The following is a 57350-nucleotide window of genomic DNA, read 5'->3' as shown; positions in this document are numbered from 1 at the left end:
TGACCTCACCCTCGACCCCAAGGCTGCCAAGACGGCGCCGAGCACCGCCATTGACGCCCACGCCGGCGACTCCCGCATTCCCATCCTGCTCTGCGGGCCGCTGATCCACGCGATCGGTGAAGCCTTCATCCCGGACCTGGGTGGCTGCAAAATCGGCGACCGGCCCATTGACTACCACCTGGACGTCCTGCGGCAGTTCGGTGCCGTGGTGGAGAAGCGTCCCGGCGGCATCCATATCTCCGCGCCCAGGGGGCTTCACGGGGCCAAGATCTCGCTGCCGTATCCGTCAGTCGGGGCCACGGAGCAGGTCCTGCTGACTGCGACGCGCGCGGAAGGCATTACGGAACTTTCCGGTGCCGCCACCGAACCGGAGATCATCGACCTCATCGCCGTGCTGCAGAAGATGGGCGCCATCATCAGCGTCCAGACCGACCGCACCATCCGCATCGAAGGCGTCCGCGACCTGGGCGGTTACAACCACCGCGCCCTCTCGGACCGCAATGAGTCGGCGTCCTGGGCGTCGGCGGCGCTGGTGACCCGCGGTGACATCTTCGTGGAGGGCGCCTCCCAGCGCGACATGATGACTTTCCTGAACACCTACCGCAAAGTGGGCGGCGGAATGGACATCGGCGAGGACGGCATCCGCTTCTACCACAAAGGTGGAAAGCTGAACCCGCTGGTCCTCGAAACGGACGTCCACCCCGGATTCATGACCGACTGGCAGCAGCCGCTGGTGGTGGCGCTCACCCAGGCCGAAGGCGTTTCGATCGTCCACGAGACGGTGTACGAGAACCGTTTCGGCTTCACCGACGCCCTCATCCGAATGGGCGCCAGCATCCAGGTGCACCGGGAGTGCCTGGGCAGCGTTCCGTGCCGGTTCGGCCAGCGGAACTTCCTGCACTCGGCTGTCATTTCCGGCCCCACCCAGCTTAAGGGAACGGACATCGATGTCCCGGACCTGCGCGGCGGCTTCAGCCACCTCATTGCCGCCCTGGCCGCCACGGGAACCTCACGGGTCACCGGGATCGATATCATCAACCGCGGCTACGAGCGCTTCACCGAGAAGCTCGCCGGCCTCGGTGCCGATTTCGACATCACCACCACGAAGTAGAGCGGGACTGTGAAGGAATCTGCCAAGAGCAGGGCCACATTTGTGTTCATCGCCGGCGTCGTCCGGCCGCTGATGAACCTCATGATGTCCAAAACGTGGGAAGGCACGGAGAAACTCCCCGCTGGCGGCTTCATTGCCGCGCCCAACCACTGCACCGAAATCGACCCCCTGGTGGTGGGGCACATGCTCTACAACCAGAAGCGGGCGCCCCACTTCCTGGCCAAAGCCGGGCTGTTCAAGGTTCCCGGGCTGGGCCCGCTCCTGCGCGCCACCAAGCAGGTGCCGGTGGAGCGTTCGACGGCGGGAGCGAACCGGTCGCTCCAGGTGGCCCAGGAGATCGTGGCTGAGGGCGGCGCAATCATCATCTATCCCGAGGGTACGCTGACCCGTGACCCGGGGCTTTGGCCGATGAAGGGGCACACCGGCGCGGCCCGGCTGGCCCTCGAAGGCGGGATCCCGGTTGTGCCCATCGCCCACTGGGGTGCGCACGAGGTGTTCCCCAGGTACGGCAAGCGGTTCCACCTGTTCCCGCGGAAGCGCTCCCGCGTCGTCGTCGGCGATCCCGTTGACCTGAGTGCCTTCAGTGGCCGTCCCCTGGACAAGGCCACACTGGCGGAGGCCACCGAACTGATTATGGACGCCATCACGGCTCTCCTCGCGGGCCTGCGCGGAGAGCAGCCACCAGCCGAGCGCTGGGATCCGGCCAAGCAGCAGCAGGCCAAGCACGGGCGCTTCGTGGAACGCGGTCAGCAGCCGGGTGCAGGAACGGAAGCGCAGTGACCGCTGACGGAAAGCCGGGAGCGGCCCGCACGGTGGCCGTCCTCGGTGCAGGATCATGGGGAACAACGTTCGCGAAGGTCCTGGCGGACGCCGCCATCGCCGCGGGTACGCCGCGCGCCATCAAGCTGTGGGGCAGGCGTGCCGAAGTGGTGGACGAGATCAACACCAGCCACCGCAACAGCGACTACCTCAAGGACATCGTCCTGCCGGAGAGCATCACGGCGTCAACCGACGTCCGCGGGGTCCTGGCAGGAGCGGAGCTTGTGGTGGTGGCCGTTCCGGCCCAGTCGCTGCGTCCGCAGCTGCGGGAGTGGAAGGAGATGATCGCCCCCGGGGCCGTCGTCGTCTCCCTCATGAAAGGCCTGGAGCTGGGGACGGATGCCCGCATGAGCGAAGTCATCAGCCAGGAACTGGACCTGCCGCAGGAACGCATCGCCGTTGTCTCCGGCCCCAACCTGGCCATGGAAATCGCGCGTGAGGAGCCCACCGCGTCCGTTGTGGCGTGCACGGATTCCGCGACGGCGGGCTGGCTTGCCAGGACCTGCACCGCCCCCTACTTCCGGCCCTACACCACGGCAGACGTCGTCGGCGTCGAAATCGGCGGCATCGTCAAGAACGTGATCGCGCTGGCCGTCGGCATTTGCGAGGGCAAGCAGATGGGGGACAACACCAAGGCCTCGGTGATTACCCGGGGACTGGCCGAAACATCACGCCTCGCGCTGGCGCTGGGCGGCGAAGCGAAAACCATGGCGGGACTTGCCGGGCTTGGCGACCTAGTGGCAACGTGTTCCTCCGCGCTGTCCCGGAACCACACTGCCGGCCGGCTGCTGGGCCAGGGCCTGACGCTGGAGGAGGTGGGCCGGAAGATGACCCAGACCGCCGAAGGCATCAAGTCCGGCCAGGCCGTCCATGAACTTGCCGGCAAGCTCGGCGTCGAAATGCCCATCACGGCCGCCGTCGTGGCCGTGCTGGCAGGCAAGCTGTCCGTTGACCAACTGGGGCCGGTTCTGCTGTCCCGGGAATTGAAACCTGAAGGCGATTACTGACCATGTCCCAAGACAAACCCACCACGGGCCAGGCGGCCACCCCCCGGAAGCCCCGCGTAGCCGTGCTCTTCGGGGGCCGTTCCAGCGAGCACTCAGTGAGCTGCGTAACGGCGGCAGGTGTGCTGGGTGCCATCAACAAGGACAAGTACGAGGTCATTCCCATCGGGATCGCCAAGACCGGCCAATGGGTTCTTGCCGCCGCCGAGACCGCGCAATGGTCCCTGGCGGCATCGTCCCTTCCTGAAGTCGTGCCGTCCCCGGAGACCGTGACCCTGGCCGAGATCGGCGGGGAACACCAGCTGATCGTGGCCTCGCCAAACCAGGTTCCGCAGGAGCTGGGCGCCGTCGACGTCGTCTTTCCGCTGCTGCACGGGCCCTTCGGCGAGGACGGCACCATCCAGGGGCTTCTCGAGCTGTCGGACACGCGCTACGTCGGTGCCGGTGTCCTGGCCTCCGCCGTCGGCATGGACAAGCACTACATGAAGGTGGTCTTCGGGGCCGCCGGGCTGCACGTGGGGCCGTACGTGGCCGTGACGGACAGGCAGTGGCGCAAGGACCCCGAAGCGGTGCGGAAACAGGTGGACCGGCTGGGTTTCCCCGTGTTCGTCAAGCCGGCCCGGGCAGGTTCCTCCATGGGCATCTCGAAGGTCGACTCCCTCGAGGGGCTGGACGCCGCCATCGAGGAAGCCCGCCGCCACGACCTTAAGCTCGTGATCGAAGCCGGCATTGTTGGCCGCGAAATCGAGTGTGCGGTCCTGGAAGGCCGCGGCACTGATGCGCCACGGACATCAATGCCGGGTGAAATCTCCGTAGCCGGAGGAACGCACGAGTTCTACGACTTCAATGCCAAGTACGTCGAGGATGATGCCGCGGCCCTCAGCTGCCCCGCCGACATGCCTGCGGAAGCCATCTCCCGCGTGCGTGAACTGGCTGCCGCCGCGTTCGACGCCGTGGGGGCCGAGGGACTGAGCCGCGTGGACTTCTTCTACACGCCTGAAGGCGAATTGATCATCAACGAGATCAACACGATGCCCGGCTTCACGCCCAAGAGTATGTACCCCCAGATGTGGGCGGCATCAGGCCTGGACTACGCCGACCTGATCGACGAGCTGATCTACCTGGCACTGAACCGCAACACTGGCCTCCGCTGAGCCCCTCCCGGCACCCTAACCCCGCCACGCCGGCCAGGGAACCCTGCCGGCGTGGGCCCGCCACCGGCACCCTGGTGGTATCTGCAGAGTGCGCGTCCGCCTACTGGCTCTTGGGCAGGTTCTGCAGATCCTCCTGGCCCACGCAGTTCCGTGACGACGGAACCTTGCCGGCCGCTGCGGCCAGGTCCGCCAGCACTGTCGCGGAGCTGATCTTGTCCGGGTCCATCACGATTTCCGTGGCTGGTTCCCTGCCGTAGGTGGTCAGCGTCCACGCCGGGTCGCCTTCCTTGATTACCCAGTCGATGCCGTTCACGGTGACGCAGCGGTCCGTCGTCGGCCCCGGCACGTTGACGCCGCAGCGAAGGATGACAAGGGAGGGATCGCCCCAGGCCGCGGTGGCCTGGCTGTTGGTCTTCCGCAGTTTTGAATCGCCAATGGCATCGGGCAGGGCAACCATCATCGGCGCGCACGCCGGGTTGGCCGCGTCCTTGGCGGCGGTGACATCCACTGCGGGGGAGCATGCAGTCAAGGAAAGGGCGGCAATTGCCCCAATCATCGCCATCCTGGCGGCGCGGGCGGACAGGGGCAGCTGGGGATGGTGCATGCTTCCAGCCTATCGCCGCCGCCGTCCCCGCCCGGACACAATGTCGGCCGGGCGCGGTAGCGTAGTGGCGTGCCTGAAGACCTCCGTAACCGTATCGACCACCAGCCCACCGTGGCCGGCCTTTCCGAAGCCGACCTGCTGGCCCGGATCTTTCCGCGCCTCCGGATGGAGGCCGGACACACCACAAGCACGCTGCTGGGGCCCGGGGATGACGCCGCCATCGTTGCGGCCCCGGACGGGAGGACGGTCATCAGCATCGACACCCAGGTCCAGGACCAGGACTTCCGGCTCCTATGGCCCAACGGCTACCGCACCACCGGCTATGACGTCGGGTGGAAAGCAGCCGCCCAGAACCTCAGCGACATCAACGCGATGGGTGCGCATGCCACGTCCATGGTGGTCAGCCTCACGCTCCCCGTTGACACGCCGGTCGGTTGGGTCGAGGACCTCGCGGACGGGTTGACGGCCGGAATCCAGGAACTCGGGGCTGTCCGCTGTTCCGTGGCAGGCGGCGACTTGGGCCGGGGCCGGGAGATTTCCGTGACCGCAGCGGTCCTGGGAACCCTCGACGGCGGGCGGCCCGTCCTCCGGTCCGGTGCCCGGCCGGGGGACACCCTCGCGCTGGCCGGAACAGTCGGCCATGCAGCGGCGGGCCTTGCCCTGCTCGAATCCGGCGTCGCCCTGGATCCCCTCACCCCCGCCGAGCAGGCGTTCGTTGACCTGCAGTGCCGCCCGCGGCCGCCGCTGGAAGCGGGGCCCGCAGCCCGGGCTGCGGGTGCCACAGCAATGCTGGATATATCGGATGGGCTCCTGCGCGACGGGCAACGGCTTGCCGCCGCAAGCCATGTTGCCGTCTCCCTCGATCCAGCACGGCTTACCCAATTGGCTGAACTGCTGGGGCCGGCCGCGGCGCGGCTGGGAGCGGATGCCGCGGCGTGGGTGTTGGGCGGCGGGGAGGACCACGGACTGTTGGCCACATTCCCTGCCGGCGTTCAGCTGCCGCCCGGATTCACTGCGATAGGCTCGATACATGCACTCGGTACCGATGAAGGCCCGGGTGTCCTGATAGCTGGCCGGGCCGCGGACACCGGGGGATGGGATCACTTTGCACACTAAGGTTGCCGCCAACGCGCTGGCGATGAAGAGGTGGCTGGGCAAGGCTGAAACTGCCCTGGGAAACCACAGCGACCGGCTCAACGCCATCAACATCTTTCCGGTGGCTGACGGCGATACCGGTACAAACCTCTATCTGACGGTCCGCGCTGCCGCCCGTGCACTGGTGCTGGAGGCGGACCAGCCGGCCCCGGTCGATGTCGGGGAAGTCCTTTCCATCGCGGGCCAGGCAGCCATGGAAGAGGCCAGGGGAAATTCCGGAACCCTGTTTTCGGTCTTCCTGTGCGCTGCGGCCGAGCCGCTGGCCGGACACACCCGGCTGACATCCACGCTCCTGTCCGCAGCCCTGAACCGTGCCCAGATCCGCGCCTGGTCTGCGCTGAGCGATCCCGTTCCGGGGACCATGCTTTCGGTCATGGAGGCGGCAGCGCGTGCGGCTGCGGCGGTCGACGCCGGCCAGGACGGCGATGACAGCAACCAAGCCCTGGGCCTCGCGCTGGACGCCGCGGTGGAGGGAGCCCTGGCGGCTGTGATCCACACCGAGGAACAGCTCGACGCGCTCCAGACTGCCCATGTGGTGGATGCGGGCGGCGTGGGAATGCTGCTGATCCTTGACTGCCTCCGCTCCGCTGTCCTTGGGGAGGAACTGCAGGAGGAGCTTCTCGATGGCCTCCACGGCTACGACGTCTCCGATCCCCACATCCACACCTCCATGCCGGACGACGACGGCGTGGAAGTCATGTGCACCATCAGCCTTTCGCCGTTGAACGCTGCGACCCTCCGGCAGCGGCTCGACGAAATCGGCGAGTCGGTGATCATGAGCCAGGTGGGCAACGGTCCGGACGCCGACGGCAACTACCGGTGGCGGGTGCACGTGCATGTCCCGGACGCCGCACCGGCAGTCGATATCATCCGGTCCTTGGGCGAACCGTCCCAGATCAGCATCAGCGAACTGGCCCTGCCCCGGGACCCGGATGCGGACGCGGTGAACACTGGCGGGCATGAACGCTGAGCTGGAACTGGCCCTGGAGCGGCGGATCGGGAAACGTTCCGCGGCGGTCATCGAGAAACATCTTGGCATCACCACCGTCGAAGGCCTCCTCAACTACTACCCGCGCCGCTACATGAGCCGCGGCGAGTTAACGCCCATCACGGAGCTTCCGCTGGATGAGGAGGTCACCCTTATTGCCCGGGTTCTGTCCAACAGCACCCGGCAGATGCAGGCACGGCGCGGGACCATCACCGACGTCATCGTTTCCGACGACGACGGGCAGCAAGGGCTGCGGCTGGTGGGCGGCCGGGATTACACGGGGAAAGTTCCGGGCACCCTCAAAATCAGCTTCTTCAACGGGTTCAAGGCCAAAAATGAACTCCTGCAGGGACGCCGTGCCTTGTTTTCCGGGAGGGTGACCAGTTTCAAAGGGAAGCTGGGCCTCACCAACCCCGATTTCCAGCTCCTCGACGAAGATCCCTTCAGTGACGGCGGCCAGGACCCCGAGAAACTCGCGGCCATGCCCATTCCGGTGTACCCGGCCACGGCCAAGCTGCCCAGCTGGAAGATCCAGAAGGTGGTCGCCACACTGCTCGAGACCTCGGACCTTGGCTCGGTGCCGGACCCTGTTCCCCAGGCGGTGGCAGCCAGGGAAGGCTTCCTGCCGGTGGCGGACGCATACCGCCTCATCCACATGCCCGAAACTGCTACCGACTGGCAGCGTGCCCGCCACCGGCTCCGCTACCAGGAGGCCCTGGTACTGCAGTCGGCGCTGGCCAGGCGCCGGGCCCAGCTCGCCGCAGAGGAAGCCACGGCCCGGCGCCCTGTCAGCGACGGCATCCTGGCCGCCTTCGACCAAGCCCTGCCGTTCACGCTCACGGCCGGCCAGGCCGCCGTCGGTAAGACCCTCGCCGCGGAACTCGCACAGGACACGCCGATGAACCGGCTGCTGCAGGGCGAAGTGGGCTCCGGGAAAACCGTCGTGGCATTGCGGGCCATGCTCCAGGTGGTGGACGCAGGCGGCCAGGCCGCGCTCCTTGCCCCCACCGAAGTGCTCGCCGCCCAGCACTATGACTCCATCCGCCGCACCCTGGGTCCGCTCTCCACTGACGGGCTCCTGGGCGGCTTGGCCGGGGGCGCCGGGCCGTCCGTCCAGGTCACGCTGCTGACCGGGTCCATGCCCACCGCGGCACGGAAGCAAGCCATGCTGGATGCCGCCGCCGGGACGGCAGGAATCATCATCGGCACGCATGCGCTGCTCAGCGATAACGTCTCGTTCTATGACCTGGGCCTGATCGTGGTGGATGAACAGCACCGCTTCGGCGTGGAGCAGCGTGATGCCCTGCGGGCCAAGGCCCGGAAACCGCCGCACCTGCTGGTCATGACCGCAACGCCCATTCCCCGCACCGTGGCAATGACAGTCTTTGGTGACCTTGAAACGTCCACCCTCGATGAACTGCCCAAGGGGCGGGCGCCCATCGCCACCCACCTCGTGGGCCTCGCGGAAAATCCTGCCTGGGCGGCACGGATCTGGGCACGAGCCCGGGAGGAGATCGACGCCGGCCACCAGGTGTATGTCGTTTGTCCCAAGATTGGCACGGACGACGACGGCGACTTCAGCCCGGGGGAGGCGGCACCACCGGGCGTGGAGACGGAGGAAGCCCGGGAACTGGCGTCCGTCACCGCCGTCGTGGACCACTTGCTGGGCGAGCCCTCGCTGGCGGGGGTGCCGCTGGCTCCCCTCCACGGGCGCCAGGACCCGGAGCTGAAGACGGACACCATGGCAGGGTTCACCGCCAACCGCATCAAGCTGCTCGTCTCCACCACGGTGATCGAGGTGGGGGTGGACGTGCATAACGCCACCTTGATGGTCATCCTGGACGCTGACAGGTTCGGGATCTCGCAGCTGCATCAGCTTCGCGGCCGCGTGGGCCGCGGCGGCCTCCCGGGCACCTGCCTGCTGGTCACCGCCCTCGAACCCGGCCACCCCAGCCGGCGGCGGCTGGAAGCCGTGGCTTCAACCACGGATGGTTTCGTCCTTTCCCAGGAAGACCTCAAGCTTCGGCGCGAGGGCGATATCCTTGGTGCTTCCCAGTCCGGCGGGCGGTCTACCCTCAAGCTGCTGCGGGTGCTGGAGCACGAAGACGTGATAGCCCGGGCCAGGGACGACGCCCAGGCAATCGTTGGCGGGGACCCGCTGCTGGCGGGCCATCCCGAACTTGCCGATGCCATCGAGAAATACCTCAACCCCGAGAAGGAGGCGTTCCTTGAACGCGGTTAGCAACGAAAGCGCGACGGGCACCGCCGGATCGCGGTGGGCGGCGTGACGCGGATCATCGCCGGGGCGGCCGGCGGGACATCCCTGGCTGCGGTGCCGGGTTCGTTGACCCGGCCCACCACGGACCGGGTCAAGGAAGCGCTGTTCTCGCGCCTCGACGCCTTTAACGTGATTGCCGACGCCCGGGTGCTGGACCTTTATGCCGGTTCCGGCGCCCTGGGGGTGGAAAGCGGCAGCAGGGGAGCGCTGTCGGTGGACTTGGTCGAGTCGGACGCCAAGGCAAGCGGCGTGTGCCAGCGCAACGCTGACCTCATCAACGGGGTGCTGGGCCGCAAAGCCGTGACTGTCCACCGCTCCAGGGTTGAGCCCTTCCTGGACCGCGCCGAAGAGAACGCGGCCTGGGACCTGGTGTTCCTGGACCCGCCGTATCCGCTGGAGGAAGCCGGACTGTCCGCCGTCCTGCAGAAGCTTGCGGCCCACCTGGGACCCGGCGCCGTCGTGGTGGTGGAACGCTCCTCGCGGTCCCCGGAACCGGGATGGCCGGACGGGATGACGAGGTTTGCCGAGAAGAAATACGGGGAGACCCGGCTGTGGTTCGCCGAGCCGTTCGTTCCCGACGCCATCGCCGCTGAGGACCTGGCGGAAGCTGCGGAGGCAGGCGCCGATACCGAACGGCCTGTTGCCCCGGGCGCTTAGCCCGAGAAGGGATCCAGATCCACTCCGGCCAGGACCGTTGCGGGGTGGGGGCCCCGGGCAGCGAGCGCTGCTGTCCATGATTCCGGCCAGCGGCCCTGCGTGCCCACCAGGATGATGTTGCCCGGATAGCGGCCCTCAAACATGCCCGCTTCCGCGAATGCGGCCACATCGCCCACGGCTTCCCGCATCGCCGCCACTTGGCTTCGAAGCAGGGTCAGCGCCGCTTCATCGCCCACGTTGACGATCAGGAGCCCGTCCCGGCCCAGGCGCTCCCTGGCCTCGCGGTAGAAACCGGGGTCGGCGATGTGGGCCGGTGCCTCGGGTCCGGAGAAGATGTCCAGGATCACGACGTCGAACTGAAGGCCGGGGTCCAGCGCGCCGAGTGCTTCCCGGGCATCCCCAATGACGGTGGTCAGGTTTGTTCCTTCGGGCATCGGCAGGTGCTGCAGGACAAAGTCCAGCAGTTCGCGTTCCAGCTCAACCGCGTACTGGACTGAGCCCGGACGGGTGGCCTGGATGTACCGCGCCAGCGTCAAGGCCCCTGCTCCCAGGTGGAGCGCCTTGATAGGTTCACCTGGCGGCGCGGCGAGATCCACCAGGTGTCCGATCCTGCGGGGGTACTCGTAGAAGATGTCGTCGGGCCGGTCAAGGTTGACGTGTGACTGTTCGGCGCCGCCGATGCTGAGGACGTAGCCGCCGTCGGTAAACGCATCGGGCTCGATCGTGGCGTGCTGGCCGGTGGTCCGCAGGAAGCGGCTGACGGCGCCGCCGCTGCGGCCGGACATCACAGCCTCCCGCGCAGGGTTGCCAGCCGCGAGGCAGCCTCCTCGAGGACTTCCGTCTTCTTGCAGAAGGCAAAGCGGAGCAGGCCTCGGGTCCGTTCCGCGCCTTCCGGATGGCAGAACACCGGAACGGGGATGGCGGCGACGCCCACGAGCGCCGGCAGTTTCCGGGCCAGGTCCAGGGCATCCGTGATGCCAAGCGGGGCCGTATCCACGTTGACGAAGTAGGTTCCCTGCGGAGTGAAGACATCAAAGCCCGCCGCCTGGAGCCCGGCACTGAGAATGTCCCTTTTCTGCTCCAAAGCAGAGGCGATGCCGGTGTAGAAACTGTCCGGCAGGGCCAGCCCTGTTGCGATCGCTGCCTGGAATGGCGTGCCCGAGCTGTAGGTGAGGAACTGCTTTACCGTGCGGACGGCGGCAACTAATTCTTCGGGTCCGCTCAGCCAGCCGACCTTCCAGCCGGTGAGGGAAAACGTCTTGCCCGCGGAGGAAATGGTGATGGTCCGGGCCGCGGCGCCTGGAAGGGTGGCCACGGGAGTATGCCGCACGCCGAAGGTGAGGTGTTCGTACACCTCATCCGTGATGATGATGCTGCCGTGCTTCTCCGCAAGATCCACCACGCGCTGCAGGACGGCGGGTGGAAAGACGGCGCCCGTGGGATTGTGCGGGTTGTTCAGCAGCACCACCCGCGTCCGTTCACTGAAGGCTGCCTCCAATGCCGCCAGGTCCGGCATGAAGTCCGGGGCTGCCAGGGGGACGGTGGTGTGGGTGGCCCCGGAGAGTCCAATCACCGCTCCGTAGGAGTCGTAAAACGGTTCGAATGTGAGGACTTCATCGCCCGGCCCGGCGAAAGCCAGCAAGGAGGCGGCGATGCCTTCGGTGGCCCCGGTGGTGATGATGACTTCCGTTGCCGGGTCCGGCGCCAGCCCGTAAAAGCGCTCCTGGTGTGCAGCCACCGCCTCCCGGAGTTCCGGAAGGCCCTTGCCCGGCGCGTACTGATTGGCGCCGGCAGCGATGGCGGCGCGCGCAGCTTCGCGGATTTCAGCCGGCCCGTCCTCATCGGGGAAGCCCTGCCCCAGGTTAATGGCACCCGTCTGGACGGCCAGGGTGGTCATCTCTTCGAAGATGGTGACGCCCAGGCCGCCGTCCGGCGCCAGCAGGTTCGCTCCGAGCGCGGTGCGCTGCCAGGGAGCAGGTGCCAGGGGTGTGGAAAGGTCCCGTGCTGGATGCATCCAGTCATGGTATCCCGGCCTTTCCATAAGGTAGGTTCGGAGCATGAGACGCGCTGTGTGCCCCGGATCCTTCGACCCCATCCACAACGGCCATCTCGAAGTCATTGCAAGGGCTGCCGGTCTTTTCGACGAGGTCATTGTGGCCATCTCCACTAATTACGCCAAGAAGTACATGTTCAGCCTGGAGGACCGGCTGGAGATGGCGCGCGAGACCTTGGCGTCGCTCAAGGGCATCGTGGTGGAGCCGGTGGGCGAGGGGCTCCTGGCGGAGTATTGCCGCCAGCGGGGCGTCTCCGCCATCGTCAAGGGGCTCCGGTCGTCGTCGGACTTTGACTACGAGCTTCCCATGGCCACCATGAACCGGCAGCTGAGCGGGGTGGAGACGGTGTTCCTCCCTGCCGAGGCCAGCTATGTCCACCTGTCCTCCACGCTGATCAAGGAGGTGGCGGTCCTGGGCGGCAGCGTCTCGGACTACGTGCCCAGGTCGGTGCACCGGCGCATGATCGGCGGCGAGCCTTCGCCGGATCAGCAGCCAAGGCGGTAGGCTGGATCGGTACTTCGGCGCTGCCCGCAGCCGGTTTGAGTCACCATGGCTCTTCAGGCTAAGATGGTACGTCGGTCATATGTTCTACAGGAGTTCTCATTAACAGAGATGCTGGTTCGCCCCTGGCGTTTGACGTCAAGGACCTCGGGCGCAGCCCGGGAAGCATGCGGACACTGACGGAACATGTACCCGCACCGGGTGATCTTGGTGTGGCGCTCATTGGTGTTCAGGAAGGCTCGGATGTCGAGCTCGACCTGAGGCTGGAGGCCGTACACGAAGGAATTCTGGTATCAGGAACCGTTATCGCCGAAGTAACCGGCGAGTGCGGCCGATGCCTGGATCCCCTTGCGTATGACCTTGAGGTCAATGTGCAAGAACTTTTCTTCTACGAGGGCACTGAGCTTTCCGACGGAGAAGAAGATGAAGAGCAACGTCGAGTCGAGCACGATGTAATCGATCTTGAACCGGTGTTGCGGGACGCGGTTGTCACCAATCTGCCGTTCCAGCCGGTGTGCCGGGAAGACTGCCAGGGCCTTTGCTCCGAATGCGGAGTTCGCCTGGAAGACGAGCCGGGGCACCACCACGAGGTCCTGGATCCTCGCTGGGCTGCCCTAGCTGATATGGCTAAGCCTGACCGGCAAAATTGATTTGTACGTGTTTGTCTAGAGAGAAATGAGTTAGCCGTGGCTGTTCCCAAGCGGAAAATGTCTCGCTCGAATACCCGCGCCCGCCGCTCGCAGTGGAAGGCGACCGCCCCCCACCTGGTGAAGACCGTTGAGAACGGCCAGGTCACCTACAGCCTGCCGCACCAGGCAAAGGTCGTTACCGACTCTGCTGGCACCGCGCTGTTCCTTGAGTACAAGGGCCGCAAGGTCGCTGACGTCTAATCGGCCCCAACAGGCTGACTGATGTCTTCAACTGAAGAGCTTCTGAAGCGTCTCGGTGTCACTATTGACGCCGGGACGCTTCGTCTTGCGCTTACCCACCGCTCGTACGCGTACGAGAACGGCGGCATCCCCACCAACGAGCGGCTCGAATTCCTGGGTGACTCCATCCTGGGATTCTCCGTGACCGATGCCCTGTACCGGGACAACCCGGACCTGCCCGAAGGCGAACTCGCAAAGCGGCGGTCCGCCGTCGTCAGTACCCGGGCGCTGGCAGGCATCGGCCGCAGCCTTGGCATCGGCGAGTTTATCTACCTTGGCCAAGGCGAAAAGCTTACGCACGGTAAAAACAAAGCGTCCATCCTCGCTGACACCATGGAGGCCCTGATCGGGGCAACCTACGTCTCCAACGACATTGAGACTGCGCGCCAACTGGTCATGCGGCTGATCGGGCCGCTGCTGAAGGATGCCGCCGTCCTGGGCGCCGGCACCGACTGGAAGACCAGCATCCAGGAACTCGCGGCCAGCCGGCAGCTGGGCAGCATCCACTATGCAGTGGATGGCTCCGGCCCGGACCATGCACGCACCTTCATTGCTGTGCTGAACATCGGTGGAACGGCCTACGGCAAGGGCTCCGGGCACTCCAAGAAGGAAGCGGAGCAGGAAGCCGCGGCCGACGCCTGGCGTGTACTTTCGGGCGCCGAGACCCGGAATGCCGCCGGCACCTCCTCGGGCTCCGTCGCCGCCAAGTAGTGTTCCGTGCCTGAACTGCCCGAGGTCGAAGTGGTGCGCCGCGGCCTGGTGAACTGGGTCCGCGGCAGGACCATCAGCGCTGTCGATGTCCTGGACGCGCGCTCCATCCGGCGCCATGCCCTTGGAGTCGGAGACTTTATCGGCAACCTCCAGGGTGCCACCGTGGCCGACGTCGTGCGCCGCGGAAAATTCCTCTGGATGCCGCTGACGGACAGCGTGGCGGTACCCGGCCACGGGGAAACCGCAGCGGTGCCGCAAGTGGCACTCATGGCCCATCTGGGGATGAGCGGGCAGCTCCTGATGCAGGATCCGGACGTCCCCGATGAAAAGCACCTCAAGGTCCGCCTCCGCCTCAGTCCCCGCGAGGGCATGCCGGACCAGCTGCGCTTCGTGGACCAGCGGATCTTTGGCGGCCTCTTCGTCACGGCTTTAGTACCCACGGACGACGGCGGCCCCGGCGGCTTGGCCGAGTCCCCCCTTCCGCTGATTGCCGCGGAAGCAGCCCACATCGCGCGCGACCCCCTGGACCCGTCCTTCTCCTTCGACCTTTTCTACCAGCGCCTCCGCAAGCGCAGGACCGGGCTGAAGCGGGCGCTGCTGGATCAGGGGCTGGTGTCCGGGATCGGAAACATCTACGCCGACGAAGCTCTGTGGCGCGCCCGCCTGCATTTCGCCCGGCCCACCGACACCCTTCGCCGCAGCGAGGCCAGGCGCGTCCTGGACAGCGCCCGGGAGGTCATGCTCGATGCCCTGGCAGCAGGAGGAACCAGCTTTGACTCGCTGTACGTCAACGTCAACGGCGCCTCAGGCTACTTCGACCGGTCCCTCAACGCCTACGGCCGGCAAGGCGAGCCGTGCAAACGGTGCGCGGAAGCGGGAATCCATTCGACCATCCGCCGGGACCAGTTCATGAACCGGTCATCCCATACCTGCCCGGTCTGCCAGCCACGGCCCCGCAACGGACGCTGGTAGGTTCCCACAACAAGTCTGCGGATTTTTCGCTACCGCCGGAAGTGTGCCCGCTGCGAAACTGTCTTGCACCAGAACGTCGGGGGAGTGGTCCGCAACGCGGGTCGGCTCCCGCCCCGAGCAGGACAGGCAGCCCTTGTACATTTCGATCTCGGACCGCAAAGGCGGCCAACGGGACCTGTCCACGGCAGGTCCCTCCACCGTCCACCCTGCCTTTCGGCTGTCGCCAGTGATCATATGGCTCGGCGTGGTCAGCATGATGACGGACATTTCATCCGAGTCAGTTGCGGCCGTCCTCCCGTTATACGTCACCGGGTACCTGGGACTCTCCACTATCGCCTTTGGGGTCATCGACGGGATCAACCAAGGGGCCAGTGCCATTATCCGGATTGGCGCCGGGGTGGTTTCAGACCGCACCGGCCACCCGAAGTACGTTGCCGCGGCTGGTTACGGGCTGTCCATGGTTGCCCGGGTGGGGTTCTTGGCGGCCGGTGGGTTCTGGGTCATAGCCGGTGTCGTCACGGGTGACCGGATCGGTAAGGGAATCCGCACGGCGCCCCGCGACGCGATGATTTCCGCAGAGGCGCAGCCGGAATACTTGGCCCGTTCCTTCGGCGTCCACCGGATGCTGGACAACGTCGGTGCAGCCGCCGGCCCGCTCATCGCCTTCCTGATCCTGACGTTGATCCCTAACGGATTCAGCGCGGTTCTTGTGGTCTCCTTGGCCTTCGCCGTGATCGGCGTCGCAGTACTGCTCCTTGTAGTTCCGGATCGGCTCCGGCGGGTACGGCCCGGCCGCAACCAGCCCCGGCCGGCCTTAAGGTGGAGCCAGCTGCGGTGGTCGCATTTGAGGGAGCAGGGCCTCGCCCGGCTCATAATCGCCGCTGGTTTGCTGGGCATCTTCACCATCGGGGACGGCTTCATCTACCTGCTCCTGCAGCACCGTGAGTCCCTGGCAGTCCAGTGGTTCCCGTTGTTGTTCGTCGGAACCAACGCCGCGTTCCTCCTGTTCGCCGTCCCCATAGGGAGACTTGCGGACCGCTGGGGCCGGGTACCGGTGTTCCTTGCCGGCCACGTCGCCTTGCTGGCCTGCTACCTGCTTGCCGGGCTGCCCGCTGCAGGCATTGCTGTGACGATAGGCTGCTTGCTGCTCCTCGGGCTCTTTTACGCCGCTACTGACGGCGTTCTCTCCGCGCTTGTCAGTCAGCTGTCCCCTCCGAAGAGGCTCGGAACCGCCCTGGGCACGTCACAAACAGTGGTGGCTGTCAGCCGGATGGGAGCCGCCGCCGGATTCGGCGTTCTCTGGTACTCGGCAGGTCCCGGGACCGCCATTGTTGTCGTCGCTGTGCTGCTGGTGCTGGCCCTTGCAGCAGCCACCCTGCTGCTCCGCGGCGCCACACCCAAGGTGGCGGCCCCGTGAGGAAGCGGCTGCTCCTGCTGCTCGCTGTTGTTGTGGCCACATGTGCCGCGGCCGGTGCCCAGGTGTTTATGGTCTTCCAGCAGTCAAACGCCAGCCAACAGGCAGCACCGGAGGTGCGGGTCACCTCTGTGGACGTCTTGCCCGAAGGGCCGTACGTGATGTTCAGGAACACCGCGGCAGGCGAGGGATTTGGGCAGGCGGCCACGGCAAGCCTATCGGAGCCGAACGGCCAGCGCGCGCTACTCGGCATGGCCTGCGACCGCGTCTACGCGGCCCGGAACCTGGTCAGCTGCCTTACGACCAGGAACGGCATTCCCACCACCTTCGAGACGTCAACCTATGGCGCCGCGCTTCAACAGCAGGGAACGTGGGCGTTGGGCGGAATCCCCAACAGGACGCGGGTCAGCCCGGATGGATCCCTGGTGGCCACGACCGTTTTCGTTTCCGGCCACTCCTATGCCTCGTCAGGTTTTTCCACGCAAACGATCATCAGCTCGGCGGACGGAAGCCTGCACACGAACTTGGAAGACTATGCGCTGATACACGACGGTGCGAGGATCAAGGCCTCCGACAGAAACATCTGGGGCGTGACTTTCAGCCCGGGAAAGCCCAACGACTTCTATGCCACGGCCTCATCCCAGGGCAATGTCTGGCTGGTCCATGGGGATATAGCGGCCCAGACGCTGACCATCACGGCATCCGGCGTCGAATGCCCCTCCATCTCGCCTGATGGACAAAGGATCGCTTTCAAGAAGAGCACCTCGGGGACACTCGCAGGAACCCGGCAGCCCGCCGTTTTGGAACTCGAGACCGGGAACGTCGAAATCCTGGGTGACCAACGCGATCTTGATGACCAGATCGAGTGGCTGGATAACAGCACCATCTTGTATGGAATGCCGAGGGAGGATACCGGCCCGGACAGCGACATCTGGTCCCTGTCCCTTGAACCCGGCGCCGCGCCGCAACTCTTCATCGAACACGCGTGGTCTCCCGCCGTCGTCCGTTGAGCGGCTGCCTCCGTGGGCGTCAGCGCCCCCACGTGCCTCCCGGGGAGCGGGGGCGGTAGTAGTCCGCCAGCCGTCCAAGGCCTTCATCGATCGAGACGGCGGGAGTCCAGGCAAGGAGCTTTTGGGTCTCCCGCTGGTCAAACCAGTGGGCCGTGGACAGCTGTTCTGCAAGGAACCTGGTCATGGGCGGCTCGTCCTGTTTGCCCAGCCTGAGCCACGCTTTTTCCACCACCGATCCCGCAATCCGGGCAAGCTGTCCCGGTACTGACCACGACGGCGCAGGCACGCCCCCGGCGGCGCAGATGCCGGCAATCAGTTCGCCCACCGGCCGCGGTTCGCCATTGGTGACAACCAGCGCCCTTCCGTGGACGTGACTGATGCGGTCCAGGGCAGCAACAATCGCTGCTGCCGCATTGTCCACATAGGTGGTGTCGATAAGCGCAGCTCCCGCATCGAGCAGCGGCAGGCGGTTCCGTGCCGCCCGTGCCAGTACCCGTTCCACCAGCTGCGTGTCTCCGGGCCCCCAGACCACGTGCGGCCGCACGGCGGCGACGCGGAAGTCCGGGGAGTCCGCGGCAAGGGCCAGAAGCTCCGCCTGCGCCTTGGTGCGGGCGTAGTCGCCATGGGCACGCTCCGGATCCGCCGGTTCTGCGCCTAGTCCTGCAATGGCGGCGCCGGAGTTGGCCGCCGATGGGGAGGACACGAAGACGAAGTCCCGGACTCCGGCCTCGCGCGCCGCCAGGAGCAGGTGACGGGTTCCCTGCACATTCACCTGGTCAAACTCGTCCGCCCGGCCGGTGAAGGATACTTTGGCCGCGAGGTGGATGATTGCCTCGGCCTCCCTGACGGCAGCCCTGACCGCGGCGTCGTCGATGAGGGAACCGCAATGGTCCGCCGCGCCGTCGACCTTTGAGGGACGCCGCTGGAAGGTGGTCACGTCGTGGCCCCTGCGCACCAGCAGCCCTGCCACTTTCCGCCCCAGCAGGCCACTTGCCCCGGTGACCAGGACTTTCATGGTGTCCCCGGGCGGCCGCCGGCCAGCACTGACGAGGCCCAATGGGACAGCCTCGACCTGTCGATCTTTGCGTTGTGGCGGATGTCGGTTGGCTGCGCGGGGACAACCAGGACTGCCGCCACGGACACGCCTGCCCCCTGGGCGGCGCTCCGTACCTTCCGGGCCAGTTCGGGACCTGCCGGGCCGGCCTTGCGGGCGGGCGGGACGGTTTCGACGACGGCGGCGATGGCCTGGGTGCCGGCCGGCCCCACGCCCACGACGGCTGCCATCCGGACACCGTCCAGCCGTTCGATGGCTCGTTCGGCGCCGACCGGAGTGACCACTCCAGCGGGGGCCGTGATGACGTGGGCAAGGCGCCCTTCCACCCACAGGCGGCCGCCGGCATCGAAATGGCCCACATCACCGGTGCGGTGCCACCCGGCTGGCCCGGCGCTCGCCTGGTCCGTCAGCCACAGCCTGTCGTAGCCGTCCTTCACATGCGGCGCGCTGACCAGGATCTCCCCCGTTACCCCCGCTTCGGTCAACGGTACAGTCCCGGGGGCGGTACCGTCCGCTGCCAACGGGATCACGGCTATGCGGGCGCCGTGCACGGGACGCCCTACGCAGACGCCGTTACCGGCTCCCGGCATTGTCCCGGCTTCAGCGGCGGCCGCGGCGGCCCGGATCTGTTCGAGGCTGATGTCGGAGACAGGCAGGGCCTCTGTCATGCCGTAGGGGGTATGGAGCGAGGCGGCGGGCAGCAGCCGCTGCACGTCTGCAAGGAGAGGTTCCGGTACCGGCGCGCCGGCTGAGAGCAGCAGTTCAACGCGGCCGAGTGCCGCAGTGCCCTCCGGGGTGAGGCCGTCCCGGGTGGCGGCGACGTTCCGCAGGGCGGCAGGGGACGCGAAGACCACCGTGGCGTCGATCGCCGCTGCAGCATCGGCCAGGGCGCGGGCGGTCAGGGTGCGGGGCGCGGTGACATCCATGGCCGGCGTCACGGACACGGTTCCCAGCGCGGGCCCCAGCAGGGCGAACGGCGCGAAGCCTGCCACCAGCCTGTGGCCCGGCTCGATGCCGAAGGTTTCAGCCACGGTGTCCCGCATGGCGGCAAGCTGCCGGTGGGTGTACAGCACCCCCTTGGCGGGACCGGTGGAGCCGGACGTGAAAAGCACGGCGGCCGGGGAGTCCGCGTCCGGGCTGGAGGCGGGAGCGACGCCGGCAGCGGCACGCCCTGCGCCTGCCCTGGCGAGGGAGGCGAGGGAGGTCTCCACTCCGAGGAGCCGTCGCGGACCTGCCGGCAGGTCCCGCACACTGATGCGCCTGGCGGACCATCCGAGTGCCCGGGCAGCGGCAAGGGCCTTGTCGATCCCGATCAGGACATCGGGGGTCGCTCCCTTGACCGCCCGGCTCAGCCCCTTGGTGCCCAGGCCGGCGTCGGCGACCACCACAACCGCTCCCAGCCGCAGGCAGGCGTACAGGGCCACGGTCAGGTCCACGCCGGGCGGAACCATCAGGCTGACGCGGCTGCCCGGCCCTACTCCCGCCTCCTGCAGGCCCGCGGCCAGGCGCCCAACGCTTTCTTCCAGCTGCCTCCAGGTGAGCGAACGGGCCACCGTGCCGTCCGGTGCCATTTCGACGACGGCCCTCCCGTCTGCGGACGGGCGGGCGGCGAGCTCCCCAAGAAGCTTCCACAAGGGCGTGAAGCCATTGCCGTTAGCCGGGGCGGCGGCTCCAGTGACCATGTCGGCTTCAGCAACTGCGCCGGCTTCAGCAACACTGTCCCCGCCGTGCGTGACGCGGCCGGCAAGCCAGTCGAAGACCGCCGGCGCGATGTTCCGGTCCTCTGCCACCAGGTGTCCAGCACCCTCGTAGCGGTGCACGTCCGCGTGGGGGAGGCGGGTGAGCAGGTCCTTCAGATAGCGGTCGGAGAAGATGGGGTCCCGTGGGCCCCACAGCATCAGGACCGGCACCTCAAGGTCCCGCACGCCCTCCGCCACGCCGTTGAGGGCAGCGAAGCTGGGGTGCGACGCGTCAACGGGAATATCCGCGACGAAGTTGCCCACGCCCGCCCGGCGCGAGGCGCCGCGGTAGGGGGCCATGAAGGCCTTCCGCACGTCAGCGGGCAGCGGGGGGTGTGCCAGCGAATGCGTCACCCGAAGGAAAGCGTCCGTGGTGGTGGTTCCCCACTGGTGCACGGCCGGGTGCAGGGCAAACCGCAGCGCCGACGGGATGGGGGAGCCGGCAGGCTGGTGGACGGCGGTGTTGGTCAGGACCACGCCGGCCAGTTGGTCGGTGTGGGCCAGCGCCCAGCCGAGGCTGACCACCCCGCCCCAGTCGTGGCCCACGGAAACCACCGGTCCCTCCAGGGCCAGTGCCTCGGTCAGATCGGCCAGGTCATTGATCCTGTCCGCCAGGCGCCGGAAGGTTCCCGTCCGCTCAGAAAAGCCCATGTCCAGCTGGTCAACGGCCACCACGCGCCACGGATGCGCGGGATCGGACCCCGCGGCCAGCAGGCTCCGCCACAAGTAGGACCAGGTGGGGTTGCCGTGCACGCACAACAGCGTTCCCAGCGGAGCCAGGCCGTGGCGTTCCAGTTCCCCGCCATTGTCCAGCAGGTGCCAGCGGCGCACCGTGCCGGCCGCGTCAGCCCCCGATGTGGAGGGGACATCGATGTGGCGCGACCACTCGGCCTTGACGCCCGGCCAGTCCGCGATCACCAAACGATTTCCAGCATGGCGGTGTTCAGGCCGGACCCGACGCCCATGCACAGCACCCGGTCGCCGCTTCCCAGCGACTGCGCCTCGGCGGCGAGCGTCATGGGCAGCGACGCCGGTCCCACGTTGCCCCAGTGTGGAAACGTGATGGGCACCTTGTCCGGGTCAAGATCGATGGCATCGATGATGGCCTGCGTGTAGGCGTTGCTGACCTGGTGCGTGACGTAGCGGTCCATCGCGGCCCAGTCCCACTCGGGCTGGGCCTCCTGCCACGCGTCGACGACGAGCCGCAGGCCGCCGTCGAGCAGTCCCTTCGTGTCGGTGTTCATGCCGTCGATGCCGCCCACGCACAACTCGTGGTGCTCGGTGCCGGCGCGCATCACGCCGCCCACCACCCGGTGCGCTCCCGGGTGCTTATCCGCGGGCCCCAGGACGGCCGCGGCCGCCCCCGATCCCAGCGTCAGAGTGGCAAACTCCCGGTTGAAGTCATCCCGCGTTGTCTCGGGCCGCTGCAGCCGGGCCAGGGTGGCCTCCTGCGTCAGCTGGGCGTCCTCGCCGTTAACAATGACGGCATACCGTATCTGTCCCGAGTCGATCATGTTGGCTGCCAGGGTCAGGGCGTTCACGAATCCCAGGCACGCGTTGGCAAGGTCGAAGTTCATGGCCGACGACGGCAGGCTGAGGCTGTGGTGGATCTTCACCGCAACGGAGGGCTCAAGGTTGCGGCGGGTCACCGACGTGTTGATCAGCAGGCCGACGTCGGAGGCTTCGATGCCGGCCTCGGCCAGCGCCTTGGCGCCGGCTTCCACCGCAGCATCGTCAAACGACGTACCGGCAGCCCACCACCGGCGGTGCGTGATGCCTGCCACGCGCTCAAGCAGCCGCGGCGGAAACCTGAGTCGCTGCAGGGTTGACGCCAGCCGCCGGTCAAAGTCCGTTGAGCTCACAATCCTGGGAGCCTCGACGCTGCTCACCGAGAGCAGCGCGGTGTTGCTGTGGCGGAAGGTTGCATTACCTGCCAATTCAAGCCCCTCTTCGTTTTCGTCCCGCATTCCTGCGGTGACTGTACCCACATATGCGCAGGCTCAAGAGCTTAACTATGCCTTTGCAGTGCCGGAACATGCATATCCGGCGGCGGCGTCGGCGCCCGTTCCCGGGTGCTGCTGCCGGGAAATGTCCGTCCTGCGCAGTAGATTGTAGTGACCCGGTTCCAGCAAAAAGACCTACCCGCTCCAGGAGACCAGAAAAGCCTTGCACCTCAAAAGCCTCACCGTCCGGGGGTTCAAGTCCTTTGCGTCCGCCACCACCTTCGACTTCGAACCCGGCGTCACCGCCGTCGTGGGTCCCAACGGGTCCGGCAAGTCCAACGTCGTGGACGCCCTGGCATGGGTCATGGGCGAGCAGGGCGCCAAAACCCTCCGCGGCGGCAAGATGGAGGACGTCATTTTCGCCGGGACGTCCGGGCGTCCGCCGCTGGGCCGCGCGCACGTTTCGCTCACCATCGACAACACCGATGGCGCACTTCCCATCGAGTACAGCGAAGTGACGATTTCCCGGACGCTGTTCCGTACGGGCGGCTCCGAATATGCCATCAACGGCGCAGGCTGCCGCCTGCTGGACATCCAGGAACTGCTCTCCGATTCCGGGCTGGGCCGGGAAATGCACGTTATCGTGGGCCAGGGCCAGCTGGACCGCGTCCTGCACGCCACCCCCGAGGACCGCCGCGGCTTCATCGAGGAGGCGGCCGGGATCCTCAAGCACCGGCGCCGCAAGGAACGGACGGTACGGAAGCTCGAGGCCATGCAGGCCAACCTCCAGCGCCTCACCGACCTCACGGGGGAGATCCGCCGGCAGCTCACCCCCCTTGGGAAGCAGGCTGAGGTGGCCCGCCGCGCCCAGCGGGTCCAGTTCGACGTCCGGGACGCCCGCGCCCGCCTGCTCGCCGATGACCTCGTCCAGCTGCAGCAGGCACTGGAGCAGGACGTGGCAGACGAAGCCGCGCTCAAGACGCGCCGGACCGCCGTCGAACAGGAACTCGAAGCCGGGCGCAGGCAGCAGGCAGCGCTGGAGCAGCTCGCCGCCGAGGCCACGCCGCGGCTCAATGCCGCCCGGGACACCTGGTACCGGCTGTCCACGTCACGTGAGCGGCTGCGGTCGCTCGGGACGCTTGCCACCGAACGGAGCCGCCTGCTGGGTTCCGACGATGCGGCGCCGTCCTCCAACCGGGACCCTGAACAGCTGGAGCGCCAGGCAGCCAGGGTGCGGCAGGAACTGATGGAACTCGAACAGGACATCCAGGCAAGGCAGGGCACCCTGGATCGGGCCGGCGCGGCCAAGGCGGAAGCGGAGCGTGCCGCCCAGGTCGAGGACCAGCGGCTCACCGCGCAGCTCCGTGCCGCAGCCGACCGGCGGGAGGGCCTGGCGCGGCTGGCCGGCCAGGTAGCGGCGGCCAGGTCCCGGGTAGAGTCAGCGCAGGCGGAACTGGGACGGCTGCGCGATTCCCTTGCCGCTGGAACCGAACGCCGGGCCCGTGCCCAGGCCGAGTTCACGGCGCTGGAAAACCAGGTGGCCGGGGTGGAGGAGGGCGAGGAATCCCTCGACGCCGATTATGAGGCCGCCAGCGACGTGCTGGACGCGGTCCTGCAGGAGATCGCGGACCTCAAAGCCGCCGTCAACGAGGGGGTCCGCAAGCGGGACGCCCTCGCCGCGCGCCTCGATGCCCTGAAACTTGGCCTTGACCGAAAGGACGGCGCAAGGCACGTGCTGGAGTCCGGGCTCCCCGGTGTGCAGGAAAGCCTCGCCGCCGGAATTACGGTCCAGGTCGGGTTCGAGCCCGCTATCGCCGCTGCCCTGGGGGAAACGTCCGAGGCAGTGCTCGTCCAGGACGGGGATGCAGCGGCTGCTGTGCTGGGACGGCTCAAGGACGACGACGGCGGGCGGGCGTCGCTGCTCCTTGCATCGGCCGCGGCACTCCACCGGGGAGACGGTGGGGACGTGCCGCTGCCTGACGGAGCGCAGTGGGCTGCCGGCCTGGTCGATGGACCTGCGGCGCACGTCTCCCTGGTCCGGCACCTGCTGTCCCGGACCGCCGTCGTCACCGGCATCGACGCCGCGGCCGCCCTGGTTGCCGCATTGCCGGACCTGACAGCCGTCACCCGCGAGGGGGACGTCTTCACCGCCGTCTCTGCCACGGGTGGCTCTGCCAAGGCACCGTCCCTCCTCGAGGTGCAGGCAGCAGTGGACGACGCCGGCCGCGGGCTTTCCGAGGTCAAGGCAGACCTGGAGCGGAACAGGTTCGCCCTGGCCGCCGCCGAGGCCCGGCGCAAGGGGGCACAGGAGGAAGCGGACGCCGCGCTGGACAAGCTGCACGAATCCGACGCCCGACTCGCCGCGGTAGCCGAACGCCTGGGCCACCTGAACTCTGTCCTGCGCAGCGCCGTTGGCGAGAGTGAACGGCTGGCGGCATCCCTGGCAAGGGCCGAAAGCAACGTCGCGGCGGAGGAGGAAGCGCTCGCCGCTGTCACCGCCCGGTTGGCCGCGGCGCAGGAAGCCCCCGTGGAAGATGAACCCTCCACCGAACAGCGCGACGCCCTGGCCCTTGCTGCGTCCACCGCCCGCGCAGCCGAGGTGGAGGCCCGGTTGTCCCTGCGCAGTGCCGAAGAGCAGCACGCGGCAACCCGAAACAGGGCGGCGTCCCTGGAACGCGCCGCCGCCACCGAGCGCCGCGCCCGTGAGGAGGCGGCAGAGCGGGCCCGCCGCCGCCGCATCCAGGCCAGGCGTGCTGCGGCCGTTTCCGCAGGGGTGGAGCTGGCCCTTGGCTATGTGGACGTCTCCGTGGACCTTGCCCGTCACGAACGGGACCTGGCCGAGGAAAACCGCGAGCTGCGTGACCGCGGGCTGCGGGAGATCCGGGAAGCAAATGATGCCCTGGCCCGGGAACTGGCCCAACTCACCGACAACGTGCACCGGGACGAACTCGCCCGGGCCCAGCAGCGCGCCAGGATCGAGGCGGTGGAAACCCGCGCCGTGGACGAGCTGGGCATCACCCCCGAAGCGCTGGTCACCGAGTTCGGGCCGCAGGTCCCGGTGCCCGTTCCGGCGGAGGAATCCGCCGACAAATGGGCAGCCTTGCGGGCCCCCGTTGACGCGGACGGCGAAGAAATCAGGGAAGGCAAGCCCTACGTCCGGCAGGAACAGGAGAAGCGGCTGCGGAAGGCCGAGCGGGACCTCGCCAGCCTGGGCAAGGTCAACCCCCTGGCCCTGGAGGAATTCGCGGCGCTGGAGGAGCGGCACCAGTTCCTCAGCACCCAGCTCGAGGACCTGAAGGCCAGCCGGCGGGACCTGCTGGACATCATCAAGGAAGTGGACGACAGGGTCCAGCGGGTCTTCGCCGAGGCGTTCGAGGACACCCAGGCCCAGTTCGTCCGGGTCTTCGGGCGGCTCTTTCCCGGCGGCGAGGGCCGCCTGGTCCTGACCGACCCTGCAGACATGCTCACCACCGGCATCGAAGTGGAAGCCCGTCCCGCCGGCAAGAAGATCAAGCGGCTGTCACTTCTCTCCGGCGGCGAACGCTCCCTGACCGCGGTGGCGCTGCTGGTGGCCATCTTCAAGGCCCGGCCGTCGCCCTTCTACGTCATGGACGAGGTGGAAGCGGCACTGGATGACACCAACCTCGGCCGGCTCATCACCATCTTCGAGGAGCTCAGGGAGTCCAGCCAGCTCATCGTCATCACGCACCAGAAGCGGACCATGGAAGTGGCAGACGCACTGTATGGCGTCACTATGAGGGGCGACGGCGTCTCCACTGTCATCAGCCAGCGGTTGGGGGCCGAGGTTTAGCAGCGGCATCCACGCACAGCGGCAGCCCAAAGGGGCAGGTCAGCTGCCTGATCGACGCCCGAACCGGGCAAGCCGTTTGTGAGAAGCTAGGGGAGTGAATGACATCCTTCCCATTGTCCTGTCCATCCTTGCTGCGCTGGTGGTCATCGGCGGCCTGATTCCGGTCCTGCTCAAGACGCGGAGGAACATCACCCGGTACCCCGGAACCAGGGATGCCAACGACCCCGAAATCCGCTCCGGTGGAAGCACGGCGGTGGCGGACCGCGACGGAACAATCGGGGGCACGGCGCCGGAGGGTGCGGACCTTGAAGGGCTGGACACCACCACCGTTCCGGACAATGCGGCCGGGCTGGAAACCATTCCCGTCGAAACCCCGCTGCCCGTCGCCGGCCGCCTGGCCCGCCTGCGGGAGCGGCTGGCCCGCTCCAACAACGTCATGGGCAAGGGCCTGCTGGCGCTGCTGTCCAGCGACCGGATCGACGAGAGCGTCTGGGATGAGGTGGAGGAAACCCTCCTGCTCGCGGACCTGGGAACCGAACCCACCATGCAGCTGGTTGACGCCCTTCGGGAGCGCGTCAAGGTACTGGGAACGCGGACACCCGAACACGTCAAGACGATGCTCCGCGAGGAACTTATCAAGCTGGTGGACCCCACCATGGACCGGACCCTCAACGTACAGCGGCACGCCGACAAGCCCGCCGTGATGATGGTGGTGGGCGTCAACGGCGTGGGCAAGACCACCACAGTGGGCAAGCTGGCACGGGTGCTGGTGGCCGAGGACAAGGACGTCCTGCTGGGTGCCGCGGACACCTTCCGGGCCGCTGCCGCGGAGCAGTTGGCCACGTGGGGCCAGCGCGTGGGCGTCCCCACCGTGAAGTCCGATATCGACGGCGCAGACCCCGCCTCCGTTGCCTACGAGGCCGTGAAGGCCGGCATCGAGCAGGAAGTCGATGTGGTCATGATCGATACCGCCGGGCGCCTGCAGAACAAGGTGGGCCTGATGGACGAGCTGGGCAAGGTCAAGCGCGTTGTGGAGAAGCTGGCCGAGGTGGACGAGGTCCTGCTGGTGCTCGATGCCACCACCGGCCAGAACGGCCTGAACCAGGCGCGGGTGTTCTCGGAGGTGGTCAACATCACCGGCATCGTCCTGACCAAGCTGGATGGAACCGCCAAGGGCGGCATCGTCGTGGCCATCCAGAAATCCCTGGGCGTGCCGGTCAAGCTCATTGGACTGGGTGAAGGCGCGGACGACCTCGCCCCCTTCGATACCGAAGGCTTCGTTGACGCCCTGCTGAACTGACAGGGGCGCTTAGGAGCCGGCCGCGCGCAGCGTCTCGCGGGTGGGCAGCCAGCCTGCTGCAGCCAGGAGCATGATTCCGCCGGTAACGCCGAAAGCCCAGCCGAAGCCCAGCCCGTCGGCAAGCATCCCCGCCACGAGCGGCCCAACGATCGCCCCGACGTCGGACGTCATCTGGTACACGGCCAGCACCTTGCCCCCTGAGCGCGCGTTGCCAATGACATCGGCGACGGCGGCCTGCTGGGCGGGACCGAAAAGCCCTGACCCGACGCCGGCGAGCGTCGACGCCGCCAGGAACCAAGGCAGGTCCGAGGTGATGCCGATGGCTGCCGTGGACAGGGCCGCCACCAGGAGGCCGGAGATCATCATCGGCTTGCGTCCCACCGAGTCCGCCAGGCGCCCCGAGAATGTCAGGGCGGCGGCGTTGCCGGCAGCGAACACTGCCAGTGCAAGGCCCGCTGCCTGCGGACCGGCCCCGAACGCCGCCGCGGCGAACAGCGGCACCGTTGCCATCCGGACGCCAAAGGTGGCCCACCCGTTGGCAAAGCTGGAGATGAGGGCGGACCGGTAGGTTCCGGCAGCCAGCGCCTCGCCAAACCGCATGTCCGGCGCCCGGTTCTGTACCTCGCCGCCTCCCCGGCGCTGGTGGCTCAGCTGGGTCTGGACCACGAACGCGGCCACAAGCAGCGCAGCGGCGTAGGCAAGGAACGGGACCCGCAGGCCCAGCCCCGCCAGCAGGCCACCCACGATCGGACCGCACACATTGCCGATCAGGAATGCCGACGCATAGGCCCCCGAAACCCTGCCCCTGCTCTTGGGCGGCGCCAGCCGGACCACCAGGGCCATCGAAGCCACCGTGAACATCACAGACCCGGCCCCGCCGAGTCCGCGGAACAGCAGCAGCTGCCAGTAGTCCTGGGCAAAGGCGCACGCCGCAGTGGACAGCGCCACAATCAGCAGCCCGGCCACATAGATGGGACGTTCACCGCGCCTGCCGATCAGGGCGCCGCCGGCAGGGGCGAAAGCCAGGCGCATGAAGGCAAAGATCGCCACGATGACGGCGGCCTCGGTGTTCCCCACCCCGAAGGTTGTAGCGAACTGCGGCAATACCGGCGCAACAAGCCCGAAGCCGAGCGCGATGAGGAACGCCGCGGCCAGCATCACCTTGATGTCGCGGGGGAGTTTCTCCCGGTGCGGCCTCAGCCGGGCGAAAAACCTTGAAGTGGCGCCGCGTGCGCGGGGTGGTGCCGTCATGGTGCAGGAGTCCTTGCTGGAAAGGGAGCCGGGTGGCTGCGCGGGTGCGGAAACATAACCGTAACAAGGCGGATATGCACCATTTACTTCCTAGAGGTTGTTGTAACAGGCCGGCAATCTAAATCCTCCGCAGGTGAAACACGCCACCCACAAACTCATTACAGGACGCAAAAAGGCGTTGGCAGGCGGAGTACTCCGCAAGATTCGATGAGAGAGGACGTGCACCATGGAACTTACCGCAGGTCACGTTTGGGTCATGGTAGCGGCAGCTCTCGTGCTGTTCATGACACCCGGTCTGGCATTTTTCTACGGCGGCATGACCCGCGCCAAGGCAGCCCTGAACATGATGATGATGAGCTTCATCTCCATCGGCATGGTCGGCGTCGTCTGGGTCCTGTGGGGCGCCTCCATGAGCTCGGGGGAAGGGTTCATGGAGATCGTGGGCAACCCGTTCGCCACCTTCGGCCTTGAGGGGATCACCACTCCCGACGGCCTGATCAAGGTGGGCTATGCCGCCACCTTCGCCATCATCACCGTGGCACTGATCAGCGGTGCCATCGCCGACCGCGCCAAGTTCGGCGCCTGGTCCGTCTTCGTGCCCGTCTGGGTCACGCTGGTGTACTGCCCGCTGGCGTACATGGTGTGGGGCGGCGGCCTCTTCGGCCCCGAAGGCGCCATTGGCAAGGCCCTGGGCCCGGCCATCGACTTCGCCGGCGGCACCGTAGTCCACATCAACGCGGGTGTGGCGGCACTGATCCTGGTCCTGATCATCGGCAACCGCAGGGGCTTCGGCAAGGACCCCAACCACCGCCCGCACAACATCCCGTTCGTCATGCTCGGTGCAGCCATCCTCTGGTTCGGCTGGTTCGGCTTCAACGGCGGTGCAGCAACCACCGCCGAACAGGGCGGCCTGATCTGGATCAACACCCTCGCGGCCCCGGCAGCAGCCATGCTCGGCTGGCTCGTCACGGAGCGCATCCGCGACGGACACCCCACATCGCTCGGTGCCGCCTCCGGCGTGGTGGCAGGCCTTGTAGCTATCACCCCCGCCTGCGCCAACGTCAGCCCGGTAGGTGCCCTTGGCCTCGGCGTCGTGGCCGGTGTGGCCTCCGCCCTCGCCGTCGGCCTGAAGTTCCGCTGGGGCTTCGATGACTCGCTGGACGTCGTCGGCGTCCACCTCGTCTCCGGCATCATCGGCACCGTTTCGCTGGGCTTCATCGCACTGCCCGCCGACGGTGTTGGCGGCGGCCTCTTCTACGGCGGCGGGCTCACCCAGCTGTGGGCGCAGCTCGCGGCGGCCGGCATTGCGATCGCCTACTCGGCCATCCTGACCACCATCATCGCCCTGGCCATCCACAAGACCATGGGCTTCCGCGTCTCGCAGGAACAGGAAACGGTGGGTGTGGACCTTAGCCTGCACGCCGAGACTGCCTACGAATTCGGCGTCAGCGGCCACGGCGGAAGCTTCCAGCCGCTGCATGACCTGATCACCGGCAAGGGCCACGGCGAGCCGGCCCAGCCTTCATCCGGGGCGCAGAAGGCACAGTCAGCAACAGGTAAGGAAAGCGTGGGGGCATGAAACTGATCACTGCAATCGTCAGGCCGGAAAAGCTCGAAGCCATCAGGGAAGGGCTGGAAGCCTACGGCGTCCAGGGGCTTACCGTCAGCGCCGCCAGCGGGTACGGCCGGCAGCGCGGCTACACCGAGGTCTACCGCGGAGCGGAATACAACGTGGACCTCCTGCCCAAGATCCGGGTGGAAGTCCTGGCCACGGACGAACAGGCCGACGACATCCTGGACGTCATTATCGCCAGCTCCAACACCGGCAGGGCCGGGGACGGCAAGGTCTGGACCATGGACGTCCATGAAGCAGTGCGGGTCCGGACCGGGGAACGGGGAGTGGCCGCCATCTAAGGGCGGGACGCCACGGTCCCTGCGGGGCAACAACTGAAGATTGACGCAGGACGGGCGGGAACCGAAAGGTCCCGCCCGTCCTGTCTGTCGCTAAGGCTCAGTCCTGGTGCCGGTTGGTGGGCCATGACGCAGGGCCGGCCGACCCGGCGTCGTACTCCTCCAACGGGACGTCCCCCCGCTCCCAGGCCTTCAGCACAGGCTCCACGATCCGCCAGCAGTCCTCGGCCGTGTCGCTCCGGACGGACAGCAGCGGGTCGCCGGCCAGGACACCCTCCAGTACTTCGCCGTAGGGCAGGAGGTCCGAGGCGCTCAGCTCCGCCTCAAGGGTGACCCGGCCCAGGCTGAAGATGTTCCCGGGCCCGTTGACGTCGACGTCGAACTCCAGCGTGTCCGGACCGAAACCGATCCGCAGCTGGTTGGGGGAGTCCACCCCGGTGAAGCCCTGGGGGAGGTGGGGCACCGGGAGGAAGGTGACCACCGCTTCCTTGCGCTTGTCGCCCAGGGCCTTGCCCGAGCGCAGGATGAACGGCACGGCCCGCCAGCGCCAGTTGTCGATCGCCACCTGGATCTCAGCGAGGGTTTCCGTGCCCCTCGCGGCATCCACCCCGTCCTCCTTGGCGTAGTCGGGCACCTCCTTGCCCCCCACGGAACCCGCCGTGTAACGCGCCCGGCGGGTTGAGCCGGTGAAGGGGGCCTTGACGCTGCTGGCACGAAGGACGGCGGAGACGGCATCGCGCAGGTCGCGCTCGCCGATGGTGGCCGGAGGTTCGATCGCCATGATTGCCATGACCTGCAGGAGGTGGCTCTGGATCATGTCGCGGAGCGCGCCGGCACCGTCGTAGTAGCGGGCACGGCCTTCCAGCGCCAGGTCCTCGTCGAAGAAGATCTCCACCTTTTCCACGTGCTGCCGGTTCCAGACGGGCTCCAGGAAGTTGTTGGCGAACCGCAGGCCCAGGATGTTCAAAACGGTGGCCTTGCCCAGGAAGTGGTCCACCCGGTGGATGTGGTCCTCCGGGACCAGGCGGCTGAGCGTCCGGTTGAGGGAACGGGCGGACTCCTCGCTGAAGCCGAAGGGCTTCTCCATCACCAGGCGGGTGCCTTCCGGAACCTCGGCAGGCTGGAGCGTCTCGCATGCCTGCTGGCTGATCCGGGGCGGAAGGGCAAAGTAGACAGCCACCGGGCCTTGCAGCCCGCCGAGCAGGCCGGCAAGGGCTCCCTTGGCGGTGACGTCCACCTGGTGGTAGGCCGTCTCTTTCTGCAGGGACTCCAAGGCGTCCTTCCCCGGCTCATCGGCTCCGCCTGCTGCCGCGGCGAACGACGACTCCACACGCTCCCGCCACTGTTCCGGTGTCCACGGATCCGAGCCGGCCCCGACAAGGCTGAGGCCTTCGGCACGCCCTGCCGCAACAAGGCGGGCAAGGCCCGGCAGGAGGAGCCGGCCGGTGAGGTCGCCCGAGGCGCCGAGGATGAGCAGTGTCTTGACAGTTGTTTGGCTCGTCATTTTGCCAGCATGCCATCTACCGCACCCGACTTGATACCCTAGATAGTCGAGTCCCGATCATCTCCTGAAAGAAGTTCACGGCGCGTGTTCAATTCACTCTCTGACCGGTTGACAGCAACCTTCAAGAATCTCCGCGGCAAGGGCCGCCTTACGGAGGCCGATGTTGATGCCACCGTCCGCGAGATCCGCCGTGCCCTTTTGGACGCTGACGTCGCCGTTCCGGTGGTCCGCGAATTCACTGGGCGCGTCCGCGAACGCGCACTGGGCGCCGAAGTCTCAGGCGCGCTGAACCCCAGCCAGCAGATCGTCAAGATCGTCAACGAGGAACTCGTGGAGATCCTCGGCGGTGAAACCCGGCGCATCCGGCTGGCTAAGAACGGCCCCACCGTCATCATGCTTGCGGGCCTCCAGGGCGCGGGCAAGACCACCCTGGCCGGCAAGCTGTCCAAGTGGCTGAAGGCCCAGGGCCACAGCCCCATGCTGGTGGCCTGCGACCTCCAGCGCCCCAACGCGGTCACGCAGCTCCAGGTGGTGGGCCAGCGCGCCAACGTGCCGGTCTTCGCCCCGCATCCGGGAGCCACGTCCACGGAGCTGGACCAGCCCGCCGGTGACCCGGTCGCCGTCGCGCGCGCCGGTGTGGAGGAAGCACGCCAGAAGCTGCACGACGTCGTGATCGTCGACACCGCCGGCCGCCTTGGCGTGGACGCCGGCATGATGGAGCAGGCCCGCCAGATCCGCCGCGCCATTGTCCCGAACGAAGTGCTGTTCGTGATCGACTCGATGATCGGCCAGGACGCCGTCAACACGGCGCTCGCGTTCGATGAAGGCGTGAACTTCACCGGCATCGTGCTGTCCAAGCTCGACGGCGACGCCCGCGGCGGTGCCGCGCTGTCGGTCGCGTCGGTCACCGGCAAGCCGGTCATGTTCGCGTCCACGGGCGAAGGCCTGGACGACTTCGAACTCTTCCACCCTGACCGGATGGCCTCGCGCATCCTGGACATGGGCGACATCCTCACGCTCATCGAACAGGCCGAAAAGGCCTGGGACAAGGATGAAGCTGCCCGGATGGCGAAGAAGTTCGCCGACCAGGAAGACTTCACCCTCGAAGACTTCCTGGCCCAGATGCAGCAGATCCGCAACATGGGCTCCATGAAAAAGATGCTCATGATGATGCCGGGCGCGCAGAACATCCGGCAGCAGCTGGAACAGTTCGACGAGCGGGAGATCGACCGCGTCGAGGCGATCGTCCGGTCCATGACCCCGCACGAGCGCCTGGCGCCCAAGATCATCAACGGCTCGCGGCGTGCCCGCATCGCCCGTGGCTCCGGCGTCCACGTGTCCGAGGTCAACGGCCTGCTGGAGCGTTTCGCCCAGGCCCAGAAGATGATGAAGAAAATGGCCCAGGGCGGCATGCCGGGAATGCCCGGGATGCCCGGCCTCCCCGGAGCCGGCGGCGGTGCGCGGAAGAACGCCAAGAACGCGCCCAAGAAAAAGCCAAAATCCGGCAACCCGGCCAAGGCAGCCCAGGAGCGCAAGGAGGCGGAGGCCCGCCGCGCCAACGCTGCCAAAGCGCTGCCCACCGGCGCAGCCTTCGGCCAGCAGGACGGCGACTTCGATCCGTCCCAGCTGAACCTGCCCAAGGGCTTCGACAAGTTCCTGGGTAAGTAACGCTTCCGACAACAGGCAGCGCCGGGTGTCCGTCTCGATTGCCCAAGGCGACACCTGGCGCTTCTTCGTTGGGATGTCGGCGCCGTGGAATAGGGTTGGGACATGTTCAAGCAAAGGGTAGTGTTCGTGCACGGCGCCGGAACTTTCGGCGCCGCCGCATGGCCCCGCCAGCACGGCATGGCACTGTCCTATGACGCACTGTTCCTCCGCCGCCACGGTTACGACGCCGCCGCGGAGCCGCTGGAGTCATCGTTCGCGGAAGACACCGCGATCATCCTGCGGTCGCTGGCCGACGACGGACGAGGCGCTGCCGGGGGACACGTGGTGGCACACTCCCAAGGGGCCGTCGCGGCCATGATGGCCGCCGTCGAACGTCCGGACCTGGTCTTTTCGTTGACGCTCGTGGAACCTGCCTGCCTCTCCCTGACGGCGGAGCTGCCAGCCACGGCGGCGCACATCAGCCTGATGCAGCCCCTCTTCGATGTCCGCCACCAGCTCAGCGACGACGACTTCCAGCGCGAGTTCGTCCGGCGTGTCTATGCAACCGACCTCCAGCAGCCGGCCACCACGGAGGAGAAGCGGTCTGCCCGCAGGCTGCGCCTCCAGGCACCGTCCTGGGAAGCTCCCCTGCACATCGTCCCGGGGGTTCCCACGCTGGTCCTCACCGGCGGGTGGGAACCGCTGTACGAGGAAATTGCCGGATACCTCCGGGAGACCGGCGCCCTGCACCGCGTTGCCGCGGGCGGGCACCGGCCCCATGACTCGCCGGACGGGGACCGTGCCATCCGGCAGTTCATCAGCGGGGTCAGCCGGAGCCAGTCCGCCCGGGCGTCCTAGCCTTCCGCGGGAACCCGCAGCTCCGGCAGGTATACCCTGCCGCCGGCCGCCAGGAACTCCTCGCTCTTTTCCCGCATCCCCGATGCCACCCCGGCCAGCGCTGCCTGCGCCTCCGCGGACCCGTACTCATCCCGGATGTCCTGGCTGATCCGCATGGAGCAGAACTTCGGCCCGCACATGGAGCAGAAGTGCGCCGTCTTGGCCGGTTCTGCGGGAAGGGTTTCGTCGTGGAACGCCTCAGCCGTCACCGGGTCCAGGGACAGCGCGAACTGGTCCCGCCAGCGGAATTCGAACCGCGCCTTGGACAGGGCGTCATCGCGTTCGTGCGCCCCCGGGTGGCCCTTGGCGAGGTCGGCGGCGTGCGCGGCGATCTTGTAGGTGATCACGCCGGTCTTCACGTCGTCCTTGTTGGGCAGGCCCAGGTGTTCCTTGGGGGTGACGTAGCAGAGCATGGCGGTGCCGTAGCGGGCGATTTCCGTTGCCCCGATTGCCGAGGTGATGTGGTCATAGCCGGGGGCGATATCGGTCACCAACGGGCCCAGGGTGTAGAACGGCGCACCCTTGCACAGCTCCTGCTGCCGTTCAACGTTCTCGCGGACCAGGTGGAACGGAACGTGGCCGGGGCCCTCCACCATCACCTGCACGTCGTACTCCCAGGCACGCTGCGTCAGCTCGGCGAGCGTGTCCAGCTCCGCGAACTGGGCGGCGTCGTTGGCGTCCGCGGTGGAGCCGGGGCGGAGGCCGTCACCCAGGGAGAAGGCGACGTCGTAATTGGCGAAGATTTCACACAGCTCATCGAAGTGCGTGTACAGGAAGTTCTCCTGGTGGTGGGCCAGGCACCAGCCCGCCATGATGGAGCCGCCGCGCGAGACAATGCCGGTCACCCGGTTGGCGGTGAGCGGGACATATCGGAGCAGCACGCCCGCGTGGATGGTCATATAGTCCACGCCCTGCTCGCACTGTTCAATAACGGTGTCCCGGAAGATTTCCCAGGTAAGGGCGTTGGCCTCGCCGTTGACCTTTTCCAGGGCCTGGTAAATGGGCACGGTCCCGATGGGGACGGGGGAGTTGCGGATGATCCACTCCCGTGTGGTGTGGATGTCGTCGCCGGTGGACAGGTCCATGACGGTGTCGGCGCCCCACTGCGTGGCCCACTGCAGCTTGTCCACCTCCTCCGCGATGGAGCTCGTCACGGCAGAGTTGCCGATGTTCGCGTTGATTTTTACCAGGAAGGCCTTGCCGATGATCATCGGCTCGGATTCGGGGTGGTTGATGTTGTTCGGGATGATGGCCCTGCCGGCCGCCACCTCGCTGCGGACCAGTTCTACGTCGCAGTTTTCGCGCAGCGCCACGAAGCGCATTTCCTGCGTAATGATTCCCTGGCGGGCATAGTGCATCTGCGTCACCGTCCGGCCGTCGACGGCGCGGCGGGGCACCGGCTGCCCGCCCTTCCACTCCGCGGAGGCGGCGCCGCGGCGCACGGCTGAGCGGCCGTCGTCGAGCAGGTTGCGCTCCCTGCCGCCGTAGGCCTCGGTGTCTTCCCGCTCCGCGATCCACCGCGCCCGGAAAGGCTGCAGGCCGCGGACGGGGTCGCTGCCGGGGCCCGCGGTCCGGTAGGTCCGGAAGGGGGCGTTTGGCTGGCCGTTGGGGGACGATTCAAGGGCAATTTCCGTCACAGGTACCCGGATTCCGGATGTTTCGTCCGCGAGGTAGGCGAGCGAATGGGACTTCAGGGATTGGGTCACCTGCGGTTCGGACGGGCCGCCCGGCTCCCCGGCGGACGGCAGGAGGGCAGGGTTCAACTGGGTGTTTTGCGTACTCAAGGGAATACTCACTTCCTTCGCCGGCATTACCCGGACAGGTTCAACGGTCGCAGGCCGCGTCAGCCCGATCTCAGCCCCTGCAAGGGCACCCGTGTGGTCAGGAACGAAGCTACCACAGGCTCCTGGAGCGGCCTTGTCATAAACGCGGTGCTAGCCTGACCGGGCATCGAAAGGAGCCCTATGACAGGCATCATCCACTTCCGCGGCCCCGTCCTGGCCGCACCGGACCGGGTACGGCGCGGGCTCTGGTCCGTTGACGGCAGGCTCACGTTCAACAAGCCGGCCGCTCCCCCCAACCGGGTGCTCGACGGCTGGGTGCTGCCGGGCTTCGCGGACGCCCATTGCCACATCGGGCTGGGCCCCGCAGGCCCTGTCGAACCTCCAGCCGCCAGGGACCAGGCACTGGCGGACCTCAACGCCGGAACCCTGCTGGTCCGCGATGCCGGTTCGCCGGCAGATACCCGCTGGATGCAGGGCGGCAGGGACTTTCCGGTGTTGATCCGGGCCGGGCGCCATATCGCCCGGACGCGGCGTTACCTGCGGGGCTTCGCAGAGGAGGTGGAGCCGGAGGGCCTCGTGGAGGCCGTCCGCAAGCAGGCGCGCGCCGGCGACGGCTGGGTCAAGCTGGTGGGGGACTGGATTGACCGAAGCGCCGGTGACCTGGCGCCGTCGTTTCCTGCCGCCGTCGTACGTGACGCTGTCCAGGCGGCCCATGACGAAGGTGCCCGGGTGACGGCGCACTGCTTCGCCGAAGACACCCTGGACCAGGTGCTGGACGCCGGCATTGACTGCGTCGAGCATGCCACGGGGCTCCTGCCCCGCCACCTGCCCCGGTTCGCCGAACAAGGGGTTCCGATCGTGCCCACCCTCGTCAACATCGCCACCTTCCCCGACATTGCAGCGCAGGCCGACCCCAAGTTCCCGCGCTATGCCGCCCACATGCGGGCCCTGTGGGAACGCAGGCTGGAACGGGTGGCGGAAGCACACGCCGCGGGTGTGCGCATCTTCGCCGGCACCGACGCCGGCAGCGTGATCCCGCATGGCAGGATCGCAGACGAAATCCTCGCCCTGCACAGCGCGGGCCTGCCCATGGAGTCGGCCCTGGATGCCGCCTGCTGGGCAGCCCGCGCGTGGCTGGGAGCGGACGGACTGGAGGAGGGGGCGCGCGCCGACGTCGTGGTATGCCGGGAAGACCCGCGGGCAGTGCCGAAGACCATTGCGGCGCTGGAGCACGTGGTGCTGGGCGGGCGGATCATTCGCTGACGAACGGTTCGCGGGGACTTGGAATAAATTGAACCTTCAAGTAATTTTAATAGGTGACAGGCCGCCAATGGGACGGCCGCCAATGCAAGGAGCCTTCAATGACCGCATCAGCCAGCAGCCAGGATCTTCTTCCTGCCGAACTCGCCATGGGCACCGTGATGCTCAAGGTGGGCGACATGAAGGTCATGACCGACTACTACCAGCGTGCGCTGGGCCTCGAGGTGGTGGCCGAGCAGGACGGCGGGCTCTACCTCGGCAGGCTCGGCAGGCCGTTGGTCCACCTTGCCCCGGCCCCCGGGCTGCACCTTCCCGGCAGGGGAGAAGCGGGCCTGTTCCACACCGCGCTGCTCTTTGAGGACCAGGCCTCCCTGGCCGCCACCGTCGCCACTGCTGCCCAGTACGAGCCCCGGGCCTTCACGGGCAGCGCCGACCACCTGGTGAGCGAAGCCTTCTACTTCACCGACCCCGAGGGCAACGGCATCGAGCTGTACTGGGACCGCCCCCGCAGCAACTGGTCCTGGAATGGGACCGACGTGGTCATGGACAGCCTGGCGCTCCCGCCGCAGCGCTACCTTGAGCAGTACCTCACCGAGGAGTCCCTGGAAGGCCAGCGGCAGACGGCGGCCGGCGTGGGCCACGTCCACCTCCAGGTTGGCGACGTGCAGACCGCCCGCGACTTCTACGTGGGGACACTCGGGTTCGAAAAGACCGCGGGTTGGCACGGGCAGGCGCTGTTCGTCTCCGCAGGCCGCTACCACCACCACATGGCCATGAACGTCTGGAACAGCCGCGGCGCGGGCCCGCGCAAGGACACCCTTGGGCTGGGCGAGGTGCTCATCGAGGTTCCTTCCGGGGACGACGTCGGGGCGCTGACGGACCGCCTCAGGGTTGCCGGGGTGCCTGCCCACCACACCGGTTCGGAGCTTCGGTTCGAGGATCCGTGGCGCAACCGGATCCGCGTGGCCGTCCGCTGATTGGTGCCGCGTCCTGCGGCGCTCCGCGGCAAGCCGTTCAGGCGTGCGCCGGGAGGCGTGCAACTACTAGGCTGATTCCGTACGGCCGGGCGGCGCCCGGCGCGCAGCTCCGCCAACGGAAGAAGGGCACCAGCAATGGGCTTCACCGAGATCTTTGTCGCCACCCATGACGCCGCGCTGAAACGCGCCGGCATCCTTGATGAAGGAAGCAGCTCCTCCGCGGAAGGCGCACCTGCCGGCCAGGCAGTGCGGATCGAGGGAATCAGCGACTTTGAAGTGGAGCAGCTCGGCGACCTGGCGGGGACGGCCGTTCACGCCGGCGGAGCCGACTATGAGCTGACCCTGGTGGACGTCGCCAGCGATTCCCTCCTTGCCGTTCCGCCGGCCATGGTCCGTGCCCTCGCGGACCTGCTCACCTACGAAACCGAAGGTGAGGGCAACGTCCTTGACGACGTTTCGGAACAGTGGGCGGGCCAGGAGGACATGCCGTTTGGCGCCGCCCAGGCGCGGACCTACGTGCAGCAGCTGGCGGAGCTTGCCGCCGGAGTCGACGATTCGGAGCGGACCGGACTGTACGTCTGGTCAGCCTGACCCGCCAAGTCGAAATAACAGCGCTGATCTGGCACAATGAACAGGTACTCGATCTGCGTGGCCCCTCTCTCCGCGTCCGGATCCTGTCCTTCGAGCCCGCAAGTATGGCCCGCCCCACGGGTGCAGAACGCCGGGTTCACCCCTTTTCTGAAACAGGAGTGACCACAAAAGTGGCCGTAAAGATTCGCCTTAAGCGCTTCGGCAAGATGCGCGCCCCGTACTACCGCATCGTCGTTGCGGACTCACGCACCAAGCGTGATGGCCGCGCCATCGAGGAAATCGGCAAGTACCACCCCACCGAAGAGCCCTCGTTCATCGAGGTCAACTCCGAGCGTGCCCAGTACTGGCTCTCCGTCGGCGCCCAGCCGTCCGAGCAGGTTGCCGCGATCCTGAAGATCACCGGTGACTGGCAGAAGTTCAAGGGCCTGCCGGGCCAGGAAGGCACCCTCAAGACCAAGGTCGCGAAGGAAGCTTTCGTTGCTCCGGAGAAGGGCTCGGTCATCATCCCGGAAGCCATCACCAAGAAGGCTTCCAAGTCTGACGCTGCCGAGGCCCCGGCCGACGCCGAAGCTGAGACCACCGAGGCTGAGTAGATTGCTGGCAGAAGCGCTGGAGCACCTGGTCCGGGGAATCGTTGATTCCCCGGATGACGTCAAGGTCAGTTCCAAGAGCAACCGCCGCGGGGACACCCTCGAGGTGCGCGTTCACCAAGACGACCTCGGACGGGTGATCGGCCGCCAGGGCCGCACGGCACGCGCACTGCGCACCGTGGTGGCAGCACTGGCCGGCGGCGAACCGGTACGGGTCGACGTCGTCGATACCGACCGCCGCCGCTGAGCGCTCGGCAACATTCAGTTTTTGCTCCGGCCCCTCCACCACCAGGTGGAGGGGCCGGAGTTCTTTCACAGCAGAGTGCTTCAGTAAGAAACACCACAACCCGGAACAGAGGAACAGATGCAGCTTCAGGTGGCACGGATTGGCAAGCCGCACGGCATTCGCGGGGAAGTCACCGTCCAGGTGCTGACCGACGCCCCGGAGGACAGGTTTGTCCCCGGAACGGAGTTCGTGGTGGAACCTGCCGCGTCCGGTCCACTGACCGTGAGCAGCGCGCGCTGGAACAAGGACATCCTGCTGCTCGGGTTCGAGGAAGTGGTGGACCGGAACCAGGCCGAGACCCTCCGCGGAGCCAGGCTCTTCGTTGAAACCGAAGAGCTGGACGAGGACGACGACGAGGGCTGGTACGAGCACGAATTGGTCGGCCTGGAAGCCCGGGTCGGGTCGCAGGTGGTGGGCAAGGTGAGTGCGCTGAACACGATGCCGGTCCAGGACCTGCTGGTGGTCACCACCCCGGGCGGCGACGAGATCCTCATCCCGTTCGTGGAGCAGATCGTCCCCGAAGTGAATATCGAGGAAGGCTTCATCCTCCTCACCCCGCCTGACGGCCTCTTCGACATCAACTCCGACGAAGCCGCCGCCCCGGAAGCCGAAGGCAGGGACTAGGTGCGGATCGACGTCGTCAGCATCTTCCCCGAATACCTCGCCCCGCTTGAACTCTCACTGATCGGCAAGGCCCGCCAGGACGGCATCCTGGACCTGCACGTCCACGACCTGCGCAGCTTCACCACGGACAAGCACCGCTCCGTCGATGACACGCCTTACGGCGGCGGCGCGGGCATGGTCATGAAGCCCGAACCCTGGGCCCAGGCCCTGTCGGCGGTTGCTGAAGGGCGCCCGGACCCGGACCGCAGGCCCGTGCTGATCGTCCCCTCACCGGCAGGCGAGCGGTTCACCCAGGCCCTCGCCTATGAACTGGCCGAGGAGCAGCACCTCGCGTTTGCGTGCGGACGGTACGAAGGCATCGATGAGAGGGTCATCGAATGGGCGCAGGAGCACTTCACGGTCCTGCCCGTCAGCCTTGGGGACTACGTCCTCAACGGCGGGGAAGTGGCCGTCCTGGCCATGGTGGAGGCCATCGGCCGCCTGCTGCCCGGGGTGGTGGGCAACCCCGAGTCGCTGGTGGAGGAATCCCACTCCGATGGACTCCTGGAGTACCCGGTCTACACCAAACCCTCCGTGTGGCGGGACCGCGAAGTGCCCCCGGTGCTCCTCAGCGGCAACCACGGGAAGATCGCGCAGTGGCGCCGCCACGAACAGTACCGGCGGACCGCGGAGCGCCGTCCGGACCTGCTGCAAGGTTTCGACGCCGGCAGCCTCCCGCGTGCCGACCGCACCGAACTGCACAACCTGGGCTACGACGTCGTGGATGGCAGGCTTGCCCGCCGGCCTGGGGCGGAAGCCGAACCGCAGGACTAGCGCCGGCGGAATTGGCGTAACCCTGCCGCTGTGGCAAAATTAAGCTTTGTGTCTGCTGGGTCCGCACCTGCCACAGGGGGTAGCGCGGCCAACAGCCGGACAACCGGCCCCATCAACCCTTGAAACGGCCGGACACTTTACTTCGGTGGCGATGCCCTGCCTGCTTTTGAGCGGGCGGACTTGCCTGCCGTGACCCAAAGTGAATGACCTGTGGCGTTCACCAGGAGTGCAATCATGCATATTCTCGATTCCCTCGACGCAGCCTCGCTGCGCAGCGATGTTCCCGAATTCCGCGCGGGTGACACCCTCAAGGTGCACGTGAACATCATCGAAGGCAAGAACACCCGTGTCCAGGTCTTCCAGGGCTTCGTCCTTGGCCGCCAGGGCGACGGCGTGCGCGAAACCTTCACCGTCCGCAAGGTCTCCTTCGGCGTCGGCGTGGAGCGTACCTTCCCGGTGCACTCCCCGATCATCGAAAAGATCGAGGTTGTCACCAAGGGTGACGTCCGCCGCGCCAAGCTGTACTACATGCGTGCACTGCGCGGCAAGGCTGCCAAGATCAAGGAAAAGCGCGACTTCAGCTCCGCCAAGTAAGTCCTTACCGGAGTTACCGCCAGGTTGGAGCGCGGCCGTAGCCGGCAAGCGCCGGAGCAATGCACCAGCGCCAGGATACGGACCATGCACCAGACAAAACGCCAGCCCCGCAAAATGGGCTGGCGTTTTGTCTTTCTCGCCCTGCTCCTTGCCGTCGCCATCAGCGGGCTGGTGCGTTCCCTGTGGCTTGATGTCTACTTCATTCCCTCGGAGTCGATGGAGCCGCTCCTCGAAGGCGGCGACCGCATCCTGGTCTCGCGGACCGACTTCCGGGCCGACCCCATCCGGCACGGCGACGTAGTAGTCTTCGACGGGCGCGGCAGCTTTGCTCCCCTGGGCAGCGGCAAGGGCCCCCTGGTGGACGGCGCCGCGTCCGCGATGCAATGGCTTGGGCTGGCCGGCAGCGACACAACCTACGTGAAGCGGGTAATCGGCCTCCCCGGGGACACAGTGGTCTGCTGCGATGCCGGCGGGACCGTCACCGTCAACGGGAGTGCCCTGGATGAGCCCTACGTCTTCCCTGGGGATGCGCCGAGTACGCAGAAGTTCAACACGGTGGTTCCCGAGGGCAGGCTGTGGCTGATGGGGGACCACCGGTCCGTCTCGGCCGATTCACGGAGCCTTCTCGGCGCCCCGGGCGGTGGACTCGTACCGCTGGACCGGGTCATCGGCAGGCCGGTCCAGATCCTCTGGCCGCTTGATAGATTTGCCCCAGTAGCACGGCCCGCACCGGCGCCAATAACACAGAACGGACGGTAAATGCCCGAGAACCACGCGCGGAAACCTGAACCGCGCCACGACGGCGCTCCAGAGACACCGGCCGTTCCAGCGTCCACCGCGCCCGATGAAGTGGAAGCGCCGGCCCGCAGGCGGAGCCGGCAGGCCTCCAAGGGCGCCGGCAAGCCCGCCGGCAATCCCTTGCTGGGATGGCTGAAGGAGATTGCCACCGTGGTGGTCATCGCCGTGGTGCTGTCGTTCCTCATCAAGACCTTCCTGTTCCGGGCCTTCTTCATTCCGTCCGAATCCATGGTGAACACCCTGGACGTGGATGACCGGATCTTCGTCAACCTCCTGGTGCCCGAGCCCTTCGCGCTGAGCCGCGGCGACGTCGTGGTGTTCCGCGACACCAAGGGCTGGCTGCCGCCGGCCCCGGCCAAGGTAGAGGGTCCATTCACCTGGGTCCAGGACGGCCTGACGTTCGTTGGCCTCCTGCCGGACAATTCAGAGCAGCACCTGGTCAAGCGGGTCATCGGACTGCCGGGCGACCACGTGGTCTGCTGTGACGCGGGCGGTAAACTGACCATTAATGGGACCGCCGTCGACGAGACGTACATCAACCCCGCCGAAGTGCCGCAGGTCCGCAACTTTGACGTCACCGTCCCGGAGGGCAAGGTGTGGGTGATGGGTGATAACCGGAACCACTCTGCCGATTCCCGCGCGCACATGGAGACCGACGGCGGATTCGTCGACCTCAAGGACCTCGAAGGCAAGGCCGCCGTCATTGCCTGGCCGCTGAACCGGGTCAAGACACTGGACAACTACCCGGACGTCTTCAAGAACGTTCCGGCGGCCCGCTGACCATGTCCTCCGCACTGCAGGCTTCCCCGGCCGCCACAGCCCGTCCCGCCGTCAAGCCTGCTGCGCGCGGAGCCAAGGCACCGACGCTGCGGCATGAGCGTACCTTCAAGGCCCAGGGGATACGGTTCCTGGCCGGCGTCGATGAGGTGGGCCGCGGCGCGCTGGCCGGACCCGTAAGCGTAGGAATCGCCGTCGTGGACCTGGAGCGGCAGAAGCCGCTGGCAGGCGTACGGGACAGCAAACTCCTGAGCCCTGCCGAGCGGGAACGGCTGGATCCACTGGTGCGGCGCTGGAGCGTGGCATCCGCGGTAGGACACGCCACTGCAGGCGAAATCGATTCGGTCGGCATCATTGCTGCCCTGCGGCTGGCCGGAACACGGGCCTGGGGCAGCATCCTCGCGGCAGGCGTTCTTCCGGAAGCCGTCCTGCTGGATGGAAGCCACAACTGGCTTTCCCCGGCGGAGCAGCTGTCCCTGTTCGACCAGCCCGTACTGGAGGCTGCGTGCGAGGCCCCGGTCCACACCAAGGTCAAGGCCGACATGCAGTGCCTCAGCGTCGCCGCCGCAAGCGTCATCGCCAAAGTGGAGCGGGACCGGATGATGCGCGAACTGCACACCGAGTATCCGGACTACGGCTGGGACATCAACAAGGGGTACGCCACCGCGGCCCATCGTGACGTGCTCCGCGCTGCCGGGCCCACCCCCTACCACCGGGTCAGCTGGCGCCTGCTCGGCGGGGAACTGCAGGGCACAGCGGTTCCCGATCGGGACGGGCTGGTCGAAGACTGACTCCGGCCGCCCGGCGCCAGCCGTGCCGGACATGGTGCAAGATGGAAGCATGAGTGCTGAGGATCTTGAGAACTATGAAACCGACATGGAGCTTCAGCTCTACCGTGAATACCGCGACGTCGTCGGCCTGTTCAGCTACGTTGTCGAGACCGAGCGGCGCTTCTACCTGGCCAACCACGTGGACCTCCAGGCCCGCAGCGCCGACGGCGAGGTCTACTTCGACCTGACCCTCCAGGACGCCTGGGTCTGGGATGTTTACCGTTCCGCCCGCTTCGTCAAGAGCGTCCGGGTCCTGACTTTCAAGGACGTCAACGTCGAGGAGCTGCCGCGCAACGAGGAGCTGGCATTGCCCAAGGACGTGGACCTGGGGAACTAGGAACCCCGGAAAGCCCCACTTCCCCTCCACACCGGCCCCTGTCCACATAGGACAGGGGCCTTCTGTTGCTCCGCCTGCCTCCGCCGCCAGGCTGGTTGCGGAGGTAGAAATGAAATCGAAAGACGTGTTGGGCAGGCGCGGCGAAGACCTCGCCGCGGGCTATCTTGAAGCGCTGGGCATGCTGGTGGTGGAGCGCAACTGGAGGTGCGCGGAAGGCGAGATCGACATCGTTGCCCTGGACGGTGATGCGCTGGTCATCGCTGAAGTCAAAACCCGCCGCTCCCTGGATTACGGCCACCCGTTTGAGGCGGTGGGCCCGGAAAAACTGGCGCGGCTGCACCGGTTGGGCGCCGCGTGGTGCCGCGACCGCGAGCTGCGGATGCCGCTGCGCCGCGTGGATGTGGTCGCCGTCGTGGACGACGGCGGCGGGGAACCCCTGGTGGAACACCTCAAGGGGGTGGGGTGATGGCACTGGGCCGGACGTACTCTGTCGCCCTCGTCGGGCTGAACGGCTACATGGTTGAGGTCGAGGCCGACATCGGCCAGACGCTCCCGGCTTTCATCATCCTCGGGCTGCCGGATGCTTCCCTCAATGAAGCAAAGGAGCGGATCCGCTCAGCGGCAAAGAACTCCGGGATCCCGCTCAGCCGCCGGAAGATCACTGCCAACCTCATTCCCGCCTCGCTGCCCAAGCGCGGCTCCGGCTTCGATCTCGCCGTCACCATGGCCGCACTCCGGGCCGCGAACGACATCAAACCCACGGGGCGCACCGTCTTCATCGCGGAGCTGGGGCTTGACGGCAGGCTTCGGCCCGTGCGGGGAATCCTGCCTGCCGTCATGGCGTCCGTGCAGGCCGGCTACCCTGAGGTGGTGGTGGCCCAGGCCAATCTCGCCGAGGCCTCCCTCGTCCCCGGCGCCACCGTGCGTGGATACCGCACGCTTGCCAGGCTGGCCCTCGACTTCGGGGCGGATCCGCAGGAACTCGCCCTGGACTTCGAACCTGACGGCGCGGATGAATCCGGCGAGTGTTCCGCCCTTCCCGGCCCGTGTCCTGACATGGCAGATGTCTCCGGCCAGGGCGACGCCCGCAGGGCCCTCGAGGTGGCCGCCGCGGGCGCCCACCATCTGCTGCTCACCGGGCCGCCGGGAGCCGGCAAGACCATGCTGGCCGAACGCCTGCCCGGTCTCTTGCCCGACCTTGGCGACCACGAGTCCATGGAGGTCACGGCGATCCATTCGCTGTGTGGGCTGCCGTCGTCCACTGTGCAGCTCCTGCGCCGGCCGCCCTTTGAAAACCCGCACCACTCAGCCACAGCCGCCGCCATCATCGGCGGCGGTTCCGGCCTGCCCAGGCCGGGAGCGGCCTCCCGCGCCCACCGGGGCGTGCTCTTCCTTGACGAGGCGCCGGAATACGAACGCCGCGTCCTGGACGCGCTGCGCCAGCCACTGGAGAGCGGGGAACTCGTGATACACCGCTCGGCCGGGACTGCAGCCTACCCGGCCCGCTTTCAGCTGGTGCTTGCAGCCAACCCCTGCCCGTGCGGCAAAGCCTCCGGCAAAGGACTTGACTGCACCTGCACTCCGATGATGCGCCGCCGGTACCTCGCCAGGATGTCAGGCCCCCTGCTGGACCGGGTGGACATCCAGTTGCAGGTGGAGCGGGTTTCCCTGGCTGACTTCGGCCAGGCCGGGGCCGAAGAGGACACTGCTTCCGTGGCGGACCGGGTGCGGGACGCGCGCGCCCGGCAGGAGGATCGCCTTCAGTGCTTCGGCCTTGAGACGAACTCGCAGGTGCCGGGACGCATCCTGCGCGGTGAGTTGAGGCTCGCGCCGGCCGCCACCCGGATCCTGGACCAGTCCCTGGAACGCGGCATCCTGACCGCCCGCGGGTACGACCGCGTCCTTCGGCTGGCTTGGACCCTGGCGGACCTGGGGTGCCGGGACACGCCGGACACCAACGACATTGGACAGGCATTGGGCCTGCGGCAGGCTGCGGCGGCAGCGGCATGACAAACCTCCAGGAACGCAACGAACCAAAGGAACTGCTGGTGGAGAAGGAGCGGGTCGTGGACAAGGCGCGGGGCATGAATCCGGAACGGCTGGCGCGGGCTGCCCTCTCACGGCTGATGGAACCACAGGACGCGGCCGGCCTTGCCCTCGTCCAGATTGCAGGGGCGACCGACGCCCTGCGCATCGCCACCGGCCAGGTGGCGGCCGGGCCGGACCTGGAGCGGGGCATCGCCGCGCTGCTGGCCGACAGTGGGGCTGCGGGAGGCTGGGCGGGACTGTCCGCCGCCCTGAAGCGCTGGCAGCCCCGGATCCCGGACCTCGCGCCCGAACGCGACCTTGCCACCATGGCCCGGCTCGGCGGCCGCCTGATCATTCCCGGCGACGACCTGTGGCCGGCACAGCTCGCGGACCTGGGCATCCAAGAGCCTATTTGCCTTTGGTGGCGGGGACAGGAGCAGCCGCTGCCCGCGGTGGAGAAGTGCATCGCCCTGGTGGGGTCCCGGGACAGCACCAGCTACGGAGCCGCGGTAACGGGAGACTTCGCCTACTCGCTGGCACAGCGGGGCTTCACGGTTGTCTCCGGCGGGGCCTACGGTATCGACGCCCATGCTCACCGGGCAGCCCTGGCGGGCGCATCCACGGCTGTCCCCACCATCGCCGTCATGGCCGGGGGAGTGGACAGGTTCTATCCTTCAGGCAATGAGGACCTGCTGCGCGCCGTGGCCAACCAGGGAGCCGTCCTGGCAGAGGTGCCACCGGGCTCAGCCCCAACCCGCTACCGCTTCCTGCAGCGGAACCGCCTGATTGCTGCCCTCTCCGCGGTGACAGTGGTGGTGGAGGCGCGCTGGCGTTCGGGGGCACTCAATACGGCCCACCACGCTGAGACGCTGGGCCGAGCGGTGGGTGCCGTTCCCGGATCGGTCCACAGCGCCAACTCTGCCGGCTGCCATCGTCTTCTCCGGGACGGAGGAGCGGTCTGCGTTACCGATGCGGCGGAGGTGGCTGAACTGGCCTCGCCCAGCGGAACGGCACTGCCTGACCAACGGGCCACTGAAGCGGCGGTCCAGGACGGCCTGACCCTGGAGGACTTGATCCTGCTGGACGCACTGCCGCTTCGCTCCACCACCTCCGTGGAAAAGCTCTCCGCCGTGGCTGGCCTGGGACAGGAATCAGTGCGGGCGGGACTTGGCAGGCTCGGGTTGCTGGGGCTGGCCGTGTCCGAGCGGGGAGGGTGGAAACGCGGCAAAGGTTGACCGTGTCCGCGAGCGGTACAGGCCAGGCAACTGGGAAAGTAGAGGAGTGGAACATGAAGAACTGCCCGCGGAACTTGGCAAGGCATTGGACGCGTTCGCCGGCTACCTGTCGGGGGAGCGCGCCGTCTCGGCCCACACCAGGAGGGCCTATCTGGGCGACCTGCTCAGCCTCCTGGGCCACGCGGCATCGGAAGGCGTGGCAGGACTGAAGGACCTGGAACTGGGAACCTTCCGCCGGTGGCTGGGACGCCAAAGCTCCGAAGGCGCCTCGCGGGCAACCCTTGCCCGCCGGTCCGCCACAGCGAGGGTGTTCACGGCCTGGGCCCTCCGTGAAGAGCTCATCGACACTGATCCCGCCCTTCGCCTGAGGGCACCCAAACGCGAAGGATCCCTGCCCGGGGTGCTTCAGGCGGCGCAGCTCACGCGCCTACTGGACGGCCTGGAAACGTCGGCCACCGAAGGCGAGCCGCTGGCCGTGCGGAACCGCGCCATCGTGGAACTTCTGTACGCCACAGGCGTCCGGGTAGGCGAACTGGCCGGGCTCGACGTCGACGACCTGGACCCCGACCGCCGCACGCTGCAGGTAATCGGCAAGGGCAACAAGGAACGCACAGTCCCGTTCGGAGTACCCGCCGCCGTCGCCGTCGACGACTGGCTCCGGCGCGGGCGCCCGGCCCTGGCCAAGGACCACAGCGGACCCGCTCTCTTTCTCGGAGTCCGCGGCCGGCGCATTGACCAGCGCCAGGTCCGTGCCCTGGTCAACACGCTGTTCGAGGCACTGGGTGACACCTCCGCGTCCGGGCCCCACGCCCTGCGGCACTCGGCCGCCACCCATCTGCTCGATGGGGGCGCGGACCTGCGAGCAGTGCAGGAGATACTGGGCCACAGCAGCCTGGCAACCACCCAGATCTACACCCACGTCTCGGTCGACCGCCTTCGGAAGAGCTATCAGCAGGCACATCCAAGAGCCTGACCGGTGTGGCAAATCGCACTGGCGTAATTCCACGGGGTACGGCACAATAAGAGTCACGTCCGGCAACTTTCAAGTGTCGCTTGAAGCTCGCTGAGCTTTGCGCGGCGCGGCAAGTCCGGACGCAGCTACATGTGATACATCTGAATACACGCAGGGAACCACCGCCGCACAGCAGGGCACGGCAGTTCCATCCAGGCAGAGGTCGTTGGGGAAGACGTACCTAGAGCTATGGAGGATGGAATGTCTGTTGCAATGACCCGCGGTGTGCTGTTCGTTCACTCGGCCCCTACGGCGCTGTGCCCCCACGTTGAGTGGGCGGTCGGCGCTGTGGTGGACAAGCGGACGGATCTTGAGTGGACCCCGCAGCCTGCCGCGCCCGGCATGTTCCGGGCCGAGCTGTCCTGGGCCGGGGCCCCCGGCACAGGAGCCAAACTCGCGTCCTGCCTCCGCGGCTGGGCGCATCTCCGCTATGAGGTAACGGAGGAACCCAGCCAGGGCGTGGACGGCGGCCGCTGGTCGCACACCCCCGAACTGGGAATTTTCCATGCCGTGACGGACGTCCACGGCAACATCATGGTCTCCGAGGACCGGATCCGTTACGCCTACGAGTCCGGCGCGGGTGACCCCGCTGCCGTGTACCACGAACTGTCGCTCGCCCTCGGAGAAGCCTGGGACGAGGAACTTGAGCCCTTCCGCCATGCTGCCGAAGGCGCCCCGGTGCGCTGGCTCCACCAGGTGGGCTGACCGCCGTCGTCCGTCCCCGCGGTGACCTGACTACTGCAACACTTCCATAGCACAAAGGGAGGCCCCGCCAGTTGGCGGGGCCTCCCTTTGGCTTCCGGGGCGCTTTCCCCGGCAAGGCCTTAGACGCTGCGGATGGCCACGACGGCGTTGTGGCCGCCGAAACCGAACGAGTTGCTCAGCGCTACGATGTTGCCGGCCGGCAGGTCACGGGCGGAGGTGACAACGTCGAGCGGGATTTCCGGGTCCTGATTCTCAAGGTTGATGGTGACCGGCGCCTTGCGCTCGTGGACGGCCAGCACGGTGAGGACAGCTTCCACTGCGCCGGACGCACCCAGGAGGTGGCCCATCTGCGACTTGGTTGCGGAGACGGCCACGTTGTCCACATGACTGCCCAGGGCAGCACGCAGGGCCGTGTACTCCGGCTTGTCGCCCACAGGAGTGGAGGTGGCGTGCGCATTGACATGCACCACGTCTTCAGCCTGGATGCGCCCATCGAACATGGCAGCCTTCAGTGCACGGGTGGCGCCGAGGCCTTCGGGGTCGGGAGCGGTGATGTGATAGGCATCGGCCGTGACGGACGTGCCGGCGAGCTCGGCGTAGATGCGGGCGCCGCGGGCCAGGGCGTGCTCCTCGGCTTCGAGGACCAGGGCACCGGCGCCTTCACCCATGACAAAGCCATCACGTCCGGTGTCGTACGGGCGGGAGGCCCCTTGGGGGTCGTCGTTCCGGCGGGACAGTGCCTGCATGGAGGCGAAGGCTGCCAGCGGCATGGGGTGGATGGCCGCTTCGGCCCCACCGCACATCACCACGTCAGCCTTGCCGGACCGGATGAGTTCCAAGCCCAGGTGCATGGCTTCCGTGCCGGAGGCGCAGGCCGAAACGGGGGTGTGGGCGCCGGCGCGGGCACCGAGGTCCAGGCTGACGGCCGCGGCCACACCGTTGGGCATGAGCATGGGAACAGTCATGGGCAGGACCCGGCGGGGGCCCTTTTCCTTCAGGGTGTCCCAGGCATCCAGCAGCGTCCACACACCACCGATGCCGGTGGCGAAGGCCACGGCCAGGCGGTCCTGGTCAACTTCGGTGATGCCGGAATCGGCCCAGGCCTCGCGGGCAGCGATGACGCCGAACTGGGTGGATGGGTCCATCCGCTTGGCTTCAACACGGCTGAGGACGTCCAGGGCGGGCGTGCTGCAGCGGGCGGCGAAGTGGACCGGGAGCTCGTACTTGGCTACCCAGTCGTCCTCCAGGGTGCGGGCACCGGAGACCCCTTTGAGGGCGTTGTTCCACATCGTGGGTACATCGCCGCCGATGGGCGTGGTGGCACCCAGACCGGTAATGACTACTTTGCGTGTCATGGGATCACTCTTTCGTCGGTGGGGAGTCCGCCTGCGCCAGTCGCAGGGTCCCGCACATATTGATGATCGGCCAGTCCCGGTCGGGGTCCTGTGCCGGATAAAAGCGGCGGGCTGCCGGTCCGGTCAGTCCGGACCGGCAGCCCTGCCAAGCCGTGAGGCGGGGGGAAGCCTCTTACTAGGCCTGTGCTCCGGCGATGAAGCTGACAGCGTCGCCAACGGTCTTGAGGTTCTTGACCTCTTCGTCCGGGATGCGCACACCGAACTTCTCCTCGGCATTGACCACGATGGTCATCATGGAGATGGAGTCGATGTCCAGGTCCTCGGTGAAGGACTTGTCCAGCTCGACGGCCTCTGGGGCCAGGCCGGTTTCTTCGTTGACGATTTCAGCCAAGCCGGCCAGGATCTCTTCGTTGCTAGCCATTGGTGGCTCCTTTTCTTGTATTGCCGGCAGGGGCTGCCGGAAACGGTCCGGGCCGCGGTTGCGACCCTTGGGCGTATCTAGGGAAGGACAACTACCTGTGCGCCGAAGACCAGTCCGGCACCGAAACCGATCTGCAGGGCCAGCCCGCCGCTCAGTCCGGGGTTCTCCTGCAGGAGCCGGTGGGTTGCGAGCGGGATGGAAGCAGCGGACGTGTTGCCGGCCTCGGCAATGTCCCGTGCCACTGTAACCGTCTCGGGCAGCTTCAGCTTCTTCACCATCTCGTCGATGATGCGCATGTTGGCCTGGTGCGGGATGAAGGCAACCAGGTCTTCAGCCTGGATACCGGCGGCATCGAGTGCCTGCTGGGCCACCTTCGCCATTTCCCACACTGCCCAGCGGAACACCGTCTGGCCGTCCTGGCGGAGGGTGGGGTACAGCTCCTGTGCTTCTTCGAGCAGCGCAAGGTCGCCAGTGGAGTCCGACTGCCGGGCGGCGAGGCCCAGGTCACGGACGTCAAGCATGGAGCGGGTCATGCCGATGGCATCCCACCTGCTGCCATCCGAGCCCCAGACGGACGGGGCGATGCCCGGCGTGTCGGAAGGGCCAACGATGACGGCGCCGGCGCCGTCACCAAGGAGGAAGGAAATGGTGCGCTCCCGGTTGTCGATGACGTCGGAGAGCTTCTCCGCACCGACCACGAGGACATACTTTGCCGTGCCGGACCGGACCAGGGCGTCGGCCTGGGCAATGCCGTAGCAGTAGCCGGCGCACGCGGCGGAGATATCGAAGGCAGGTGCCGGCGTGGCGCCGATGCGGTCGGCCAGGCTGGCCGCGGCGGAAGGAGTGGCATAGGGGTGGGTCACGGTGGAAACTATGACGGCACCGAGTTCCGAGGCTTCAATGCCCGCCTTCGCCATGGCTTCCCGGGCAGCGCCCTCGGCCATATCGATCACGCTGACGTCTGCTGCAGCCCGGTGGCGGGTCACGATGCCCGTGCGCTGGCGGATCCATTCGTCGGAGGAATCGATCCACTGGCAGACGTCTTCGTTGGTGACAATGACGTCCGGACGGTATGCACCGAGGCCGAGGATGCGGGTGTGCTCCTGGATGGGAGCCTGTTTCAGCGTGGGAACGCTCATGCGTTGCCCTCCAGTTCTGCGAAGAGCGCCAGTGCGGCGGACAGGTCATCGGGGGTTTTGACAGCAACGGTTTTGACACCAGGCATGCCGCGCTTGGCCAGGCCGGCCAGCGTGCCGGCAGGTGCGAGTTCGATCACGCCGGTAACGCCCCGCTTCACCATCGTTTCCATGCACAGGTCCCAGCGGACCGGGCGGGACACCTGGGCGATCAGGCTTGCGACGGCGGCACCGCCGTCGGTGACTTCGCCGCCGTCGAAATTCGACAGAAGCGGGACCTTGGGGGCGACCGGGTTCAACTGCGGCTCCAGCGCCTTCAGTGCGTCGACGGCGGGCGACATGTGGCTGGTGTGGAACGCGCCGGCCACCTTGAGCGGGATGACCCGGGCCTTGGCGGGCGGATTGTCCGCAAGGGCCTTCAGCTGCTCGAAGGTTCCTGCGGCGACCGTCTGGCCGGCCCCGTTGACGTTGGCGGGGGCAGCGCCGGCGGCTTCAATGGCGGCCAGCACCTCGGCGGGGTCACCGCCGACGACGGCGCTCATGCCGGTGGGGGTGACAGCCGCCGCGGCAGCCATGCTGTTGGCCCGCTCGCGGACGAACGTCATAGCTTCCTCTTCGGTCAGCACCCCGGCCAGGGCTGCAGCAGTGATCTCACCCACCGAATGGCCGGCAAGGAGCACCGGGAGGGAGTTAAGCTCGACATCGAAGAGGGAGGCCGCGGTGACAAGCCCGGCAGCAACGATCAGGGGCTGCGCCACGGCAGTGTCCTTGATGGTTTCCTCATCAGAGGTGGTGCCATGGGCTATCAGGTCGATGCCTGCGATGTCACTCAGGGAGGCCAGCTGGCCTGCCACCGAGGGAAGTTCCAGCCAGGGGGCAAGAAAACCCGGGGTCTGTGAGCCCTGTCCAGGGCAGACTATTGCAAGCACGTAACCAGCTTTCCAAATTACTGTGTGATCCAGCGGTGTTTCTCCGCACCAAGCTCACGGGGTCAGGTTGTAGGAAGTCTACAATGCCTCACGCCTGGTTCCGGGACGCCTGGCGCTCCGTGGCGGCCTTAGGCGGGGCTGAAAGACGGCCCACCACCAGCGCAGCCTGCAGCACGAATGCCTCACGCGGCAGCAGCGGGTCCCACCCTGTGACGTCACAGACCCGCTTCAACCGGTAACGCACCGTGTTGGCGTGGACGAAGAGTTCCCGGGCCGTGGCCTCCAGCGAGTGGCCCAGCTCCAGGTACGTTCCCAGGGTTTCCACCAGGCCGTTGGAGGCAGCCAGGAGCGGCCGGTAGATGTTCTTCACGAGTGAGCGCCGCGCTGCGTCATCTCCGGAAATCACCCGCTCCGGCAGCAGGTCGTCCGCGGCCACAGGGCGCGGTGCCGATGGCCACGCCCTGGCTGCCGTCAATCCCGCGAACGCGGACTGGGCAGAGCTACTGGCTTCCAGCAGCGAACTGGCCTCGGGTCCATAGACCACAGGCCCGGGGGCGAACATGTCACTCAACTTCACGTAGGCCGTTTCACGGTCTTGAACCCCGCCAAGGATGAGGATCAGCCGGTCGCCCTGGATGCCCACCAGCGCATCCTCGGCGTAACGCCCGGCCATCCGCCGCAGTTCGCTGACATAGCTGGCGCTCGGCTCAGACGGCGAATTGCCGACCATCACCGTGAAGCGCTCCTGCGCCTTCCAGCCCAGCGCCGCAATCCTGGACCGCAGGGCGTCCGTGTTTTCGCCGCGAAGGATCGCATCCACAATCAGCGCCTCGAGGCGGGTGTCCCAGGAGCCGCGGGACTCCGCGGCGCGGGCGTAGACGTCGGCGGCGGCGAAAGCGACTTCCCGTGAATACCGCAGCACAGCCTCCCGCAGGGAGGGCTGGTCCGCCTCGGGTGCTATGACCGGAACCTGGTCCTCCACCACCTCCACCACGATCCTGATCAGCTGCAACGCCTTCTGGAGGCTGATGGAACGCGTCAGCTCCGTAGGGGCCGTCCCAAAAACGTCGGTGAGGATCCAGGAAGGCGAACTGGGCCGCTCGTACCAGGTGACGAACGCCGCGATGCCGTTTTGCGCCACCATCCCCAGCGCCGAGCGCTCGTCAGCGCTGAGCCGGCTGTACCAGGGCAGCGACTGCTCGAGCTTGCGCATGGTGGTGGTGGAGAGCTGGCCTACGTTGGCGCGGAGCTGCTTGAGGGTCTCGGACTTCTCCGGCGTGACCTTCGGCGGGGATGGTTTCCGCTTCGGGGACTGGCTGGCTGGTGCTGGCATTCTTTGAGCATACGGCCACCGCCGCGCAAGCTCCATTTGTGCGAAGGCTACAACCCGCATTGCCCTGCGTCACAGCGGCCGGTGCGTCCCGGCGAGCTTCACCGGGGACAGCACGACGGCGGCCCTCACCTTGTGGGGTGAGGGCCGCCGTCGTCCAGCGCTGCTGGTTCCACTGTCCAACCGGAAGGCTAGGCTTCGCCTCCGGCGTTGCCGGTGGTGCCGGCGTTGACGTTGAGCAGCTTGTACTTCTCAATCGCCTTCACCGGGGCGTCAACATCCACCTCACCGCGGCGCGCCAGCATTTCAAGGGTACGGACCACGATGGAGTGGGTGTCGTTCTTGAAGAAGCGGCGGGCTGCTGCGCGGGTGTCGGAGAAGCCGAAGCCGTCGGCGCCGAGGGTGGCGAATTCGTTGGGGACGAATTGCCGGATCTGGTCCGGGACGGCCTTCATGTAGTCGGAGACGGCGACGATGGGGCCGGTGGCTCCTTCGAGTTGCTGGGTCACGAACGGGACGCGGGCGGGCTGGCCGGGGTTGAGGAAGGCTTCCTCTTCGGCGGCCAGGCCGTCGCGGCGCAGTTCGTTCCAGGAGGTCACGGACCAGACGTCAGCGGAGACGTTCCAGTCATCGGCCAGCACGCGCTGGGCTTCGATGGCCCAAGGCACGGAGACGCCGGAGGCGAGGATCTGGGTGCGGGGACCGTCGATCTTTGCCGGGGCGACCAGGTAGATGCCCTTGATGACGCCTTCGACGTCGAGGTTCTCGGGTTCTGCGGGCTGGATGATCGGTTCGTTGTACACGGTGAGGTAGTACATGACGTTCTTATCCGTCGAATCTGCACCGTACATCCGTTCCAGGCCTGAGCGGACGATGTGTCCGATTTCGTAGCCGTAGGCGGGGTCGTAGGTGAGGACGGCCGGGTTGGTGGAGGCCAGCAGGGGTGAGTGTCCGTCGGCGTGCTGGAGGCCCTCGCCGGTGAGGGTGGTCCGTCCTGCGGTGGCGCCGATGATGAACCCGCGGGTCATCTGGTCCCCGGCGGCCCAGAACGCGTCGCCGGTGCGCTGGAAGCCGAACATGGAGTAGAACACGTAGACCGGGACCAGGGGGACGCCGTGGGTGGCGTAGGAGGTTCCGGCGGCGGTGAATGCTGCCACGGCGCCGGCTTCGTTGATGCCCGGGTGGATCAGCTGCCCGGCGGGGGATTCCTTGTAGGCCAGGACCAGGTCCCGGTCCACCGACAGGTAGTTCTGGCCCTTGGGGTTGTAGATCTTCGCCGTCGGGAAGAACGCATCCATACCAAAGGTGCGGGCTTCGTCCGGAATGATCGGGGCAATGTGCTTGCCGAAGCTCTTGTCCCGCATCAGGTCCTTCAGGAGCCTGACGAACGCCATGGTGGTTGCCGCCTGCTGCTTGCCCGAACCGCGCTTGGCCACCTCGTAGGACTTGGCCTCCGGCAGCACGATCTCCGCGTGGGTGTCGCGGCGCTCCGGGACGGATCCGCCCAGGGCCGCCCGGCGCTCCATCATGTATTTGATTTCCGGGGCGTCGTTACCGGGGTGGTAGTACGGCGGCCGGTAGGAGTCCTTCTCCAGCTGCTCGTCGGTGACCGGGATCCGCAGGTGGTCGCGGAACTTCTTCAGGTCATCGAGGGTGAGCTTCTTCATCTGGTGGGTCGCGTTGCGGCCCTCGAAGTGCGGGCCCAGGCCGTAGCCTTTGACGGTGTGGGCGAGGATGACGGTGGGTTTGCCCTTGAATTCGGTGGCGGCCTTGTAGGCGGCGTAGACCTTGCGGTAGTCGTGGCCGCCGCGCTTGAGGTTCCAGATCTGGTCATCGGTGAGGTCCGCGACGAGGTCCTTGGTCTGCGGGGTCTTGCCGAAGAAGTGTTCGCGGACGAACCCGCCGGACTCGGCCTTGTAGGTCTGGTAGTCCCCGTCAACGGTTTCGTTCATGATCTTCACCAGGGACCCGTCGGTGTCGCGGGTGAGCAGGTCATCCCATTCCCGGCCCCAGACGACCTTGATCACGTTCCAGCCCGCGCCGCGGAAGAACGCTTCGAGTTCCTGCATGATCTTGCCGTTGCCGCGCACCGGCCCGTCCAGGCGCTGGAGGTTGCAGTTGATCACGAAGTTCAGGTTGTCCAGGTTCTCGTTCGCTGCCAGCTGCAGCAGGCCGCGGGATTCGGGCTCGTCCATTTCGCCGTCGCCCAGGAACGCCCAGACCTGCTGGTCGGAGGTGTCTTTCAGGCCCCGGTTGTGCAGGTAGCGGTTGTTCTGGGCCTGGTAGATCGCGTTCATCGGTCCGATGCCCATGGACACGGTGGGGAATTCCCAGAACTTCGGCATCAGGCGCGGGTGCGGGTAGGAGGACAGGGCGTGGCCTTCGCGGGACTTTTCCTGCCGGAACCCGTCCAGGTCCTCCTCGGAGAGGCGGCCTTCCATGAACGCCCGGGCGTACATGCCGGGGGAGGCGTGGCCCTGGAAGAAGACCTGGTCCCCGCCGCCGGCGTGGTCCTTGCCG

The 57350-nt window shown here is 67.2% G+C and carries 53 protein-coding genes and 1 riboswitch (1 of these 54 running past the window's edge); of the genes, 38 read left to right on the top strand and 15 right to left on the bottom strand.

Going from position 1 to position 57350, the window contains the following annotated elements:
• The 4 genes in view from murA to ACTHQS_RS12320 are tightly spaced (at most 9 nt apart) and all read left to right on the top strand, a layout consistent with a single transcriptional unit that may run on beyond the window.
• On the top strand, window positions 1-1111 hold the 3' portion of the coding sequence (murA, locus tag ACTHQS_RS12335; protein WP_440169227.1) for a UDP-N-acetylglucosamine 1-carboxyvinyltransferase. The gene continues 215 nt to the left of window position 1, outside the view; only the last 1111 of its 1326 coding nucleotides appear in the window; the start codon falls outside the window, past its left edge; its stop codon occupies window positions 1109-1111.
• 9 nt (window positions 1112-1120) lie between these two features.
• A complete protein-coding gene (locus tag ACTHQS_RS12330; RefSeq protein ID WP_440169224.1) occupies window positions 1121-1891 on the top strand; it encodes a lysophospholipid acyltransferase family protein in 771 nt (256 codons plus the stop codon).
• Entirely contained in the window at window positions 1888-2937 is a 1050-nt protein-coding gene (locus ACTHQS_RS12325) for an NAD(P)H-dependent glycerol-3-phosphate dehydrogenase (protein WP_440169222.1), read from the top strand. The genes ACTHQS_RS12330 and ACTHQS_RS12325 overlap by 4 nt, the downstream gene beginning before the upstream one ends.
• A 2-nt stretch (window positions 2938-2939) precedes the next feature.
• Complete coding sequence (locus tag ACTHQS_RS12320; RefSeq protein WP_440169220.1) at window positions 2940-4088, top strand: D-alanine--D-alanine ligase family protein; 1149 nt, start codon at window positions 2940-2942, stop codon at window positions 4086-4088.
• A 100-nt stretch (window positions 4089-4188) separates the two neighbouring features.
• Here the strand turns inward: ACTHQS_RS12320 and ACTHQS_RS12315 are convergent, their stop codons facing one another.
• Window positions 4189-4692, bottom strand: coding sequence for a DUF3515 domain-containing protein (locus ACTHQS_RS12315; protein ID WP_440169218.1), 504 nt, complete (start codon window positions 4690-4692; stop codon window positions 4189-4191).
• 69 nt (window positions 4693-4761) lie between these two features.
• On the opposite strand from ACTHQS_RS12315, the gene thiL reads away from it, so the two are divergent.
• The 4 genes from thiL to rsmD are packed head-to-tail and all read left to right on the top strand — an operon-like array spanning window position 4762 to window position 9770.
• Window positions 4762-5808, top strand: a complete 1047-nt coding sequence (gene thiL / locus ACTHQS_RS12310) for a thiamine-phosphate kinase (RefSeq protein ID WP_440169215.1) — start codon at window positions 4762-4764, stop codon at window positions 5806-5808.
• Between the two features lie 22 nt (window positions 5809-5830).
• Entirely contained in the window at window positions 5831-6817 is a 987-nt protein-coding gene (locus ACTHQS_RS12305) for a DAK2 domain-containing protein (protein WP_440169591.1), read from the top strand.
• Window positions 6807-9077: an ATP-dependent DNA helicase RecG gene (locus tag ACTHQS_RS12300; protein WP_440169213.1), complete on the top strand. Its 2271-nt coding sequence runs from the start codon at window positions 6807-6809 to the stop codon at window positions 9075-9077. Before ACTHQS_RS12305 ends, ACTHQS_RS12300 begins: the two co-directional genes overlap by 11 nt.
• Window positions 9078-9119: 42 nt before the next feature.
• Window positions 9120-9770 carry a 16S rRNA (guanine(966)-N(2))-methyltransferase RsmD gene (gene rsmD / locus ACTHQS_RS12295; RefSeq protein ID WP_440169210.1) on the top strand — a complete coding sequence of 217 codons (651 nt, stop codon included), beginning with the start codon at window positions 9120-9122 and terminating at the stop codon, window positions 9768-9770.
• Here rsmD and ACTHQS_RS12290 read toward each other — a convergent pair.
• Complete coding sequence (locus tag ACTHQS_RS12290) at window positions 9767-10555, bottom strand: spermidine synthase (RefSeq protein ID WP_440169207.1); 789 nt, start codon at window positions 10553-10555, stop codon at window positions 9767-9769. The two genes, rsmD and ACTHQS_RS12290, sit on opposite strands and share 4 nt — an antisense overlap.
• The gene (locus ACTHQS_RS12285; protein ID WP_440169204.1) at window positions 10555-11784 is read right to left on the bottom strand and encodes an aminotransferase class I/II-fold pyridoxal phosphate-dependent enzyme; all 1230 of its coding nucleotides are present in this window, start codon (window positions 11782-11784) and stop codon (window positions 10555-10557) included. The genes ACTHQS_RS12290 and ACTHQS_RS12285 overlap by 1 nt, the downstream gene beginning before the upstream one ends.
• 43 nt (window positions 11785-11827) lie before the next feature.
• Here ACTHQS_RS12285 and coaD point away from each other — a divergent pair, with 43 nt between their 5' ends.
• The 7 genes from coaD (at window position 11828) to ACTHQS_RS12250 (ending at window position 17361) form a co-directional block, all read left to right on the top strand.
• Complete coding sequence (gene coaD, locus ACTHQS_RS12280; protein ID WP_440169202.1) at window positions 11828-12328, top strand: pantetheine-phosphate adenylyltransferase; 501 nt, start codon at window positions 11828-11830, stop codon at window positions 12326-12328.
• Between the two features lie 122 nt (window positions 12329-12450).
• Complete coding sequence (locus tag ACTHQS_RS12275) at window positions 12451-12975, top strand: YceD family protein (RefSeq protein ID WP_440169588.1); 525 nt, start codon at window positions 12451-12453, stop codon at window positions 12973-12975.
• 36 nt (window positions 12976-13011) lie between these two features.
• Window positions 13012-13215: a 50S ribosomal protein L32 gene (gene rpmF, locus ACTHQS_RS12270; protein WP_009356569.1), complete on the top strand. Its 204-nt coding sequence runs from the start codon at window positions 13012-13014 to the stop codon at window positions 13213-13215.
• Window positions 13216-13236: 21 nt separating this feature from the next.
• A complete protein-coding gene (gene rnc / locus ACTHQS_RS12265) occupies window positions 13237-13965 on the top strand; it encodes a ribonuclease III (protein ID WP_440169199.1) in 729 nt (242 codons plus the stop codon).
• Window positions 13966-13971: 6 nt separating this feature from the next.
• Complete coding sequence (gene mutM / locus ACTHQS_RS12260; protein ID WP_440169197.1) at window positions 13972-14937, top strand: bifunctional DNA-formamidopyrimidine glycosylase/DNA-(apurinic or apyrimidinic site) lyase; 966 nt, start codon at window positions 13972-13974, stop codon at window positions 14935-14937.
• Window positions 14938-15070: 133 nt separating this feature from the next.
• Window positions 15071-16354, top strand: a complete 1284-nt coding sequence (locus tag ACTHQS_RS12255; RefSeq protein WP_440169194.1) for an MFS transporter — start codon at window positions 15071-15073, stop codon at window positions 16352-16354.
• On the top strand, window positions 16351-17361 hold the full coding sequence (locus tag ACTHQS_RS12250; RefSeq protein ID WP_440169191.1) for a hypothetical protein: 1011 nt from the start codon (window positions 16351-16353) through the stop codon (window positions 17359-17361). Before ACTHQS_RS12255 ends, ACTHQS_RS12250 begins: the two co-directional genes overlap by 4 nt.
• A gap of 19 nt (window positions 17362-17380) precedes the next feature.
• Here ACTHQS_RS12250 and ACTHQS_RS12245 read toward each other — a convergent pair whose 3' ends face one another.
• From ACTHQS_RS12245 to ACTHQS_RS12235, 3 genes are read right to left on the bottom strand one after another with little or no spacing between them, the layout of a single operon-like run.
• Window positions 17381-18376: an NAD-dependent epimerase/dehydratase family protein gene (locus ACTHQS_RS12245; protein ID WP_440169586.1), complete on the bottom strand. Its 996-nt coding sequence runs from the start codon at window positions 18374-18376 to the stop codon at window positions 17381-17383.
• Window positions 18373-21075: an alpha/beta fold hydrolase gene (locus ACTHQS_RS12240; protein WP_440169189.1), complete on the bottom strand. Its 2703-nt coding sequence runs from the start codon at window positions 21073-21075 to the stop codon at window positions 18373-18375. The genes ACTHQS_RS12245 and ACTHQS_RS12240 overlap by 4 nt, the downstream gene beginning before the upstream one ends.
• Window positions 21069-22091, bottom strand: a complete 1023-nt coding sequence (locus ACTHQS_RS12235; protein WP_440169186.1) for a 3-oxoacyl-ACP synthase III — start codon at window positions 22089-22091, stop codon at window positions 21069-21071. The genes ACTHQS_RS12240 and ACTHQS_RS12235 overlap by 7 nt, the downstream gene beginning before the upstream one ends.
• 229 nt (window positions 22092-22320) lie before the next feature.
• Here ACTHQS_RS12235 and smc point away from each other — a divergent pair, with 229 nt between their 5' ends.
• Together smc and ftsY are read left to right on the top strand one after the other, a co-directional pair.
• The gene (gene smc, locus ACTHQS_RS12230) at window positions 22321-25908 is read left to right on the top strand and encodes a chromosome segregation protein SMC (RefSeq protein ID WP_440169184.1); all 3588 of its coding nucleotides are present in this window, start codon (window positions 22321-22323) and stop codon (window positions 25906-25908) included.
• Between the two features lie 94 nt (window positions 25909-26002).
• Window positions 26003-27208 carry a signal recognition particle-docking protein FtsY gene (gene ftsY, locus ACTHQS_RS12225; protein WP_440169181.1) on the top strand — a complete coding sequence of 402 codons (1206 nt, stop codon included), beginning with the start codon at window positions 26003-26005 and terminating at the stop codon, window positions 27206-27208.
• 9 nt (window positions 27209-27217) lie between these two features.
• Here the strand turns inward: ftsY and ACTHQS_RS12220 are convergent, their stop codons facing one another.
• Window positions 27218-28459 (bottom strand): MFS transporter, encoded by a 1242-nt coding sequence (locus tag ACTHQS_RS12220; RefSeq protein ID WP_440169178.1) that lies wholly within the window; start codon window positions 28457-28459, stop codon window positions 27218-27220.
• 226 nt (window positions 28460-28685) lie between these two features.
• Here ACTHQS_RS12220 and ACTHQS_RS12215 point away from each other — a divergent pair, with 226 nt between their 5' ends.
• Together ACTHQS_RS12215 and ACTHQS_RS12210 are read left to right on the top strand one after the other, a co-directional pair.
• Window positions 28686-30038, top strand: coding sequence for an ammonium transporter (locus ACTHQS_RS12215; protein ID WP_440169175.1), 1353 nt, complete (start codon window positions 28686-28688; stop codon window positions 30036-30038).
• On the top strand, window positions 30035-30373 hold the full coding sequence (locus ACTHQS_RS12210) for a P-II family nitrogen regulator (protein WP_159631736.1): 339 nt from the start codon (window positions 30035-30037) through the stop codon (window positions 30371-30373). Before ACTHQS_RS12215 ends, ACTHQS_RS12210 begins: the two co-directional genes overlap by 4 nt.
• A gap of 97 nt (window positions 30374-30470) precedes the next feature.
• Here ACTHQS_RS12210 and ACTHQS_RS12205 read toward each other — a convergent pair whose 3' ends face one another.
• A complete protein-coding gene (locus tag ACTHQS_RS12205) occupies window positions 30471-31874 on the bottom strand; it encodes a glucose-6-phosphate dehydrogenase (RefSeq protein WP_440169171.1) in 1404 nt (467 codons plus the stop codon).
• Window positions 31875-31958: 84 nt separating this feature from the next.
• Between ACTHQS_RS12205 and ffh the strand changes: the two genes are divergently transcribed.
• Together ffh and ACTHQS_RS12195 are read left to right on the top strand one after the other, a co-directional pair.
• Window positions 31959-33542, top strand: a complete 1584-nt coding sequence (gene ffh, locus ACTHQS_RS12200; RefSeq protein WP_440169168.1) for a signal recognition particle protein — start codon at window positions 31959-31961, stop codon at window positions 33540-33542.
• Window positions 33543-33644: 102 nt separating this feature from the next.
• Complete coding sequence (locus tag ACTHQS_RS12195) at window positions 33645-34379, top strand: alpha/beta fold hydrolase (protein ID WP_440169166.1); 735 nt, start codon at window positions 33645-33647, stop codon at window positions 34377-34379.
• On the opposite strand, the gene thiC is transcribed toward ACTHQS_RS12195, so the two are convergent.
• Window positions 34376-36202: a phosphomethylpyrimidine synthase ThiC gene (gene thiC, locus ACTHQS_RS12190; RefSeq protein WP_440169164.1), complete on the bottom strand. Its 1827-nt coding sequence runs from the start codon at window positions 36200-36202 to the stop codon at window positions 34376-34378. The two genes, ACTHQS_RS12195 and thiC, sit on opposite strands and share 4 nt — an antisense overlap.
• Window positions 36198-36305: riboswitch (TPP riboswitch) on the bottom strand. Its footprint overlaps the gene before it by 5 nt.
• A 77-nt stretch (window positions 36306-36382) precedes the next feature.
• On the opposite strand from thiC, the gene ACTHQS_RS12185 reads away from it, so the two are divergent.
• From ACTHQS_RS12185 to ACTHQS_RS12105, 17 genes are all read left to right on the top strand, one after another.
• A complete protein-coding gene (locus tag ACTHQS_RS12185) occupies window positions 36383-37465 on the top strand; it encodes an amidohydrolase family protein (protein ID WP_440169161.1) in 1083 nt (360 codons plus the stop codon).
• A gap of 98 nt (window positions 37466-37563) precedes the next feature.
• On the top strand, window positions 37564-38439 hold the full coding sequence (locus tag ACTHQS_RS12180; RefSeq protein WP_440169159.1) for a VOC family protein: 876 nt from the start codon (window positions 37564-37566) through the stop codon (window positions 38437-38439).
• Between the two features lie 135 nt (window positions 38440-38574).
• Entirely contained in the window at window positions 38575-39030 is a 456-nt protein-coding gene (locus ACTHQS_RS12175; RefSeq protein ID WP_440169156.1) for a hypothetical protein, read from the top strand.
• Window positions 39031-39200: 170 nt separating this feature from the next.
• On the top strand, window positions 39201-39623 hold the full coding sequence (rpsP, locus tag ACTHQS_RS12170) for a 30S ribosomal protein S16 (protein ID WP_018768286.1): 423 nt from the start codon (window positions 39201-39203) through the stop codon (window positions 39621-39623).
• A 1-nt stretch (window position 39624) separates the two neighbouring features.
• Window positions 39625-39867: an RNA-binding protein gene (locus ACTHQS_RS12165; protein WP_013601399.1), complete on the top strand. Its 243-nt coding sequence runs from the start codon at window positions 39625-39627 to the stop codon at window positions 39865-39867.
• A 117-nt stretch (window positions 39868-39984) separates the two neighbouring features.
• Complete coding sequence (rimM, locus tag ACTHQS_RS12160) at window positions 39985-40530, top strand: ribosome maturation factor RimM (protein WP_440169152.1); 546 nt, start codon at window positions 39985-39987, stop codon at window positions 40528-40530.
• Window positions 40531-41343: a tRNA (guanosine(37)-N1)-methyltransferase TrmD gene (gene trmD / locus ACTHQS_RS12155; RefSeq protein ID WP_440169148.1), complete on the top strand. Its 813-nt coding sequence runs from the start codon at window positions 40531-40533 to the stop codon at window positions 41341-41343.
• Between the two features lie 234 nt (window positions 41344-41577).
• Entirely contained in the window at window positions 41578-41937 is a 360-nt protein-coding gene (gene rplS / locus ACTHQS_RS12150; protein WP_440169146.1) for a 50S ribosomal protein L19, read from the top strand.
• An 84-nt stretch (window positions 41938-42021) separates the two neighbouring features.
• Window positions 42022-42696 (top strand): signal peptidase I, encoded by a 675-nt coding sequence (gene lepB, locus ACTHQS_RS12145; protein WP_440169144.1) that lies wholly within the window; start codon window positions 42022-42024, stop codon window positions 42694-42696.
• On the top strand, window positions 42697-43515 hold the full coding sequence (lepB, locus tag ACTHQS_RS12140; protein WP_440169141.1) for a signal peptidase I: 819 nt from the start codon (window positions 42697-42699) through the stop codon (window positions 43513-43515). It begins immediately after the preceding gene.
• A 2-nt stretch (window positions 43516-43517) separates the two neighbouring features.
• Entirely contained in the window at window positions 43518-44303 is a 786-nt protein-coding gene (locus ACTHQS_RS12135) for a ribonuclease HII (RefSeq protein ID WP_440169139.1), read from the top strand.
• 49 nt (window positions 44304-44352) lie between these two features.
• Entirely contained in the window at window positions 44353-44679 is a 327-nt protein-coding gene (locus ACTHQS_RS12130; RefSeq protein ID WP_056335405.1) for a DUF2469 domain-containing protein, read from the top strand.
• Between the two features lie 109 nt (window positions 44680-44788).
• Window positions 44789-45145 carry a YraN family protein gene (locus ACTHQS_RS12125; protein ID WP_440169136.1) on the top strand — a complete coding sequence of 119 codons (357 nt, stop codon included), beginning with the start codon at window positions 44789-44791 and terminating at the stop codon, window positions 45143-45145.
• Complete coding sequence (locus ACTHQS_RS12120; protein WP_440169134.1) at window positions 45145-46689, top strand: YifB family Mg chelatase-like AAA ATPase; 1545 nt, start codon at window positions 45145-45147, stop codon at window positions 46687-46689. Before ACTHQS_RS12125 ends, ACTHQS_RS12120 begins: the two co-directional genes overlap by 1 nt.
• 74 nt (window positions 46690-46763) lie before the next feature.
• Window positions 46764-47942 (top strand): DNA-processing protein DprA, encoded by a 1179-nt coding sequence (dprA, locus tag ACTHQS_RS12115; RefSeq protein ID WP_440169584.1) that lies wholly within the window; start codon window positions 46764-46766, stop codon window positions 47940-47942.
• A gap of 46 nt (window positions 47943-47988) precedes the next feature.
• Window positions 47989-48915, top strand: a complete 927-nt coding sequence (locus ACTHQS_RS12110) for a tyrosine recombinase XerC (protein ID WP_440169131.1) — start codon at window positions 47989-47991, stop codon at window positions 48913-48915.
• Window positions 48916-49155: 240 nt separating this feature from the next.
• Window positions 49156-49659, top strand: a complete 504-nt coding sequence (locus ACTHQS_RS12105; protein ID WP_440169128.1) for a DUF3145 domain-containing protein — start codon at window positions 49156-49158, stop codon at window positions 49657-49659.
• A 119-nt stretch (window positions 49660-49778) separates the two neighbouring features.
• Here ACTHQS_RS12105 and fabF read toward each other — a convergent pair whose 3' ends face one another.
• The 6 genes from fabF to aceE form a co-directional block, all read right to left on the bottom strand.
• Window positions 49779-51014 carry a beta-ketoacyl-ACP synthase II gene (gene fabF, locus ACTHQS_RS12100; protein ID WP_440169126.1) on the bottom strand — a complete coding sequence of 412 codons (1236 nt, stop codon included), beginning with the start codon at window positions 51012-51014 and terminating at the stop codon, window positions 49779-49781.
• Between the two features lie 175 nt (window positions 51015-51189).
• Complete coding sequence (locus ACTHQS_RS12095) at window positions 51190-51435, bottom strand: acyl carrier protein (RefSeq protein WP_009359314.1); 246 nt, start codon at window positions 51433-51435, stop codon at window positions 51190-51192.
• Between the two features lie 77 nt (window positions 51436-51512).
• A complete protein-coding gene (locus ACTHQS_RS12090) occupies window positions 51513-52574 on the bottom strand; it encodes a beta-ketoacyl-ACP synthase III (protein WP_440169123.1) in 1062 nt (353 codons plus the stop codon).
• Window positions 52571-53500: an ACP S-malonyltransferase gene (locus ACTHQS_RS12085; protein ID WP_440169119.1), complete on the bottom strand. Its 930-nt coding sequence runs from the start codon at window positions 53498-53500 to the stop codon at window positions 52571-52573. Before ACTHQS_RS12085 ends, ACTHQS_RS12090 begins: the two co-directional genes overlap by 4 nt.
• An 88-nt stretch (window positions 53501-53588) precedes the next feature.
• On the bottom strand, window positions 53589-54833 hold the full coding sequence (locus tag ACTHQS_RS12080; protein WP_440169116.1) for a PucR family transcriptional regulator: 1245 nt from the start codon (window positions 54831-54833) through the stop codon (window positions 53589-53591).
• A 188-nt stretch (window positions 54834-55021) separates the two neighbouring features.
• On the bottom strand, window positions 55022-57350 hold a 2329-nt coding region (gene aceE, locus ACTHQS_RS12075; protein ID WP_440169113.1), incomplete at its 5' end, for a pyruvate dehydrogenase (acetyl-transferring), homodimeric type.

The organism is Arthrobacter sp. SAFR-044 (genome assembly GCF_051965175.1).
Taxonomy (GTDB): domain Bacteria; phylum Actinomycetota; class Actinomycetes; order Actinomycetales; family Micrococcaceae; genus Arthrobacter.
Note: the sequence above shows the minus strand (reverse complement) of the source record. Positions and strands in the feature narration are given on the sequence as shown.

What these genes read in the sequence shown, in the direction of transcription:
- ACTHQS_RS12220 (WP_440169178.1), bottom strand. Translation starts at nt 28,459, where the DNA reads ATGACGGCACCACCCCGCGCACGCGGCGCCACTTCAAGGTTTTTCGCC.
- ACTHQS_RS12080 (WP_440169116.1), bottom strand. Translation starts at nt 54,833, where the DNA reads ATGCCAGCACCAGCCAGCCAGTCCCCGAAGCGGAAACCATCCCCGCCG.
- ACTHQS_RS12175 (WP_440169156.1), top strand. Translation starts at nt 38,575, where the DNA reads ATGGGCTTCACCGAGATCTTTGTCGCCACCCATGACGCCGCGCTGAAA.
- fabF (WP_440169126.1), bottom strand. Translation starts at nt 51,014, where the DNA reads ATGACACGCAAAGTAGTCATTACCGGTCTGGGTGCCACCACGCCCATC.
- ACTHQS_RS12130 (WP_056335405.1), top strand. Translation starts at nt 44,353, where the DNA reads ATGAGTGCTGAGGATCTTGAGAACTATGAAACCGACATGGAGCTTCAG.
- ACTHQS_RS12320 (WP_440169220.1), top strand. Translation starts at nt 2,940, where the DNA reads ATGTCCCAAGACAAACCCACCACGGGCCAGGCGGCCACCCCCCGGAAG.
- ACTHQS_RS12195 (WP_440169166.1), top strand. Translation starts at nt 33,645, where the DNA reads ATGTTCAAGCAAAGGGTAGTGTTCGTGCACGGCGCCGGAACTTTCGGC.
- rnc (WP_440169199.1), top strand. Translation starts at nt 13,237, where the DNA reads ATGTCTTCAACTGAAGAGCTTCTGAAGCGTCTCGGTGTCACTATTGAC.
- ACTHQS_RS12180 (WP_440169159.1), top strand. Translation starts at nt 37,564, where the DNA reads ATGACCGCATCAGCCAGCAGCCAGGATCTTCTTCCTGCCGAACTCGCC.
- ACTHQS_RS12215 (WP_440169175.1), top strand. Translation starts at nt 28,686, where the DNA reads ATGGAACTTACCGCAGGTCACGTTTGGGTCATGGTAGCGGCAGCTCTC.
- ACTHQS_RS12305 (WP_440169591.1), top strand. Translation starts at nt 5,831, where the DNA reads ATGAAGAGGTGGCTGGGCAAGGCTGAAACTGCCCTGGGAAACCACAGC.
- ACTHQS_RS12125 (WP_440169136.1), top strand. Translation starts at nt 44,789, where the DNA reads ATGAAATCGAAAGACGTGTTGGGCAGGCGCGGCGAAGACCTCGCCGCG.
- coaD (WP_440169202.1), top strand. Translation starts at nt 11,828, where the DNA reads ATGAGACGCGCTGTGTGCCCCGGATCCTTCGACCCCATCCACAACGGC.
- ACTHQS_RS12120 (WP_440169134.1), top strand. Translation starts at nt 45,145, where the DNA reads ATGGCACTGGGCCGGACGTACTCTGTCGCCCTCGTCGGGCTGAACGGC.
- ACTHQS_RS12105 (WP_440169128.1), top strand. Translation starts at nt 49,156, where the DNA reads ATGTCTGTTGCAATGACCCGCGGTGTGCTGTTCGTTCACTCGGCCCCT.
- rimM (WP_440169152.1), top strand. Translation starts at nt 39,985, where the DNA reads ATGCAGCTTCAGGTGGCACGGATTGGCAAGCCGCACGGCATTCGCGGG.
- ACTHQS_RS12185 (WP_440169161.1), top strand. Translation starts at nt 36,383, where the DNA reads ATGACAGGCATCATCCACTTCCGCGGCCCCGTCCTGGCCGCACCGGAC.
- lepB (WP_440169141.1), top strand. Translation starts at nt 42,697, where the DNA reads ATGCCCGAGAACCACGCGCGGAAACCTGAACCGCGCCACGACGGCGCT.
- ACTHQS_RS12315 (WP_440169218.1), bottom strand. Translation starts at nt 4,692, where the DNA reads ATGCACCATCCCCAGCTGCCCCTGTCCGCCCGCGCCGCCAGGATGGCG.
- rplS (WP_440169146.1), top strand. Translation starts at nt 41,578, where the DNA reads ATGCATATTCTCGATTCCCTCGACGCAGCCTCGCTGCGCAGCGATGTT.
- ACTHQS_RS12095 (WP_009359314.1), bottom strand. Translation starts at nt 51,435, where the DNA reads ATGGCTAGCAACGAAGAGATCCTGGCCGGCTTGGCTGAAATCGTCAAC.
- ACTHQS_RS12300 (WP_440169213.1), top strand. Translation starts at nt 6,807, where the DNA reads ATGAACGCTGAGCTGGAACTGGCCCTGGAGCGGCGGATCGGGAAACGT.
- ACTHQS_RS12205 (WP_440169171.1), bottom strand. Translation starts at nt 31,874, where the DNA reads ATGACGAGCCAAACAACTGTCAAGACACTGCTCATCCTCGGCGCCTCG.
- ACTHQS_RS12285 (WP_440169204.1), bottom strand. Translation starts at nt 11,784, where the DNA reads ATGCATCCAGCACGGGACCTTTCCACACCCCTGGCACCTGCTCCCTGG.
- ACTHQS_RS12090 (WP_440169123.1), bottom strand. Translation starts at nt 52,574, where the DNA reads ATGAGCGTTCCCACGCTGAAACAGGCTCCCATCCAGGAGCACACCCGC.
- ACTHQS_RS12210 (WP_159631736.1), top strand. Translation starts at nt 30,035, where the DNA reads ATGAAACTGATCACTGCAATCGTCAGGCCGGAAAAGCTCGAAGCCATC.
- ACTHQS_RS12290 (WP_440169207.1), bottom strand. Translation starts at nt 10,555, where the DNA reads ATGTCCGGCCGCAGCGGCGGCGCCGTCAGCCGCTTCCTGCGGACCACC.
- ACTHQS_RS12135 (WP_440169139.1), top strand. Translation starts at nt 43,518, where the DNA reads ATGTCCTCCGCACTGCAGGCTTCCCCGGCCGCCACAGCCCGTCCCGCC.
- ACTHQS_RS12245 (WP_440169586.1), bottom strand. Translation starts at nt 18,376, where the DNA reads ATGAAAGTCCTGGTCACCGGGGCAAGTGGCCTGCTGGGGCGGAAAGTG.
- lepB (WP_440169144.1), top strand. Translation starts at nt 42,022, where the DNA reads ATGCACCAGACAAAACGCCAGCCCCGCAAAATGGGCTGGCGTTTTGTC.
- dprA (WP_440169584.1), top strand. Translation starts at nt 46,764, where the DNA reads ATGAATCCGGAACGGCTGGCGCGGGCTGCCCTCTCACGGCTGATGGAA.